The following is a 55,198-nucleotide window of genomic DNA, read 5'->3' on the forward strand; positions in this document are numbered from 1 at the left end:
GGAACCACCTGATCCCATGCCGAACTCAGAAGTGAAACCGCCCAGCGCCGATGGTAGTGTGGGAGATCCCATGTGAGAGTAGGTCATCGTCAGGCTCCTATACCCAAAGCCCCGCCGGCATCGCCGTGCGGGGCTTTTTTTTGTGTGTGATAAAAGTCTCATTCCCCGCAATCGTTCTCTCCCTGAACGGACTCCGCTGAAAAACTGCTGACTGATTCAAAGCATTGCCCGCCTGCCTGAGTATGCTGGATACAAGGAAATTCCCTCTCCCGTTTTCGGCTCAGGAGTTTGGCAATTGACGGACAGAACCCTGAAAACGTCCATGAGTCTGATGATGCTCTTGCTTGCCGGTGTGCCGTCAGCCTGGGCGTCCGGCATGGAGCCCATGAGCAACCGGGAAATGGCTGACGTCCGGGGGCAGGGAGTCGGGATCGTCATGGAGGACTTTCGCTTTGCACACGGTCATGATCCGGCCAACAACCAGACATTCCGGTTGAGCGGCATCACCAACCAGGCCGGAGAGGATGTCGAGGTACTGGTTGATCAGCTTTACATCGGAGGTGCTGGGAGCCAGCGGGGTGAGAGCCTGCAGACGGTCAACCTCGGGCGTCTGACCAACCCCTTCGGGATTGATCTGGTTGATGGTGATGGGATCGGCGGTGATGCAGCTGGTAAGGCGGTGTTTGAATACGCGGCTCCCGAGAAGGTTGCACAGGCTGAGGGCGTCGCCTGTCTGCCAGGTGGGGCGGACACCGGCTGCGTGAGTCGTGCGCCGAATGCGGATCAGAACATCCGGGGCGAACGCATGGATCTTGGTTTCGAGACAACGGTGCACTCTGGTACCGCTGTGGCGAAGTCGGTGAATATCCATGCCGAGAAGGCCGTTGTGGATGGCAGTTTCATCCAGCTATGGGGGGCGACGTCTGACGATAGCCGACAGCAGCTGCGCGGTCGCATCCAGACCAACTTCTACACGCCCAGCCTGACGGTCAGTGCCTGCGAGCAGGGCGGAACCAATTGCAACACCGAGATCGCCTTCAATGATTTCATGATGGAGCTCGCCCTGGGCAACGAGCATCAGCCGCTCTTCATGGGCGTTCTGGGCGTAGGCCAGGAAGTAAAAACGGATGGTAAGACCGTTGCCGGCCCCGGTAACTTCCGTCTCGAGCTGAAAGCCATCAACAACGCCCGATCGCCGGCCCCCATCAATGACGCGGGCGACGGCTCCAGCGATGATAATGCCACCTACGATTTCTACAGCGATTATTACACCAACGATGAATACCGCAGCGACATAGAAGTCGGCAGTCTGGAGGTCGGTGGCCAGGACATGGGATCAACCAGGATGAAGGGGATGCTGTTCCAGAAACTGGATGTGACCACGAGGAGCCTGGACTGATATGGCGATTCAGGGAAATAGCATACGCAGGTTCATGGTCACAGCTGTCGTTGCCCTCGGTTGTGCTTCAAACGCTGTGGCCGAGATGGAATCGATGAGTGACCAGGACCTCTCGGGAGTCAGTGGGCAGTATGGGGGCATGTCGCTCTCTGGCGATGTGACGTTCAATGAGTCCGGTGGTCCCCTTAAGGGGGAGGCTGTCGGGTTTGACTGCGGCGAGGGCGAGCGTTGTGGTGCCCGGATTGCCGCCCAGCTGAATCAGGGCGGTGGCTGGATTGTACTGGACGATCTGCAGGGAACCTTCGAGTTCATGGGGCTGACGCTGGCCACTCGGCTGATCAATGGGGACGATACGGGATTCGGGGGCGATGCAGGGGACTTCAACCGGGAAGTCATTGAGATCGGCCTGCCGGAGACAGCCCGTTTTACGGATTTCAGCTACACCATGGCAACCAGTTCAACGGCCCGCCCCGGCGATAGTGATTTCCGTCAGGTTGATCGCCTGACAGTGGAAATGGGGGGCGACATGACCCTGGACGGTAATGCATTGATCTTCCCTACGGAGCCCTGAGCCATGAAGAAACAGGTACTCCATCGCTGGTTTTCTGCAGCAGGGATGGCGCTCTACGCGGCAACGGGCCAGGTGTGTGCCATGGAAGCCATGAACGATGCGGAACTGGCCGGTGTCCAGGGGCAGGCGGGCGTTACCGTCGAAATGGCCCACAAGGCCTCCATGGATCGTTTCAGCTATTTCACCAATGACAACGGGATACATCTGGAGGACATTCGGGTCGGGTCTGCCTCCGATCCTGAAGGTCGGGCGAGAAGGGACTATGAACTCGATCTGCTGAACGATGGCAGCCTTGAGATCGGGCTGGATATACAGGATGAGCGTGTGTCTGTGGGTGGTGTCTCGCTGGATGACAGTGGCGCCCGGAGCATGGGGGCCTTCTGGATGGATCGTGATATGGATGGCTTCTTTCGCATTACTCCTGGTGGTGCGGGTGGCTCTGCTGATGGATACACCTTCAATTTCGATTACGCGTTGAGTAATGGCCGTTTCGGCTATCGCACGAATGGTCATCAGTTGTTTCTCGATGATGTATCCATGAATATCTCAACACCGGAAGGGGCCGGTCATACGCTTGATGTGATCGATGGAGCCATCCAGTACGTGGCGCCGACGGTTGGGGATATCACCATAGGAGCAGTCCGTTACGCTGAACAGTCGACCAACATTCGAGGCGATCAGAGCGCGCTCGCCAGCATGGGGTCTTTTGAAGCCGATTTCGATTTTATTACGGATTTCGAGATTCGTGGTGGTGGCGGTCGCCAGGGGGCCGAAGGGATACAGGTTAGCGCAGATACTACGCTCAATACCGCAAGCTTTCTTTACAGCACCAACGGTTATGGGCTGCTTTATCAGGGAATATCCGGGGCCTCCAGTGTCCAGGACCTTCGTATCGAAGTAGGGGAGGATTTCACGGAGGAGGGCCGTCAGGGACTGGCCTTTACCCTGAACGGGGCCAGCTCCAGGGCGGAAGGCAATCTCAGCATTGATGACATCCGGCTGGGTGTTGATGCCGGAACCCGGGATGGCGGACGCAGCGTCGGTTCCGTGAACTTCAGCTGGCTTTACGAGAACCAGACCATCAATGGGGCAACTTTCGCTAATCAGGTCTACCTGATGGCCGGAGGTCACCCGGATGCGGGCGACGAAGGGATGCGCTTCGCCTCTGAATGGAGCCTTGCGGATGCGGGGCTGACCTGGACGACCAACGGCAATTCTGTGCTTTTTGACGGGATACAGTCCTGGGGGCGCGGTGATGTGACTGTCAACGTCACGGGCAATGAGGCACTGGGGGGCACGCAGTTCTACAAAGGGCTTCGGGTTGGTTTTGATGGCATTTCCGGCGGCTACCGCATGGATGGGATTCGTGTCGGCTCCGAGGGCTCGGCAGAGGGAGCCGAGGTTCAGGCGGGAGCTGAGCTTCTGAGTGCCCTCGGGGTTTTCCGTTCCTTTGAATTCGGCAATATGGACGGGCAGTACACGCTGACTCCGGGCGGTCCGAATGGCGACGGGATCACCATCAACTCGGACCTCTATATCGAGGATGGCCGTATCGGGTCCCTGACCGAGGCGTCTGGCCAGGGCGTCTGGGCGGACGACCTGTCTTACGAGGGGCACATCCGGGATATGACGCTGGAAGTCGTTCAGAATGGTCTTCGTGTCGTGCAGGGAGAGGCATGGAGCACCATGGATGTGGGCAATCTGCGGGTAGGCGGCGCGGAAGATGGCGCCAGTTTCGGCCGCATCGTCTGGCAGCGCTACGGTCAGGACAGTGAGATGGTGATTACGGGGCCGGAAGGGCAGGAAGGGCTCAAACTGGCCCTTACGAGCATCTTCAGTGAGGCGGTGGGCGATAAGCGTAACCGCTTCCTGTGGGAGACTGGCCGGACCACGGATGCGGAGGGCAACCCCCAGAATGGAACCGGGATGCAGTTGGTGCTCGACAACATACACACGTCCGATGGACTGGGTGCCGGCAACAATGATTTCGGGGTCCAGACGGAGTTGACGGTCGACGTCCGTGAAGCGGATTCCGCTGATGGACTGCAACCAAGCTTCCATGTGAATACCCACACACGGTTCAGGGAGCTCAATGTCGGCCGTGTCAATCTTGTCCACAATGATGGCAGCGGCAACAGTTCCACGGCGACGGCGCTGCAGGGCGTCAGCATCCAGAACATGGATATGGAATCGAACCTGAACGCCACACCCATTCCCTGAGGTGTTCCTTTCCCCTGCTGTGTTGGTTACCTTAGCCGGATCAGGCAAGGAGACCACATGCATCCCTATCCTCTGATCCACCTGCTGGCCGATGGCCAGCTCCATTCCGGTACTGAACTTGCGGGGCGGCTGGGTGTGAGCCGGACCGCTGTCTGGAAACAGCTGCGCGGGCTTGAGGAAATCGGTCTGGACGTTGAGTCCGTCCGCGGCAAGGGCTATCGGCTGGCTGAACCGCTGGATCTGCTGTCCCGGGAGTCGATCGAGCCGGCTCTGGCGGGTCTGAAGCCTCAGCCCGAACTGGCGCTGGAGCCAGTCGTTGAATCAACGAACACCCTCCTCATGGGTCATTCCGGTTATTCAGGGGTTCCCCGCGTGTGTCTCGCCGAGCAGCAGTTAAAGGGGCGCGGTCGCCGGGGGCGGGGGTGGGTCAGTCCCTTCGCCCGCAACCTCTATCTCAGCGTCGGTGTGGAAACCGATGCCGGGCCCGCAGCGGTCCAGGGCGTAACGCTAAGGGCGGGCCTCGGGGCGGTCCGGGCCCTGGCGGGGCTTGGTATAGAGGGACTGGGGATCAAGTGGCCCAATGATCTTTGGCTCAATGGCCGCAAGGTGGCGGGCATTCTGACGGAGCTTCAGGGATCGGCCCAGGATGAACTCAGACTCGTGATCGGGCTGGGCCTGAATGTCTATATGACGGAATCGGAAACCGCGATTGACCAGCCCTGGACATCCCTGGCCAAAGAGGGGCAGGTGCCAGAGGGGGGGCGCAACCGTTTGGCTGTTGCATTGATTGAGGGAATCCTGGCCTCGGTGGTCGATCTCGGGTTCGGGCCGGATCCGGCCGTTCCCGCGGAGTGGGCACACTATGATGTGTTACGGGGCCGGCAGGTGGCCGTCAGGGGCAGGGATTGTCGAGGCATCGGTGATGGCATTGATGCGTCCGGGCAACTTCGGCTGCGGACGGCGGATGGCGAAGTGATACTCCTGAATGCCGGAGAGGTGAGTCTGGAGGTCCCGATTGATTCTGCAGGTTGATGCGGGGAATTCCCGGGTCCACTGGCGCTGTCTTGATATGGACCGCTTGGTCATCGCCCGGGGTGATCAGCCATGGGAGACGATCGGATCCGACGGCATTGCGGGCGTGGACTCTGACAGGCTGGCGTGGCTGGAGTTTGCCTCGGTTGCCGGCGACCGGGCCAATCAACTGAAAGCCAACCTGGTTTCCGGCAACCACGTGCGGGTTATGGAGTTTGCGGCTTCCCGCCGTCAGTGTGGTGTGGTCAATGCGTATAATGATCCCGCCCAGATGGGGGTTGATCGATGGCTGGCGATGCTTGGGGCGTACAGTACCTGGGAGGGCCCGATTACGGTTCTTGATGCCGGAACGGCGATCACCGTTGACCATGTGGACGCTTCGGGTAATCATCAGGGTGGCTATATCCTTCCAGGTGGGGCTCTCATGGCGCAGTCGCTTGGCGCGGGAACCTCGGGGGTGCGCCCGGAAGCGGTTGCCGGTGCCGACACTGCGCCCGGCATAACAACATCCGAGTGTGTTCATCACGGCATAGCCTGGCTCATGCAGGCCCTGGTGGCCCGAAGCGCTGATTACTGGCAGGGTCGTGGCACCATGATCGTGACCGGTGGGGATGCTGCGGCTGCAGCGTCGGGTTTGCCGCCGGAGCAGGTTGTAGAGCCGGACCTGGTGTTCCTGGGCATGGATGCGGTCATGGCTGAAGCCAGGGGCAGTCGCTGAAACACGGGAGTCTGGTGTGCGGATTCTTTTCGGGGTACTCGTTATCGCCAATCTGGCCGTCTTTCTGCTGGCCGCACGCCTGCCAGCACCGGAGTCGGGTAATGTGCCCAAGGCCAATATACCAAGGGTGGAACCGATCCGGACCATTGAAGCAAAAGAGGGTGTTGCAAAGCCGCCGCAAAATCCTTAGGATACTGCCCTCGCTGATTGGCGATACACAGCTGGTGTAGCTCAGCAGGCAGAGCAACTGACTTGTAATCAGTAGGTCGGGGGTTCGATTCCCTCCACCAGCTCCAGATCAGCACCGTTTTTAAGCAGAAGGCCTGCGGGTCGGCTGCGAGACGGAGGGGTTCCCGAGTGGTCAAAGGGATCAGACTGTAAATCTGACGCGAGAGCTTCGCAGGTTCGAATCCTGCCCCCTCCACCATATTTTGCGGGTGTCGTATAGTGGCTATTACCTCAGCCTTCCAAGCTGATGACGCGGGTTCGATTCCCGCCACCCGCTCCAGGTTGTCGAGGGCTCATGTAGCTCAGTGGTAGAGCACACCCTTGGTAAGGGTGAGGTCGGCGGTTCAAGTCCGCCCATGAGCTCCAGTTCTAAGGCTGAAGGCTGGCTGTAACATAACGAAGAAAGGCAACGGCGCGGGAGATAGGTCAAGTGTCTAAGGAAAAATTCGAAAGAGATAAGCCGCACATCAACGTGGGCACCATTGGTCACGTGGACCACGGCAAGACGACGCTGACGGCGGCGCTGACGCGCGTGAGTGCGGAAGTGTTCGGCGGTGAGGCGCGTGCGTTTGACCAGATCGACAACGCGCCGGAAGAGAAGAACCGCGGTATCACGATCGCGACCTCGCACGTGGAGTACGGTTCCGAGAGCCGTCACTACGCGCACGTTGACTGCCCCGGCCACGCTGACTATGTGAAGAACATGATCACGGGCGCGGCGCAGATGGACGGCGCGATCCTGGTGGTCTCCGCCGCTGACGGCCCGATGCCGCAGACGCGTGAGCACATCCTGCTGTCACGCCAGGTTGGCGTGCCGCACATCGTGGTGTTCCTCAACAAGGCCGACATGGTTGACGACGAGGAGCTGCTCGAGCTGGTTGAGATGGAAGTGCGGGAGCTGCTGAACGAGTACGACTTCCCGGGCGACGACACGCCGATCGTAACCGGCTCCGCGCTGATGGCGATGGAAGGCAAGGACGACAACGGCTACGGCACCACCGCGGTGGCGAACCTGATCAAGGAAATGGACGCGCACATTCCCGAGCCCGAGCGCGCCATCGATCAGCCGTTCCTGATGCCGATCGAGGACGTGTTCTCGATCTCCGGTCGCGGTACCGTTGTCACCGGCCGTGTTGAGCGCGGTGTGGTCAAGACCGGCTCCGAGGTGGAGATTGTGGGTCTGCGCGAGACGCAGAAGACCGTTTGCACCGGTGTTGAGATGTTCCGCAAGATGCTCGACGAGGGTCGTGCGGGTGAGAACATCGGCGCGCTGCTGCGTGGCACCAAGCGTGACGACGTTGAGCGTGGCCAGGTACTGGCCAAGCCGGGCAGCATTACGCCTCACACCAAGTTCGAGGGCGAGATCTACGTCCTGAGCAAGGACGAGGGTGGTCGTCATACGCCGTTCTTCACCGGCTATCGCCCGCAGTTCTACTTCCGGACCACGGACGTGACCGGCACCTGCGAGCTGCCGGAAGGCGTCGAGATGGTGATGCCGGGTGATAACGTGAAGCTGGTAGCCACGCTGATCGCGCCGATCGCGATGGAAGACGGGCTGCGCTTTGCGGTACGCGAAGGCGGCCGGACTGTCGGCGCAGGCGTGGTGACCAAGATTATCGAGTAATACAAAGTTTCGGTGCAGGCCAGTAGCTCAATTGGCAGAGCAGCGGTCTCCAAAACCGCAGGTTGGGGGTTCGATCCCCTCCTGGCCTGCCATTTATTTCGGCACCCACAAAGTTGAACCCTATGGAATCCAGTTCCAGAGAGGCGACGACCCGCTTTGACACCGCAAAGTGGGTCGTCGTTGTTGCTTTGGTGGCGGCAGGTGTAGCCGGCAACCATTACTACGGGGGCGAGTCGCTTCTTTACCGTACACTGGCGCTGGTGGCGCTGGCGCTTGTTGCCGGCGCTGTTGCGCTGCAGACGGGAAAGGGGCGTCAGCTGGCCCGGGTTATGAGAGAGGCCAAGGTCGAGATCCGCAAGGTGGTCTGGCCGACCCGTCAGGAGCTCCTTCAGACAACGGCCATTGTACTTGGCTTTGTGCTGCTGGTGGCATTGATCCTGTGGGGGATGGATTCTCTGGTGGCGTGGATTGTCTCAAGTTTGATCGGTTAACAGAGAGCGGCACATGGCGAAACGCTGGTACGTGATTCACGCCTATTCCGGCTTCGAAAAGCATGTCATGCGGTCCCTCAGGGAACGGGTGCAGCTCAACAACATGGACGATCTTTTCGGTGAGATTCTCGTGCCCACCGAAGAGGTCGTTGAAATGCGTGAAGGCAAGAAACGCAAGAGCGAGCGCAAGTTCTATCCGGGGTACGTGCTGGTCCAGATGGAGATGACCGACGAGACCTGGCACCTGGTCAAGAGTACTCCCAGGGTTATGGGTTTCATTGGCGGCACACCGGATAAGCCGGCACCGATCAGCGAGAAGGAGGCAGACGCCATTCTTCAGCGTGTCGAAACCGGCGCCGAGCAGCCCAAGCCCAAGACCCTGTTTGAGCCGGGCGAGATTGTCCGTGTCATCGAGGGTCCGTTTGCGGACTTTAATGGCGTGGTTGAGGAAGTCGACTACGACAAGAGCCGTGTCAAAGTAGCGGTTCTGATTTTCGGCCGGTCCACGCCGGTCGAACTGGAATTTGGCCAGGTCGAGAAAGACTGAAGGCCATCTGGAGAAGGGCACGTGGGCCTGTCAGGTGCCACGTGCCTTTCTGTCTCAACGGGGAGCCAGTAAGGCGTTTGAACCCATCAGGAGGTTATCGTGGCTAAGAAAATCGAAGCTTATATCAAGCTGCAGGTCGCCGCGGGCAAGGCCAATCCGAGTCCCCCCGTGGGTCCGGCTCTGGGTCAGCACGGCCTGAACATCATGGAGTTCTGCAAGGCATTCAACGCCGAAACGCAGGACATGGAGCCCGGACTGCCGACACCGGTAGTCATCACGGTCTACAGTGACCGCAGCTTCACCTTTGTCACCAAGACGCCGCCGGCGCCGGTGCTGCTCAAGAAGGCAGCAGGCATCTCTACCGGCTCGGGCAAGCCCAACACCGACAAGGTGGGCAAGGTGACCCGGGAACAGCTGGAAGAGATCGTGAAAGCCAAAGAGCCTGATCTGACGGCCGCTGATATGGACGCTGCAGTGCGTACCATTGCAGGCACGGCACGCAGTATGGGCCTGAATGTGGAGGGGCTCTGAGATGGCAAAACTGAGCAAGCGCCAGAAGCTGATCCGCGACAAGGTTGATCGTACCCGCGCCTACAGCGTGGATGAGGCGGTCGATATCCTGAAGGACCTTGATCAGTATACGAATTTCCAGGAATCCGTGGATCTGGCTGTGAATCTGGGCGTTGATGCCCGGAAATCCGACCAGGTGGTGCGTGGTTCCACTGTTCTCCCCAATGGCACGGGCAAGAGCGTGCGGATTGCCGTTTTCGCCCAGGGCGATAACGCGGACAAGGCGACTGAAGCCGGTGCCGATGTGGTCGGCATGGATGATCTGGCGGAACAGATCAAGGGCGGCGACCTGAACTTTGACGTGGTCATCGCCACGCCGGACGCCATGCGCGTTGTCGGTCAGCTGGGTCAGATCCTGGGTCCGCGCGGTCTGATGCCGAACCCCAAGGTCGGCACGGTGACCGCCGACGTGGAGACCGCTGTTGGCAACGCCAAGGCCGGTCAGGTCCGGTTCCGGACCGACAAGAAGGGTATTGTGCACTGCGGCGTTGGCAACGTCGGCTTCGATGCGCAGGCGATCCGCGAAAACGTGGAAGCGCTGCTGGGCGATCTGAAGAAGCTCAAGCCCTCCACGGCCAAGGGTATCTATCTCAAGAAGGTGACGCTGTCCTCCACTATGGGGCCAGGGCTTACCATTGATCAGTCAACACTGTCCATCTGACAGGTTGCAGAATACCGGGCACCGTAAGCGGTGCCCGCAGCAAGCTTTGTAGTCTGGGCGTGAGCCGGGCTGTCAAAGACCGCAGGTCCCCGAAGCCATCCGGTACAGGGGTTAAAGCAATGCCTGCGCAGACGGTGTAAGACGTTCTCTCCGAACAAAGACACCGTAAGGGCGCCCTCAGGGGCGTGAGTTGATCGCCGGTTCTGCCGGCACAACCTGAGGAGTAAAACCAGTGGCAATCCAACTCGAAGGCAAAAAGGCGATTGTCGCCGAAGTCAACGAGGCTGCCAGTGGTGCTTTGTCTGTTGTCCTTGCGGACTACCGGGGTGTGGACTCCGGCGATATGACCGCATTGCGCGCCAAGGCCCGTGAACAGAACGTTTACCTGCGGGTGGTTCGTAACACACTCGCCAAGCGTGCTGTCCAGGGAACCGACTTTGAGTGCGTGAGCGAGGTCCTCGCCGGCCCGACCCTGTTTGCATTTTCCATGGAGGATCCGGGTGCGGCTGCGCGCCTGCTCAAGGATTTTTCCAAGGAAAACGACAACTTTGAAATCAAGGCACTGGCCGTAGGTGGCGAGCTGCTGGGTGGCGAGCAGATTGATCGTCTGGCCAAGCTTCCGACGCGTGACGAAGCGCTGTCGCAGCTGGCGGGCACAATCCAGGCTCCGATCACCAAGCTGGCACGGACCTTCAACGAGGTTCCGTCCAAGGTTACCCGCGCGGTAGCTGCAGTTCGTGACCAGAAGAAAGAAGCAGCCTGATTGGTTTTTTATCATTTTTGAATCTGGAGAATAGTCATGGCTCTGTCTAAAGACGATATCCTTAATGCAATCGCTGAAATGAGCGTCATGGAAGTAGTTGAGCTCGTGGAAGCGATGGAAGAGAAATTCGGCGTTTCCGCTCAGGCTGCTGTTGCAGCAGCTCCGGCTGCGGCTGGTGGTGGTGACGAAGGCGGTGCTGCGGAAGAGCAGACCGAATTCGACATCGTCCTGACGTCTGGCGGTGAGAAGAAGGTCAACGTGATCAAGGTTGTTCGCGAACTGACAGGTCTCGGCCTGAAAGAAGCGAAAGCTCTGGTTGACGGCGCACCGGGCAACGTCAAGGAAGGCGCCAGCAAGGAAGAGGCGGACGACGCCAAGGCGAAGCTTGAGGAAGCAGGCGCCACTGTTGAGCTCAAATAACGGCTTCCATAGCCGTCCAGAGCGCTGAACCGCGAATTGGCTGGTGGCGTATGCCGCCGGCCTTTTCGCGTTATATGCAGGTCACCCGGATCCAGGATCCGGGTGCCCGGGCCCGACCCGGGACCCATCCCGGCTGACTGTTCGCAGGCCGGGTACACCAGTTATTGAGTCCGAAGCTGGGGAATGCAGATGACTTACTCCTACACCGAGAAAAAGCGAATCCGCAAAGAGTTTGGCAAGTTGCCGTCCGTCATGGATGTTCCGTTTCTGCTTGCAACGCAGATCGACTCCTACCGGGACTTTCTGCAACTTGAATCCGACGCGGATAATCGCAAGAACACGGGCTTGCATGCCGCGTTTCAGTCCGTTTTCCCGATTACCAGCTACTCGGGGAATGCAGCACTGGAGTATGTCAGCTATCGGCTCGGCGAGCCGGCATTTGACGTCAAGGAATGTCAGCTTCGGGGGGTGACCTACGCGGCACCGCTTCGCGTGAAAGTGCGCCTGGTCATCTATGACAAGGAATCGTCCAACAAGGCCGTGAAGGACATCAAGGAACAGGAAGTCTACATGGGCGAAATGCCCCTGATGACTGAAAACGGCACCTTCGTGGTCAACGGCACTGAGCGGGTGATTGTCTCCCAGCTTCATCGTTCGCCCGGTGTGTTCTTTGATCACGACAAGGGCAAGACCCACTCCTCCGGCAAGCTTCTCTATTCCGCCCGGGTGATTCCCTATCGTGGTTCCTGGCTGGATTTCGAGTTTGATCCCAGGGATTCCGTGTTCGTGCGCATCGACCGCCGGCGTAAGCTTCCGGCCACCATTCTGCTGCGCGCGCTGGGATATACTTCCGAGCAGATTCTGGAGCTGTTCTTCGACAACAGCCGCTTCACGCTCGGCAAGGAATCCTGCCGGCTTGAGCTCGTGCCCAGCCGGCTGCGTGGTGACATCGCCACGTTCGACATCATGGACCAGGAAGGCGGCGTCATTGTTGAGAGTGGCCGCCGGATTACCGCGCGCCACATCCGCCAGCTGGAGAAGGCGGGGGTTACCGAGCTTGAGGTTCCGCGTTCCTATCTCCACGGTCGTGTGGTTGCAAGGGACATGGTGGATGAGAGCACCGGTGAGGTGATTGTTGAGTGCAACACCGAACTCACCGAGGACCACCTGGAAAAGCTTGAGGAAGCGGGCATCCAGACAGTCGACACCATCTACACCAACGACCTCGACTGCGGACCGTTCATTTCCGATACGCTGCGGATTGACCCCTCGCGCAACCAGCTGGAAGCGCTGGTCGAGATCTATCGGATGATGCGTCCGGGTGAGCCGCCGACGAAGGAATCCGCTGAGACGCTGTTCAACAACCTGTTCTTCTCTGAAGAGCGCTATGATCTCTCTGCCGTTGGCCGGATGAAGCTCAACCGCCGTCTTGGACGCGAGGAGCTGGAAGGCTCCGGTGTTCTGGACGAGCAGGATATTGTGGATGTGCTGCGCACGCTCGTGGACATCCGTAACGGTAAGGGTGAAACGGACGACATCGACAACCTGGGCAACCGCCGCATCCGCTGTGTCGGTGAGATGGCCGAGAACCAGTTCCGTGTTGGCCTGGTGCGGGTCGAGCGCGCGGTGCGCGAGCGCCTGAGCCTGGCCGAAAGCGAAGGCCTGATGCCCCAGGACCTGATCAATGCCAAGCCGGTGGGGGCGGCAATCAAGGAGTTCTTCGGCTCCAGCCAGCTGTCGCAGTTCATGGACCAGAACAACCCGCTGTCCGAGGTGACTCACAAGCGCCGCGTTTCGGCACTTGGCCCGGGTGGTCTCACCCGTGAGCGGGCCGGCTTTGAGGTCCGGGACGTACACCCGACCCACTATGGCCGTGTGTGCCCGATCGAGACACCGGAAGGTCCGAACATCGGTCTGATCAATTCGCTGGCCACCTATACCCAGACCAACAAGTACGGCTTCCTGGAAAGCCCGTACCGCAAGGTTATCGACGGCCAGGTGACGGACGAGATCGTGTATCTGTCCGCGATCGAGGAGAGCAATTACATCATCGCCCAGGCCAGCGCCAAGCTGGATGACAGCGGCAAGCTCTCCGATGAGCTGGTTACGGTGCGGCATAAGAATGAATTCACCGTCATGCCGCCGGAGAAGGTCAACTTCATGGACGTCTCTCCGCGGCAGGTGGTGTCCGTTGCCGCCGCGATGATTCCGTTCCTGGAGCATGACGACGCCAACCGCGCCCTGATGGGTTCGAACATGCAGCGTCAGGCGGTTCCCACCCTGCGCGCGGATAAGCCGCTTGTGGGCACCGGCATGGAACGCACCGTGGCGAAAGACTCCGGTGTCTGTGTGACGGCTGAGCGTGGTGGCGTGATCGAAAGCGTCGACGCTTCCCGTGTCGTGGTCCGTGTTCGCGACGACGAGACCAGTGCCGGTGACGCGGGCGTTGATATCTACAACCTGGTGAAGTACACCCGTTCGAACCAGAACACCTGCAGCAACCAGCGGCCCATTGTGAACCGTGGTGATGAGGTTGAACGTGGCGATACGCTGGCCGATGGTCCGTCCGTGGATCTGGGCGAGCTGGCACTGGGCCAGAACATGCGCATCGCCTTCATGCCGTGGAACGGCTACAACTTCGAGGACTCCATCCTCATTTCCGAGCGCGTGGCTCAGGAAGACCGCCTGACCACCATCCACATCCAGGAGCTTACCTGTGTAGCCCGCGATACCAAGCTGGGCTCCGAGGAGATCAGCGCGGATATTCCGAACGTGGGTGAGCAGGCGCTGTCCAAGCTGGACGAATCCGGCATCGTATACATCGGTGCCGAAGTGGATGCTGGCGATATCCTGGTCGGCAAGGTCACGCCCAAGGGCGAGACGCAGCTCACACCGGAGGAAAAGCTCCTGCGCGCCATCTTTGGCGAGAAGGCATCCGACGTGAAGGACACCTCGCTGCGGATGCCCACCGGCAAGCGCGGTACCGTGATTGACGTCCAGGTCTTTACCCGCGACGGTGTCGAGAAGGACCAGCGTGCTCTGTCCATCGAGCAGGATGAGCTGAATGCCTTCCGGAAGGACCTGAAGGAAGAGTATCGCATCGTTGAGACGGCCACGTTTGAGCGTCTGACCAGTGCACTGGAGGGACAGACAGCCATCACCGGCCCGGGTGTGAAGAAAGGGGACACCCTGAGCGCGGATTACCTCAGCCAGCTCAGTTCCGACGATTGGTTCAAGCTGCGCATGCAGGACGATTCCCTGAATGACCTGCTGGAACGCGCCCAGGAACAGCTTGAAGAGCGGCGCCAGGACCAGGAGCAGCGCTTTGAGGTCAAGAAGGAGAAGATCCAGCAGGGCGACGACCTGGCCCCGGGCGTACTCAAGATCGTGAAGGTCTATATGGCGGTCAAGAGTCGCATCCAGGCGGGTGACAAGATGGCCGGCCGCCACGGTAACAAGGGTGTGATCTCCGCGATCATGCCGACTGAGGACATGCCGTTCGATGAGCAGGGCGAGCCGGTGGATGTGGTTCTGAACCCGCTGGGTGTGCCCTCCCGGATGAACGTCGGGCAGGTGCTTGAGACCCATCTGGGCGCGGCTGCGCGCGGGCTGGGTGACAAGATCAACACCATGCTCGAGCAGCAGAAGAAAGTGGGCGAGATCCGGAAGTTCCTCGACGAGGTCTATAACGGTACCGACACACCGGAAGTCAAGCTCGATGAGTTGAGTGACGACGAGATCATCACCATGGCCAACAACCTGCGTGGTGGCGTACCAATGGGTACAGCGGTGTTTGACGGTGCCAACGAGGCCGAGATCAAGAAGATGCTTGAGCTCGCGGACATGGATACCAGCGGCCAGATCAAGCTGTTCGATGGCCGCACCGGTGACGGCTTCGACCGGCCGGTGACCGTGGGCTACATGTACATGCTCAAGCTCAACCATCTGGTTGAGGACAAGATGCACGCCCGTGCGACCGGTTCCTACAGTCTGGTGACCCAGCAGCCGCTGGGCGGTAAGGCGCAGTTCGGTGGCCAGCGCTTCGGGGAGATGGAGGTCTGGGCCCTGGAAGCCTATGGCGCCGCCTACACCCTGCAGGAAATGCTGACCGTGAAGTCCGACGACGTGAACGGCCGCACCAAGATGTACAAGAACATTGTCGATGGTGACCATCGTATGGAGCCGGGCATGCCCGAATCCTTCAATGTTCTGGTCAAGGAAATCCGGTCGCTCGGCCTCGATATCGATCTCGAGACGGACTGACCCGAAACCTGTTTGGCAGCGACGGCGGTGGCACAGCGCCACCGCCAGTGATTAACGCTCCGGAGCCAATATTATGAAAGACCTGCTCAACCTGCTGAAGAACCAGAATCAGAAACAGGAATTTGATTCCATCCGGATTGGCCTCGCTTCTCCGGAAATGATCCGTTCCTGGTCCTTTGGGGAAGTCAAGAAACCGGAAACGATCAACTACCGGACCTTCAAGCCGGAACGCGACGGCCTGTTCTGTGCCAAGATCTTCGGGCCGGTCAAGGACTACGAGTGCCTGTGCGGCAAGTACAAGCGCCTCAAGCATCGTGGTGTAATCTGTGAGAAGTGCGGTGTCGAGGTTGCCCTGGCAAGCGTTCGCCGTGAACGCATGGGCCATATCGAGCTGGCGAGCCCGGTGGCTCACATCTGGTTCCTGAAGTCCCTGCCGTCGCGCATTGGTCTCCTGCTGGATATGACCCTGCGCGATATTGAGCGCGTGCTGTACTTCGAATCCTTCATCGTCATCGAGCCGGGCATGACCACCCTGGAGCGTGGCCAGTTGCTCAACGACGAGCAGTACTACGAGGCGCTCGAGGAATTCGGTGACGAGTTCGATGCCCGCATGGGCGCGGAAGCCGTGAAGGAGTTGCTGGGCGACATCAATCTCGGTGAGGAAATCGAGAAGCTGCGCGAAGATATTCCGCAGACGGCTTCCGAGACCAAGATCAAGAAGCTCTCAAAGCGCCTGAAGCTGATGGAGGCGTTCTACTACTCCGGGAACAACCCACAGTGGATGATCATGGAAGTGCTGCCGGTGCTGCCGCCGGACCTGCGTCCGTTGGTTCCGCTGGATGGCGGCCGCTTTGCCACCTCCGACCTGAACGATCTCTATCGCCGGGTGATCAACCGTAACAACCGCCTCAAGCGTCTGCTTGAGCTCAATGCGCCGGATATCATCGTTCGCAACGAGAAGCGGATGCTGCAGGAGTCCGTGGACGCGCTGCTGGACAACGGCCGTCGTGGCCGGGCCATTACCGGTTCCAACAAGCGCCCGCTCAAGTCCCTCGCGGACATGATCAAGGGCAAGCAGGGCCGTTTCCGCCAGAACCTGCTGGGCAAGCGTGTGGACTACTCCGGTCGTTCCGTGATCGTGGTCGGTCCGTACCTCAAGCTCCACCAGTGCGGTATCCCGAAGAAGATGGCGCTGGAGCTGTTCAAGCCGTTCATCTTCTCCAAGCTCGAGCATCGCGGCCACGCCACCACCATCAAGGCGGCCAAGAAGATGGTTGAGCGTGAGGAAGGCCTGGTCTGGGACATTCTGGAAGAGGTCATCCGGGAGCACCCAGTCCTGCTGAACCGCGCACCGACGCTTCACCGTCTGGGCATCCAGGCGTTTGAGCCGGTGCTCATCGAAGGCAAGGCCATCCAGCTTCACCCGCTGGTCTGCGCGCCCTATAACGCGGACTTTGACGGTGACCAGATGGCGGTTCACCTGCCGCTGACGCTGGAATCCCAGCTTGAGGCGCGGGCACTGATGATGTCCACCAATAACGTGCTGTCGCCGGCCAACGGCGAGCCCATCATCGTGCCTTCCCAGGACGTGGTTCTGGGCCTGTACTACATGACGCGCGAGCGTCTCCGTGCCGCGGGTGAAGGTCGCATCTTCGGTGACCTCGACGAGGTCGAGCGCGCCTTTGGCGCCGGTGAGGTGGATCTGCAGGCGAAGGTCCGCGTGCGTGTCACCGAGGTTGATCTCGATGACGAGACCGGTGAGCGTCACGTACAGACCAGCATTCAGGACACCACTGTGGGTCGGGCGATGCTGTACAACATCACGCCGGAGGGGCTGCCGTTCAGCCTGGTCAATCAGGCCATGGCCAAGAAGCAGATCTCGAAGCTGATCAACGCCTGTTACCGCGAAGTAGGCCTTAAGGAAACGGTGGTCTTTGCCGACCAGCTGATGTACACCGGTTTCCACTATTCCACCGTCTCCGGCTGCTCCATCGGCGTGAACGACTTTGAGGTCCCTGACGAAAAGTACACGCTGATTGAGGAAGCCGAATCCGAGGTCATGGAGATCGAGCAGCAGTTCGCTTCCGGTCTCCTGACTCAGGGCGAGAAGTACAACAAGGTGATCGACATCTGGGCCCGGGCCAACGACCAGGTCTCAAACGCCATGATGGACCGCCTGAGCAAGGAGCAGGTCATCACGCCTGAGGGCGAAGTGGCGAAGGATGAGAACGGCGAGGAGCTGACCCAGGAGTCGTTCAACTCGGTGTACATCATGGCCGACTCGGGCGCCCGTGGCTCTCCTGCGCAGATCCGGCAGCTTTCCGGTATGCGCGGTCTGATGGCCAAGCCGGATGGTTCGATCATCGAGACTCCCATCACGGCTAACTTCCGTGAGGGTCTGAACGTACTGCAGTACTTCATTTCGACCCACGGTGCACGTAAGGGTCTGGCGGATACGGCCCTGAAAACAGCCAACTCCGGTTACCTGACGCGCCGTCTGGTGGATGTCTCCCAGGATCTGGTCGTGACCGAGGAAGATTGCGATACGGATGACGGCATCCTGATGACGCCGCTGGTTGAAGGCGGTGACGTGGTCGTACCGCTGGGCGACCGGGTCCTTGGTCGTGTGACCGCGAAGGACGTATTCACCCCGGGTGATAAGAAGAACCCGGTGGTCGAGGCCGGTACCCTGCTGGACGAGAAGCTGGTTGACAAGGTTGAGCGTGCTGGCGTGGACGAGGTATGGGTCCGCTCGGCGATCACCTGTCACACGCGTTATGGCATCTGCTCGAAGTGCTACGGTCGCGATCTGGCGCGCGGGCATCAGGTCAACGTGGGCGAAGCCGTTGGCGTCATGGGCGCGCAGTCGATCGGCGAGCCGGGTACCCAGCTGACGATGCGTACCTTCCATATCGGTGGTGCGGCAAGTCGGGCTTCCGCTACGGACAACATTCAGGTCAAGCACGGTGGCAAGGTCCGTCTGCACAACCTGAAGTCCATCGAGAAGAGTGATGGCACCCAGGTGGTGGTTACCCGTTCCTCCGCTCTGGCGATTGCGGACGAACACGGGCGTGAACGTGAGTGGTACAAGCTGCCCTATGGCGCCGTCCTTGAGGTGAGCGAAGGGGCAGAGGTGGAAGCCGGTACAGTGGCGGCGAAGTGGGATCCCCACACGCACCCCGTTATCGCCGAAGCAGAGGGCAAGGTGCGCCTGCTCAACATTGAAGAAAACATCACGGTCCGCACCCAGACTGATGAGCTCACCGGGCTGTCGACGATCGAGGTGATGGATCCCAACGATCGGCCGGCCTCCGGTAAGGATCTGCGGCCGGCTGTTGAAGTGGTAGACGGCAACGGTGAGCCGGTCACCCTGGCGGGTGGTTCGCCGGCGCATTATTCGCTGCCGGCCAACGCGCTGGTAACGCTGCGCGAAGGCGATACCATGGAAATGGGCGACGTCATTGCCCGGATTCCGCAGGAAACCACCGGCACACGCGACATCACCGGTGGTCTGCCGCGGGTCGCGGACCTGTTCGAAGCGCGCAAACCCAAGGATCCGGCTATTTTGGCCGAGGTCAGCGGTGTTGTTTCCTTCGGCAAGGAAACCAAGGGCAAGAAGCGCCTGGTCATCACACCGAAGGACGGCGACCCCTACGAAACGCTGATTCCGAAGTGGCGTCAGCTGAACGTCTTTGAGGGTGAAACCGTGGAGCAGGGCGAGGTCATCTCCGATGGTCCGTCCAACCCGCACGACATCCTGCGGCTGCTGGGGATCACCGAGCTGGCGAAGTACATCACCAACGAGATCCAGGATGTGTACCGTCTGCAGGGCGTGGGCCTGAACGACAAGCACATCGAGGTGATCTGCCGGCAGATGCTGCGCAAGGTTGAGATCCAGGATTCCGGTGACACCCGTTTCATCGCCGGTGACCAGGTTGAGTACACCCATGTGATGGAAGAGAACGAGCGGATGGAAGCCGAAGGCAAGATCCCGGCGAAGTTCCAGCGTGAACTGCTGGGCATCACCAAGGCTTCGCTGGCAACCGACTCCTTCATTTCCGCGGCGTCCTTCCAGGAGACGACGCGGGTACTGACCGAAGGTGCGGTTACCGGCAAGCGCGACTACCTGCGCGGTCTCAAGGAGAACGTTGTGGTCGGTCGCCTGATCCCGGCGGGTACCGGTCTGGCGTACCACGAGGAGCGCCGCCGTCGCCGCGAGGAGGCAGAGCAGCAGGTCAGCGCCGACGATGTTGTCGAGGCACTGAGTGCAGAGCTCAATAAGTAACCAGTTATCTTGACTGGAAGAGGGCTCGCACTTAAACTTGCGGCCCTCGCTGAACCGCCCAGACAGGGCGAAAACCGTCTGAAAACCGGAGTTAGTCTAGATGGCAACCATTAACCAGTTGGTTCGAAAGCCGCGTAAGCGCCGGGCTGCGAAAACCGACGTACCGGCGCTGCAGGCCTGCCCGCAGCGTCGTGGCGTTTGTACCCGTGTCTACACCACGACCCCGAAGAAGCCGAACTCGGCCCTTCGTAAGGTCTGTCGTGTGCGGCTGACGAACGGCTACGAGGTGGCATCCTACATCGGCGGTGAAGGCCACAACCTGCAGGAGCACAGTGTGGTCCTGATTCGTGGTGGCCGGGTCAAGGACCTGCCGGGTGTGCGCTATCACACCGTGCGAGGCACGCTTGACACCCAGGGTGTACAGGATCGTCGCCAGGGCCGTTCCAAGTACGGTACCAAGCGTCCGAAGTCCTGATCGGGATTTCGGTTTCAACAACAGTGATTCAGCAGGCTTTCTTTTATCGCCGGCAGTCGGTCGCTACGGATCGTCGGTGCCGATAAGAGTAAGGCCGGGTGGCGTCAGTGGGCGCATCATTCCGGAGCAACCTGAAGACCTGACAACTTTTACCTGAGGGCTTATCGATGCCAAGAAGACGCATTGCAACGAAGCGGGAGATCATCCCGGATCCGAAGTTCAACAGTGAACGACTGGCCAAGTTCATCAACCATGTGATGGAACATGGCAAGAAAGCGGTCGCCGAGCGTATTGTGTACGGCGCGCTGGACATTGTTGCGGAAAAGACCAACCAGGAGCCGCTCGAAGTTTTCGAGACCGCCCTGGAGAATATCCAGCCCATGGTCGAGGTGAAATCCCGCCGTGTTGGTGGTGCGACCTACCAGGTTCCGGTTGAGGTAAGGCCGTCACGCCAGGTGGCGCTGGCCATGCGCTGGCTGGTGGATTTCTCCCGGAAGCGGGGCGAAAAGTCCATGGTTCAGCGCCTCGCGGGCGAAATCCTTGATGCGGCCGGCAGCAAGGGTGCGGCGGTCAAGAAACGGGAAGACGTGCACCGTATGGCCGAGGCCAACAAAGCCTTCTCCCATTACCGCTTCTAATCGACCGAGGTATCTGACGTGGCACGTAAAACACCGATCAAAAGTTACCGCAATATCGGCATCTGCGCCCACGTGGACGCCGGTAAGACAACCGCAACCGAGCGGATCCTGTATTACACCGGTCGCAGCCACAAGATGGGTGAGACGCACGACGGTGCATCCACAACCGACTGGATGTCCCAGGAGCAGGAACGCGGGATTACCATTACCTCTGCGGCCGTAACCGCCTTCTGGCGTGGTATGGACCAGCAGTATAATGAGCACCGGATCAACATCATCGATACCCCCGGGCACGTTGATTTCACCATCGAGGTGGAGCGTTCCCTTCGGGTGCTCGACGGTGCTGTGGTGGTCTTCTGTGGCACCTCCGGCGTCGAGCCCCAGTCCGAGACGGTCTGGCGCCAGGCGGATAAGTATCACGTCCCGCGGCTGGTCTTCGTCAACAAGATGGACCGTGCCGGTGCGAACTTCTCCCGCGTCGTGGATCAGATCCGCGAGCGGCTGGGTTCCAGTACAGTACCGATTCAGCTGCCGATCGGCGCCGAGGACAACTTCCAGGGCGTGATCGACCTCATGCGGATGAAGGCGATCTACTGGAATGAAGCCGACCAGGGGATGACCTACGAACAGACCGAGATCCCGGACGAGCTCAAGGAAGAAGCAGAGGCCGCGCGTGAGGCCATGGTTGAGGCGGCTGCCGAGGCCAATGAAGAGCTCATGGAGACCTATCTCGAGAAGGGTGAGCTCAGCGATGACGAGATCAAGAAGGGTCTGCGTACGCGCTGTCTCGAGAATGACATCGTGCTTGCGACGTGCGGTTCGGCATTTAAGAACAAGGGCATACAGGCGCTGCTCGACAACGTTCTGGAATTCCTGCCGGCACCGGATGAGGTCAGGGCGATTACAGGCGTGGTCGATGACGACGGCACAGAGGAAACGCGTTCGGCCGACGACGATGCGCCGTTTGCGGCACTGGCGTTCAAGATCGCGACCGACCCGTTCATGGGCACGCTGACGTTCTTCCGTGTCTACTCCGGCAAGCTGGAAACCGGCACTGCCATCTACAACGCCAGCAAGCAGAAGAAAGAGCGTGTGGGCCGGATGGTCCAGATGCACGCCAATGACCGCGAAGAGATCAAGGAAGTGTTCTCCGGTGATATTGCGGCTGCCATTGGCCTCAAGAACATCACCACTGGTGACACGCTGTGCGATGAGAAGCACAAGATCGAACTTGAGCGCATGGAGTTCCCGGAGCCGGTTATCTCGGTTGCGGTTGAGCCCAAGTCCAAGGCTGAACAGGAGAAGATGGGGACGGCTCTGGGCAAGCTGGCTCAGGAGGATCCGTCTTTCCGCGTCTATACCGACGAGGAGTCCGGTCAGACCATCATCTCCGGCATGGGCGAGCTCCATCTCGACGTAATCGTCGACCGCCTCAAGCGCGAGTTCAAGGTCGAGGCGAACATCGGTAAGCCGCAGGTGGCCTACCGTGAGTGCATCCGTAAGCCGGTCGAGGTCGAAGGCAAGTTCGTCCGCCAGTCCGGTGGTCGCGGTCAGTATGGCCACGTCTGGATCAAGCTGGAGCCGCTGCCTCTGGATGACGAGGATTCCCCCACGTTCCTGTTTGAGAACAAGATCGTTGGTGGTGTGGTTCCCAAGGAATACGTTCCCGCCGTGCAGCAGGGTATCGAGCAGCAGATGCAGACCGGTGTTCTCGCCGGCTATCCCATCCTCGGTGTCAAGGCGACCCTGTTTGATGGCTCGTATCACGATGTGGACTCCAACGAGATGGCGTTCAAGGTCGCCGGTTCCATGGCGATGAAGCAGGGTGCACTGGATGCATCGCCCGCGCTGCTTGAGCCCATCATGAAAGTTGAGGTTGTGACGCCCGAGGAGTTCATGGGGGACGTTGTAGGCGACCTGAACCGTCGCCGTGGTCTGGTCCAGGGCATGGAGGATACTCCGGCAGGCAAGGTGATCCGCGCCGAGGTACCGCTTTCCGAGATGTTCGGCTATGCGACGGACCTGCGTTCCGCGACCCAGGGGCGCGCCTCTTACGTGATGGAGTTCCACAATTACGGGGAAGCGCCGACCAGCATCGCGCAAGAGATCATGAACAAGAACTGATTGAAACGACAGAACAGAGCGAAGAGGTGAATCGTGTCTAAGGAAAAATTCGAAAGAGATAAGCCGCACATCAACGTGGGCACCATTGGTCACGTGGACCACGGCAAGACGACGCTGACGGCGGCGCTGACGCGCGTGAGTGCGGAAGTGTTCGGCGGTGAGGCGCGTGCGTTTGACCAGATCGACAACGCGCCGGAAGAGAAGAACCGCGGTATCACGATCGCGACCTCGCACGTGGAGTACGGTTCCGAGAGCCGTCACTACGCGCACGTTGACTGCCCCGGCCACGCTGACTATGTGAAGAACATGATCACGGGCGCGGCGCAGATGGACGGCGCGATCCTGGTGGTCTCCGCCGCTGACGGCCCGATGCCGCAGACGCGTGAGCACATCCTGCTGTCACGCCAGGTTGGCGTGCCGCACATCGTGGTGTTCCTCAACAAGGCCGACATGGTTGACGACGAGGAGCTGCTCGAGCTGGTTGAGATGGAAGTGCGGGAGCTGCTGAACGAGTACGACTTCCCGGGCGACGACACGCCGATCGTAACCGGCTCCGCGCTGATGGCGATGGAAGGCAAGGACGACAACGGCTACGGCACCACCGCGGTGGCGAACCTGATCAAGGAAATGGACGCGCACATTCCCGAGCCCGAGCGCGCCATCGATCAGCCGTTCCTGATGCCGATCGAGGACGTGTTCTCGATCTCCGGTCGCGGTACCGTTGTCACCGGCCGTGTTGAGCGCGGTGTGGTCAAGACCGGCTCCGAGGTGGAGATTGTGGGTCTGCGCGAGACGCAGAAGACCGTTTGCACCGGTGTTGAGATGTTCCGCAAGATGCTCGACGAGGGTCGTGCGGGTGAGAACATCGGCGCGCTGCTGCGTGGCACCAAGCGTGACGACGTTGAGCGTGGCCAGGTACTGGCCAAGCCGGGCAGCATTACGCCTCACACCAAGTTCGAGGGCGAGATCTACGTCCTGAGCAAGGACGAGGGTGGTCGTCATACGCCGTTCTTCACCGGCTATCGCCCGCAGTTCTACTTCCGGACCACGGACGTGACCGGCACCTGCGAGCTGCCGGAAGGCGTCGAGATGGTGATGCCGGGTGATAACGTGAAGCTGGTAGCCACGCTGATCGCGCCGATCGCGATGGAAGACGGGCTGCGCTTTGCGGTACGCGAAGGCGGCCGGACTGTCGGCGCAGGCGTGGTGACCAAGATTATCGAGTAATCGGTACCGCGCCCTGGAAAAAGGGGTTGCCGTCGCGCAGCCCCTTTTTTGGTTTCAGGGTCCATCCCTGTAACGGATTCTCTGAAGCAGTCCGTAGGTTGACGCCGTCGCGCATGCGCCCTATAATGCGCATCCTTTTTACGGGTCGGCTTATACGAGCTGCCAACAACGATTGGAGTTTGGTGCAACATGCAGAGCCAAAAAATCAGAATCCGGTTGAAGGCGTTTGATTACCGCCTGATCGATCAGTCCACCCAGGAAATTGTCGATACGGCAAAGCGGACTGGTGCTCAGGTTCGGGGTCCTATTCCTCTGCCGACCCGGAAAGAGAAGTACACCATCCTGATCTCGCCGCACGTCAATAAGGACGCGCGTGATCAGTATGAGATCCGGACGCACAAGCGCCTTCTGGATATCGTTGAGCCTACCGAAAAGACAGTCGATGCTCTGATGAAGCTCGATCTCGCCGCCGGAGTGGATGTGCAGATCAGCCTGGGTTAACCCTTTAGTTAACCCCTCAGAGTGTAACTGTCTTTCAGGCCATAGAGGGTTGAAGCCCCGTACACTAAGAGGTGAACAATGGCGATTGGTGTTGTCGGCCGCAAGGCCGGTATGACTCGTATTTTTACCGACGAGGGTAACTCCATCCCCGTCACGGTGATTCAGGTTGATGCCAACCGAATTACCGAAATCAAGACGCCCGAGCGGGACGGCTACCGCGCGGTTCAGGTAACGACCGGTACGCGCCGTGCGAACCGGATTACCAAGCCGGAAGCGGGCCATTTCGCAAAGAATGGCGTCGAAGCAGGGCGCAGTCTCTGGGAGTTCCGGCTGGAAGACCAGTCAGAGGACGGAGAGCTGCAGCCCGGTTCCGAGCTTGACGTTTCCCAGTTTGAGAATGGTCAGTCGATTGATGTGACCGGCCAGTCCAAGGGCAAGGGCTTCTCTGGTACCGTCAAGCGCTGGAACTTCTCCACCCAGGACAAGACCCACGGTAACTCTCTCGCGCACCGCGCACCTGGCTCTATTGGTCAGTGCCAGTCTCCGGGCCGTGTATTCAAGGGCAAGAAGATGTCCGGTCAAATGGGTAATGCGCGCGTGACCAGTCAGAACATCGAGATCGTGCGTGTTGATGCCGAGCGGAATCTGCTGCTGGTTAAAGGGCCCGTCCCTGGCGCCAATGGCGGGGACCTGATCATCAAGCCCGCAGTGAAAGCCTAAGGGGTGGCGTGATGGAATTGACAGTGACAGGAAGCGGTAACGGTGTTCAGGTATCGGATGCCGCTTTTGGTAAAGAATTCAACGAATCGCTGGTGCACCAGGTCGTAACCGCCTACCTGGCGGCCGGCCGTCAGGGCAGCGTCAAGCAGAAGACGCGTTCTGAGGTCAGCGGCGGCGGTAAAAAGCCCTGGCGACAGAAGGGCACTGGCCGTGCCCGTGCCGGTACCATTCGCAGCCCAATCTGGCGCGGTGGCGGCACAACTTTCGCGGCGCGCCCGCGCGACTATTCGCAGAAGGTGAATCGGAAGATGTATCGTGGCGCGCTGCGCTCGATTCTCTCCGAGCTTGTGCGCCAGGAGCGTCTCGTGGTTGTGGACTCCATTACCCCTGATCAGCCGCGTACCAAGGTGTTCAACGCCAAGCTCCAGGAGTTGGGTGTTCAGCAGGACGCGTTGATTGTTTCTGACTCCGTTGAGCGGAATCTCGAGTTGGCATCGCGCAATATCCCGAACGTGGCGGTTTCCGATGTCCGGGGCGTGGATCCGGTGAGTCTCGTAGCGCACAACCACGTCGTGGTTACAGTGGATGCGCTCAAGAAGTTTGAGGAGATGCTGGGATGAATCAGGAGCGAATTTACAAGGTTCTGCTCGGCCCGCTGGTCTCTGAGAAGGCGACCATGGTTGGTGATCAGGGCCAGGTCGTGTTCAAGGTGGCTCCTGATGCGACCAAGCCTGAGATCCGCAAGGCGGTGGAGCAGCTGTTCAATGTGGACGTAACCAAAGTCCAGGTGAGCAACCGCAAGGGTAAGAACAAGCGCACAATCCATGGCATGGGTAAGCGTGACGATCTTCGGAAGGCGTATGTGCGCCTGGCTGATGGTCAGGATATTGACTTCATGGACGTGGAATAGGTTGAGGGGTTACAGACATGTCGATTGAGAAAACCAAACCGACGTCACCCGGTCGTCGCCACCTCATCAAGGTCCGTAATCCTGACCTTCACGGGGGTGCACCCTACGCGCCACTGGTGACCAAGCTCAGCAAGACGGGTGGCCGGAACAACAATGGCCGGATCACGTCCCGTCATATCGGTGGTGGCCACAAGCGCCATTACCGCCATATTGATTTCAAGCGCAACAAGGATGGTATTCCCGGCCAGGTAGAGCGTCTGGAGTACGATCCGAACCGTTCCGCCCATATTGCGCTGGTCAAGTACCAGGATGGGGAGCGTCGTTACATTATCGCGCCCAAGGGGCTCAAGCAGGGCGACAAGGTTCAGTCAGGGATCGATGCACCGATCCGGGCCGGCAGTACCCTGCCCCTGCGTAACATCCCTCTGGGTTCGGTGATCCATTGCATTGAGCTCAAACCCGGAAAGGGTGCCCAGATCGCGCGAAGCGCCGGTTCGTCGGTCCAGCTGGTCGCGCGTGAAGGCAACTACGCAACCATTCGGCTGCGTTCGGGTGAGATGCGCAAGGTGCCGGCTGATTGCCGTGCGACGCTGGGGGAGGTTTCCAACAGCGAGCACAGTCTCAAACAGTCCGGCAAAGCGGGTGCAACACGTTGGCGTGGCAAGCGGCCAACAGTACGCGGTGTTGCTATGAACCCAATTGACCATCCGCATGGCGGTGGTGAAGGGCGTACCTCTGGCGGGCGTCACCCGGTTACACCCTGGGGGATTCCGACCAAAGGACATAAGACTCGTAAGAACAAGCGTACTGACAAGATGATCGTACGTCGTCGTTCGGCCAAGAAATAACGTTTAGGGGAAGAAGCTGTGCCACGTTCTCTGAAGAAAGGTCCTTTTATAGACCTGCATCTGCTGAAGAAGGTTGAGGCAGCTCTGGAAAACAACAGCCGTAAGCCGATCAAAACCTGGTCGCGCCGCTCCACGGTGTTTCCGGAGATGGTAGGGCTGACCATTGCAGTGCATAACGGCCGGCAGCATGTGCCGGTCATGATCACTGAGGAAATGGTTGGTCATAAACTTGGCGAGTTTGCCGCGACACGCACGTTCCGCGGGCATGCTGCCGACAAGAAAGCGAAGAAACGCTGATTCTGAGGGGATTAAACGATGGAAGTAGCGGCTAAAACGAAAGGCGCTCGACTCTCGGCTCAGAAGGCTCGCCTTGTCGCAGACATGGTTCGTGGGAAGAGTGTCGAGGAAGCGCTGAATACACTGGCGTTCACACCGAAGAAAGCGGCCGGGATCATTCGCAAGACCCTCGAGTCTGCGATTGCCAACGCCGAGCATAACGAAGGCCTGGACGTGGATGAGTTGCGGCTTGCAACCATCTGTGTGGACGAGGGGCCGACGCTGAAGCGGATCCAGGCACGGGCCAAAGGCCGTGCAGACCGGATCCTGAAGCGCACGTGCCACATCACCGTCAAGGTTTCGGACGAGTAGGAGATACCCGATGGGTCATAAAGTACATCCAACCGGTATCAGGCTTGGCGTTGTCAAAGAGCACAACTCGGTCTGGTATGCGGAGAAAGGGGCTTACGCCCAGAACCTGTTGAAGGATATCGAGGTCCGCGAATTTCTCAATCGCCGGCTCGAGAAGGCCTCGGTCAGCCGGATTCTGATTGAGCGTCCCGCGCAGAACGCTCGGATTACGATCCATACCGCCCGTCCGGGGATTGTGATCGGCAAGAAGGGTGAGGACGTGGATAAGCTCCGAAAGGAGCTGACCGACATGATGGGCGTGCCCGTGCACGTCAACATTGAGGAAATCCGCAAGCCTGATCTCGACGCCAAGCTGGCTGCCCAGAGCGTGGCGAACCAGCTGGAGCGCCGCGTGATGTTCCGGCGCGCCCTCAAGCGGGCCGTACAGAATGCTATGCGCCAGGGCGCCAAAGGAATCCGGATCCAGGCGAGTGGCCGCCTCGGCGGTGCCGAGATTGCACGTACCGAGTGGTACCGGGAAGGTCGCGTACCGCTGCACACGCTGCGTGCGGACATCGACTACGCGCATTACGAGGCCCACACCACCTACGGGATCATCGGCGTGAAAGTCTGGATCTTCAAGGGTGAAATCCTGGGCGGTCTTGAGCAGGTACGGGCTGAAAAAGAAGCCGCTGCTCAGAAGAAAGCTCAGAAGTAAGGGGGTCTCCAAATGCTGCAACCGAAACGAACCAAGTTCCGCAAGGTACAGAAAGGCCGCAATCGCGGCATGGCCCATACAGGCAACAAGGTCAGCTTTGGTGAGTACGGTCTCAAGGCGACCGGTCGTGGGCGTGTCACCGCACGCCAGATCGAGGCGGCCCGTCGGACCATGACCCGCCGGATCAAGCGTGGCGGCAAAATCTGGATCCGTGTGTTCCCGGACAAGCCGATTACCGAGAAGCCCCTTGAGGTCCGCATGGGCAAGGGCAAGGGCGCCGTCGAGTACTGGGTTGCTGAAATCCAGCCCGGGAAGATGCTGTATGAGATGGAAGGGGTGGCAGAAGACGTGGCGCGTGACGCATTCAATCTGGCCGCGGCCAAACTGCCGGTACCGACCACCTTTGTGAACAGGACGGTAATGTGATGAAAGCAACAGAATTGCGTGACAAATCGGCAGAGGAACTGAACCAGGAGCTGATGCGGCTGTTCAAGGAACAGTTCAATCTCCGGATGCGCAAAGCGACAGGTCAGCTGAATCAGTCCCACTTGCTGCGTCAGACCAGGCGCGATATTGCGCGTGTTAAAACCGTTATGACTGAGAAAGCAGGTGACTGATATGGCTAATGCAAGTGAAAACGCCAGGACGCTCAACGGCCGCGTGGTCAGCGACAAGATGCAGAAGACGATCGTCGTTATGGTTGAGCGCCGGGAAAAGCATCCGCTCTACGGCAAGTACGTGAAGCGCTCGACGCGTATCAAGGCTCACGACGAAGACAACCAGTGCAGTGTCGGTGATTTTGTAACCATCGCCGAAAGCCGTCCGCTAGCGCGGAACAAGGCTTGGACACTGGTGAACGTGGTTGAGCACGCGTCGAAGGTGTAAGGCGCCAGGACACTGGTTCTTGTCGTAAAGACGAAGTGGTTTCTAGTGGAGACTAACCATGATTCAGACGCAAACCGTACTTGACGTAGCCGATAACAGCGGCGCCCGTCAGGTCATGTGTATCAAGGTCCTGGGTGGCTCGCACCGGCGCTATGCAAGGGTCGGGGATATCATCAAGGTATCCGTCAAGGAGGCGATCCCCAGGGGCCGTGTCAAGAAGGGTCAGGTGCTCAAGGCAGTTGTGGTCCGGACCAAGAGTGGTATCCGGCGCCAGGACGGGTCCCTGATCCGGTTCGACGGCAATGCGGCGGTCCTGCTTAACCCGCAGGAAGCGCCGGTAGGCACCCGAATTTTTGGCCCGGTGACTCGCGAACTTCGGAATGAGAAATTCATGAAGATCATTTCGCTGGCACCCGAGGTTTTGTAGGAACAAGAGGCCGGTTATGAACAAGATCAAGCGAGATGACGAAGTGGTGGTCACCACGGGGAAAGACCGTAACAAGCGTGGCAAGGTGCTGCGGATTGTTGATGGTGGTGAACGGGTCGTTGTGTCCGGGATCAATATGGTCAAGAAGCACACGCGCCCGAATCCCATGGCGGGAACCCAGGGCGGCATCATCGAAAAGGAAGCTCCGATTCATATTTCGAACGTGGCCATCTATAACCCGCAGCAGGCCAAGGCTGATCGTGTCGGGTTTCAGGTGAAGGAAGACGGCACCAAGGTGCGCATCTTCCGGTCCACGCAAGAAGTGATCGATAACCAGTAAGCGGCGGTGGTTACGATGTCCAACATGAGAGACGTGTACAAAGAACAGGTGATCCCGGCGCTGAACGAGCAGTTCGGGTATGCGAACCCGATGCAGGTGCCGCGGATTGAAAAGATCACCCTGAATATGGGCGTTGGCGAGGCTGTAGGCGACAAGAAGCAGCTCGATAACGCTGTCGCTGACCTGCAGATGCTGTCGGGTCAGAAGCCGGTGATCACCAAGGCGCGGAAGTCCGTTGCAGGCTTCAAGATCCGGGAAGGCTTCCCGATCGGCTGTAAGGTGACCCTGCGTGGTGAGCGGATGTGGGATTTCTTTGATCGCCTGGTGCAGATCGCGATTCCGCGGATCCGTGATTTCCGTGGCCTGAGTCCCAAGTCCTTCGACGGGCGCGGCAATTACAGCATGGGCGTGCGGGAACAGATCATTTTCCCGGAAATTGAGTACGACAAGGTCGACAAGGTCCGTGGCCTCGATATCACCATCAGCACGTCCGCTGAGAGTGATGAGGAAGGGCGTGCTCTGCTTTCGGCATTCAATTTTCCGTTCAAACAGTAAGGATCGGACATGGCCAAAATCGGCATGAAAGAGCGCGAACGCAACAGGGAACGCCTGGTCGCCAAATACGGCGAAAAGCGTGAGCGCCTTAAAAAAATGAGTAAGGATCCGAATCTGAGCGACGAAGAACGCTGGGAAGCGCAGATGCAGCTGCAGAAGCTGCCGCGTAACTCCAGCCCGGTGCGTCTTCGCAATCGTTGCCAGGTAACCGGGCGCCCGCATGGTGTCCTCAGGAAATTCCAGCTTTCGCGCATCAAGCTGCGTGAAACCGGAATGCGCGGAGAGGTTCCGGGGCTGCGCAAGGCCAGCTGGTAACCCGCGCGTTGGTAAGCAACAGCATTGTTGCTGCACAACTGAAACGATCAGGAGTCTCATACGAATGAGCATGCAAGATCCGTTGGCGGACATGTTCACGCGCATCCGTAACGGCCAGATGGCCGAGAAGGTGAGTGTGGAAATGCCGTCCTCCAAGATGAAACAGTCCGTTGCCACGGTCCTGCGGGACGAAGGCTTCATCGAGGACTTCAGCGTTGAGGGCGATAAGAAGCCCCGGCTGACCATCAATCTGCGTTATTTCGAAGGCAAGCCCGTCATTGAGAGCATCCAGCGGGCGAGTCGCCCTGGTCTGCGCCAGTATCGCGGCAACAGCGAACTGCCGCGCGTGGCCAATGGTCTGGGCGTCGCCATCGTCTCCACGTCGAAGGGCGTGATGACAGACAGCGCCGCCCGCAAGGCCGGCATTGGTGGCGAAATTATCTGCACCGTATTCTAGGAGGAGTCATGTCCAGGGTTGCGAGTAATCCTGTCGTGCTGCCATCCGGTGTCGAGGTGAATTTCAACGGTCAGGACGTTGAAGTGAAGGGTGCCAAGGGTACGCTTCAGCACAGCATTCACCCGAGTGTCGAAGTGACGCAGGACGACGATAAGCTGCGGTTCGCGCCGCGTAACAATGCGAAGAAAAGCCGTGCACTGGCCGGTACCACCCGGGCACTCCTGAACAACATGGTTGTTGGTGTGACCAATGGCTTCGAGCGCAAGCTCGAAATCAATGGTGTCGGTTACCGGGCCCAGGCCCAGGGTGACAGCGTGAATCTTACGCTTGGCTTCAGCCATCCGGTGGAATACAAGTTGCCGGAAGGCGTTACCGCTGAGTCCCCCAAGCCGACCGAACTGGTGCTCAAGGGCATCGATAAGCAGCGTGTCGGCCAGGCTGCAGCAGACATCAGGGCTTTCCGTCCGCCTGAGCCTTATAAGGGCAAGGGTGTCCGCTATGCGGATGAAACGGTAAGGCGTAAAGAGGCCAAGAAGAAATAGGGCAAACAGATGAGCGCGAAGAAAGAATCCAGATTGCGTCGCGCACGTAAAGTGCGCATCAAGATCCGGGAACGTGGCTCCAACCGCCTCTGCGTCCACCGTACACCGCGTCATATGTATGCTCAGGTGACTACGGCGGATGGCAGCCAGGTGCTGGCGGCCGCCTCCACACTGGACAAGGAGTTGCGCCAGGGTGCAACCGGAAACGTGGACGCCGCACGCCAGGTTGGCGAGCTGATCGCGGAACGGGCGAAAAACGCGGGTATCGAAACGGTTGCATTCGACCGGTCCGGTTATCGCTACCACGGTCGCGTCAAAGCGCTTGCCGATGCGGCGCGTGAAGCCGGCCTGCAATTCTAAGAGGTGGAGAAGATGAGCGTGAATGAGCAGAACCAGCCCGAGCTTCAGGAGAAGCTGGTGCAGGTCAATCGGGTGGCCAAAGTGGTCAAGGGTGGCCGCCTTTTCGGTTTCACCGCCCTGACGGTTGTGGGTGATGGCAATGGCCGGGTCGGTTACGGCCGCGGCAAGGCACGTGAGGTGCCGGTAGCGATCCAGAAGGCGATGGACTCCGCGCGTAAGAATATGGTGTCCGTGCCGTTGGATGGCGCTACGTTGCAGTACCCGGTCAAGGCTAACCATGGCGCCTCCAGGGTGTTCATGCAGCCGGCTTCCGAGGGTACCGGCATTATCGCCGGTGGCGCGATGCGTGCCGTTCTGGAAGTTGCCGGTGTACACAACGTATTGGCCAAGTGCTATGGCTCCACCAACCCGATCAACGTGGTACGGGCTACCGTTGAAGGCCTGAAAGCCATGCGGTCGCCGGAAGAAGTGGCGGCTAAGCGTGGTAAAACCGTGGAAGAGATCCTGGATTGACGTTATGGCTAACAAAACGATCAAGGTCACACTGACCCGCAGCCCCATCGGCGCACAGAAGAACCATAAACTCTGTGTCCGTGGACTGGGACTGCGCCGTCTCCACCATTCGGTGGAACTCGAGGACACGCCCGCGGTCCGCGGGATGATCAACCGTGTCAATTACATGGTTCGGGTAGAGGAACAGTAAGATGCAACTGAACGAACTCCGCCCAGGTGACGGCTCCAAGGCCGAGCGCAAGCGTGTTGGTCGTGGCATCGGCAGTGGCCTGGGTAAAACCGGCGGCCGTGGTCACAATGGCCAGAAATCCCGTTCCGGCGGCAGTATCGCGCCCGGCTTCGAGGGTGGTCAGCAACCGATGCGTGGGCGCCTGCCCAAGTTCGGTTTCACCTCCCGTCAGCAGCGTTGGGAGACGGAAATCCGTCTTCACGAGCTGGCCAAAGTCGAGGGTGACACGGCTGATCTGGACGCTCTGAAGAAAGCGGATCTGATCCGTCATGACGTTCGCGAAGCAAAGGTGATCGCCTCCGGTGAGATCTCCCGTGCGGTGACCGTCAAGGGCCTGCGGGTAACCAAAGGCGCCCGTGAAGCGATTACTGCCGCTGGCGGGAAAGTCGAAGACTGAGTCGAGGGCTAAATGGCTAAACAGGGACCGGCATCCGCTAAGGGACAGGGCCTCTCGGAGCTCTACTCGAGGCTCAAGTTCGTTGTGATCGCGATCCTGGTTTATCGGATCGGCGCGCACATCCCGGTCCCGGGCATTAACCCGGATCGGCTGGCGGCAATGTTTGAACAGCAGCAGGGTACCATCCTGGGCATGTTCAACATGTTCTCAGGGGGTGCCCTTGAGCGTATGAGTATCCTGGCGCTGGGCATCATGCCCTACATCTCCGCCGCGATCATCATGCAGCTCATGACGGCGGTCAGTCCGCAGCTGGAGCAGCTCAAGAAAGAAGGCGAATCCGGTCGCAAGAAGATCAGCCAGTACACGCGGTACGGTACCGTTGGCCTGGCGTTCGTGCAGGGGCTGGGGATTTCCGTGGGGCTTGCGTCCCAGGGGGTGACGTTCTCCAGCGGCCTCGACTTCTATTTCATCGCGGTCGTGTCCTTTGTATGTGGTGCCGTTTTCCTGATGTGGCTTGGTGAGCAGATCACTGAGCGTGGCATCGGAAACGGCATCTCGCTGCTGATCTTCGCCGGTATCGTCGCCGGTCTCCCGGGCGCCATCGGTCAGACGCTCGAACAGGCCCGCAGTGGTGAGATGAGTCTGCTGCTGGTCTTCGGTGTCGGTGCCATGGCTATTGCCGTGGTTGGGTTCATCGTGTTCATGGAGCGCGGTCAGCGCCGGATCACGGTGAATTATGCCAAGCGCCAGCAGGGACGCCGTGTCTACGCCCAGCAGCAGAGTCATCTGCCGCTGAAGGTGAACATGGCCGGTGTTATTCCGGCGATCTTCGCGTCGTCGATCCTGCTGTTCCCGGCATCACTGGGACAGTGGTTTGGCCAGTCCGAAGGCATGGAGTGGCTGGGGGATCTGTCCCAGATCCTGGGGCCTAACCAGCCTCTGTACATCCTGCTGTTTGCGGCTGCAGTGATCTTCTTCTGCTTCTTCTATACAGCACTGATGTATAACCCGCGGGAGGTCGCGGACAACCTCAAGAAGTCCGGCGCCTTCATCCCCGGGATCCGGCCCGGTGAGCAGACCGCGAAGTACATTGACGGGGTGCTCACACGTCTGACGATCTTCGGGGCGCTGTACATTGCAGCAGTGTCGATCATGCCCCAGTTCCTGACGGTATTCGGCAATGTGCCGTTCTATCTCGGGGGTACGTCACTGCTGATCGTCGTAGTGGTGGTGATGGATTTCATGTCACAGGTTCAGGCACATCTGATGTCGCACCAATACGAATCGGTGATGAAGAAGTCCAACCTCAAGAATCACGGACGCAGCGGCATGTTCCGCTGATCAACGGGAGACTGAAATGAAAGTACGTGCATCGGTGAAGAAAATCTGCCGAAACTGCAAAATCATTCGTCGCAATGGCTCGATCCGGGTCATCTGCACCGAGCCCCGTCACAAGCAACGCCAGGGGTGAGGCAGCATCAGGGGGCGGTTGTTGATATCTGCCGATTCAGGCGCTATCATTCCGCACCTTTTGTGACGGTAACGTAAACAGCAAAGCTTTGAATGCGGAGTGAAGTGAATGGCACGTATAGCCGGTGTCAACATACCCGAGAATAAACATGCCGCGGTTTCGTTGACCTATATCTTCGGGATCGGCCATACCACGGCAGGTCAGCTTTGCGACGCGACGGGCATCCCCCGGAACACGAAGGTTGGCGAGCTTTCCGATGAGCAGGTGGACAACCTGCGCACGGAAGTCGGCAAGCTTTCGGTTGAGGGTGACCTGCGTCGTGAGGTTCAGATGAACATCAAGCGGTTGCGGGACCTGGGCTGCTATCGCGGCCTTCGGCATCGCCATGGTCTGCCGGTTCGTGGTCAACGGACCAAGACCAATGCGCGGACCCGCAAGGGCCCCCGTAAACCGATTCGTAAATAACAGGTAGGTAAAAATGGCAAAGCCAGGTACACGTACCCGTAAAAAGGTGAAAAAGTCAGTTGTTGACGGCGTGGCCCATATCCACGCCTCGTTCAACAACACCATCGTGACCCTGTCCGATCGCCAGGGCAACGTCCTTTCCTGGGCGACTGCTGGCGGTTCCGGATTCCGCGGTTCACGAAAGAGTACACCTTTTGCTGCGCAGGTAGCAGCTGAAAGGGCCGGTAACGCGGCCGCTGAATACGGTCTTAAAAACCTGGACGTAATGGTCAAGGGTCCCGGACCCGGCCGGGAATCCGCGGTTCGCGCTCTCAATGCGGTAGGTTTCAAGATCACCAACATCGAGGACGCGACACCCATCCCGCACAATGGCTGTCGTCCGCCGAAAAAGCGCCGCGTGTAATCAAGGAGACAGCGATTTATGGCACGTTACATTGGTCCGAAATGTAAACTGTCTCGCCGCGAGGGGACAGATCTATTCCTGAAGAGCGGGGTCCGGGCGCTCGAAAGCAAGTGCAACGTCGATCAGGCGCCGGGTCAGCATGGCGCACGGCGTACCCGGGTGTCCGAATACGGAACCCAGCTTCGGGAAAAGCAGAAAGTACGCCGTATGTACGGTGTGCTGGAGAAACAGTTCCGGAACTACTATCAGGAAGCAGCTCGCCGCAAGGGTTCAACCGGCGAGAACCTGCTTCAGCTGCTGGAGTGCCGGCTCGACAACGTGGTCTACCGCATGGGTTTTGGCGCCACACGCGCTGAAGCACGGCAGCTGGTTTCCCACAAGGCGCTGCAGGTCAATGGCCGCACCGTCAATGTGGCCTCCTACCAGGTGCAGCCCGGTGATGAGGTCCGCGTACGGGAGAAGGCTCAGAACCAGCTCCGTATCCGCAATGCGCTGGAGCTGGCGAACAGTCGTGCGGCCATCGAGTGGGTCGACGTCGACGCCAACAAGCTCGTCGGAACCTTCCGGTCCCGTCCGGAGCGCAGCGATATCTCTGCGGACATCAACGAGAGCTTGATCGTCGAGCTTTACTCCAAGTAACGCACAGCGAAATAGGGGCGTCCAATGCAGCGTTCAGCTACCGAATTTCTGACTCCTCGCAGCATTAATGTGGAGGAGCAGACCCAAACCCACGCCCGCGTGGTTCTGGAGCCTCTTGAGCGGGGCTTTGGCCACACGCTGGGTAATGCTCTGCGGCGGATCCTGCTGTCTTCCATGCCCGGAAGCGCAGTAACGGAAGCGCAGATCGATGGAGTGCTGCACGAGTACAGCGCCATTGAAGGGGTTCAGGAGGATGTCATTGAGATCCTGCTGAATCTCAAGGCGCTGGCCGTTAAGCTCAATGGTCGCGAGCAGGCCGAACTCTCTCTTTCCAAGAAAGAAGAGGGGCCGGTCACCGCGGCGGATATTCAGCTTGATCATGACGTTGAGATCGTCAATCCGGATCTGGTGATCTGTCACCTGTCCAAGGGCGGTGAGCTCAACATGAAGCTGACGGTAAGCTCCGGCCGAGGGTATGAGCCCGCGGATCAGCGCGAGCAGGACGAGGAAAGTCGGGCCATTGGCCGCCTTCAGATTGACGCGACCTTCAGCCCCGTCCGCCGTGTTTCCTACATGGTTGAGAGTGCCCGTGTTGAGCAGCGGACCGACCTGGATAAGCTGATCATCGATCTGGATACCAACGGTACCATCGATCCGGAGGAAGCGATCCGTCGGGCGGCGACCATCCTGCAGCAGCAGCTGGCAGTGTTCGTCGATCTGGACCAAGAGAAAGAGCCGGAAGAATCGCAGGAAGAAGAAGAAGTTGATCCGATCCTGCTGCGCCCGGTTGATGATCTTGAGCTGACCGTGCGCTCGGCCAACTGCCTGAAGGCGGAGAACATCTACTACATTGGCGATCTGATCCAGCGCACAGAAGTCGAACTGCTGAAGACGCCCAATCTCGGCAAGAAATCACTGACCGAGATCAAGGATGTGCTGGCCTCCCGTGGCCTGTCGCTGGGTATGCGGCTTGAGAACTGGCCGCCGGCGAGTCTGCGCGGTGATGACCGGGTCCTTGGTGGCTGATCGCTGAATCGCTGATTTTGATTTAAGGAATTAGAGCAATGCGTCATCGTAAGAGTGGTCGTAAATTAAACCGCAACAGTTCGCACCGGAAGGCCATGTACCGCAACATGACTGCCTCTCTGGTGGAGCATGAGCTGATCAAGACGACCCTGCCCAAGGCGAAGGAACTTCGCCGTGTGGCGGAGCCGCTGATCACACTCGCCAAGGAGGACTCGGTGGCGAACCGTCGTCAGGCATTCGCGCGGCTGCGCAATGACCAGGCGGTGACCAAGCTGTTTGAAGAGCTCGGTCCGCGGTTCGAGAGTCGTCCCGGTGGTTATCTGCGGATTCTCAAGTGCGGTCTGCGGGCTGGCGACAACGCGCCCATGGCCTATGTTGAGGTCATCGGTCGTCCGGTTGTTGAATACGTGGAAGACGATGAGGATGATGACGACGAGGACTGAGAGTCTCGTGTCTCCGCCTGAAGTGCTCAGGCGAAGCCTCAGAAGAAGCCGGACCCTGTGTCCGGCTTTTTTTATGCGCAGTTACTGGCTGCAGGCCTCGGGAAGATAATTGACCAGGTACTGGCCCGTGTGGGAGTCGCGCTCCCTGGCGACCGTTTCAGGGGTGCCTGCCGCTACCAGGCGTCCGCCGCCGTCCCCTCCCTCCGGTCCAAGGTCGACCAGCCAGTCCGCGGTCTTGATGACATCCAGGTTATGTTCGATCACCACTACGGTGTTGCCGTGGTCCCTGAGGGTGTGCAGCACGTCGAGTAGCTGCTGGATATCGTGGAAGTGCAGGCCGGTTGTGGGTTCGTCGAGGATGTACAGTGTGTTGCCCGTGTCCCGCTTGGACAGTTCCCGTGCCAGCTTGACCCGTTGTGCCTCGCCCCCTGACAGGGTTACGGCGTTCTGGCCGAGCTTCACGTAGGACAGGCCCACCTCCATCAGTGTCTGCAGGCGCCGGGCGAGGAAGGGAACGGAGTCGAAGAACTCGCGCGCTTCCTCGATGGTCATGGAGAGCACCTCATGGATGGTCTTTCCCTTGTAGGTGATTTCCAGGGTCTCCCGGTTGTAGCGCTGGCCCTGGCAGACATCACAGGGCACGTAGATGTCGGGCAGGAAGTGCATCTCGACCTTGATTTCGCCGTCACCCTGGCACGCCTCGCAGCGCCCACCCTTCACGTTGAAGCTGAATCGGCCCGGTTTGTAGCCGCGCGAGCGGGCCTCCTGGGTTCCCGCAAACAGCTCGCGGATAGGCGTGAACAGTCCGGTATAGGTGGCCGGGTTGGACCGTGGCGTGCGCCCGATGGGGCTCTGGTCAATGTCGATGACACGATCCAGGCTTTCCAGCCCTTCAATGCGTTCGTGGGGCTCCGGTGTGAGTGTTGTAGCATTGTTGAGTTGCCGTGCAGCGGCCGGATAGAGCGTGCTGTTGATCAGCGTGGATTTGCCGGAACCTGATACGCCAGTGACGCAGGTCATCAGCCCCACGGGGATGCGTACCTCGTCGCCCTGGAGGTTGTGGCCGGTAGCGCCCGTTACGGTGATCCAGTGTTCGCCGGGTGCGGTCCGCTGCGGGGGAATGGCGATCCGGCGCTGGCCAGTGAGGTACTGGCCCGTGATGGACTCCGGTTCGGCCGCGATGGCGTCGGCAGTGCCCTCGGCCATGATCCGGCCGCCATGGATGCCGGCACCAGGGCCGATGTCCACAATGTGGTCGGCGGCGCGGATGGCGTCCTCGTCGTGCTCCACCACGATCACGGTGTTGCCCATGTCCCGCAGGCGCTTGAGGGTGCCCAGTAGCCGGTCGTTGTCGCGCTGGTGAAGCCCGATCGAGGGCTCGTCCAGAATGTACATCACCCCCACGAGTCCGGCCCCGATCTGGCTGGCGAGCCGGATCCGCTGTGCCTCCCCTCCGGAGAGGGTATCGGCGCTGCGTTCAAGTGTGAGGTAGCCCAGGCCCACGTTGACCAGGAATTCAAGGCGTTTGCGGATCTCGTTGAGAATGGTCTCGGCGATCTGGCCACGCCAGCCCGGAAGGGTGATGGATTGGGCGTTGTCCAGTGCATGGGCAATGGACAGGCGCGCCATTGCCGGAAGCGTCCAGTCGCCAATGAACACATTGCGGGCCACCTCATTCAGGCGCGAGCCGCGGCAGTCCGGGCAGGGGCGCGAACTCAGGGAACGGGAAAGCTCGTCGCGTACCGTCTGGGAATCCGTTTCCCGGTAACGCCGTTCCAGGTTGGGAATCACCCCCTCGAAGGGATGCTCTCGGTCCACCGCCTGACCGCGGGAGTTCACATACCGAAAGGTGATCGCTTTATCTCCGGTGCCGCGCAGGACGGTGTGCTGGAACCACTCCGGCAGCTCCTGCCAGGGCGTGTCGAGGTCGCAGCCGTAATGGGAGGCGACGCTTTCGAGCATCTGGAAGTAGTAGACCGAGCGCCGGTCCCAGCCCCGTATCGCACCTTCGGCCAGAGTGAGTTCGGGGTTGCGGATCAGTCGTTGGGGGTCGAAAAACTGGTCAACCCCCAGCCCGTCACAGGTGGGGCAGGCGCCCGCCGGGTTGTTGAATGAGAACGTCCGCGGCTCGGGCGCGCTGATGGAGTAGCCGCACTGGGGGCAGGCATGGCGGGCCGAGAAAACCAGCTCCTCCGCGCCGTCTTCATCCATGGAGGCCACCCGGGCGGTTTCATCCGCCAGCGCCAGTGCGGTCTCGAAGGATTCGGCCAGACGCTGCTGCAGTCCGTCCCGGATCCGGAAGCGGTCCACAACCACCTCAATGCTGTGTTTGCGCTTGGCGTCCAGTGAGGGGAGGTCATCGATGTCGTACACCGTCCCGTCAATACGCAGCCGTATGAACCCCTGGCTGCGCATCTCATCCAGCACCTGCTGGTGCTCGCCCCGGCGCTCGCGGATCAGCGGCGCCAGAATCATCATGCGGCTGCCCTCGGGCAGAGCCAGCACCTGGTCCACCATCTGGCTCACCGTCTGGGCAGCCAGTGGTTCATCGTGCAGCGGGCAGTGCGGTTCGCCGGCGCGCGCGAACAGCAGGCGCAGGTAGTCGTGGATCTCGGTGATGGTGCCAACCGTGGAGCGCGGGTTGTGCGAGGTGGACTTCTGTTCGATGGAAATGGCCGGCGACAGCCCCTCAATATGATCCACATCCGGCTTTTCCATCATGGAAAGGAACTGGCGGGCGTAGGTCGAGAGGGATTCCACGTAGCGCCGCTGCCCCTCCGCGTAAAGAGTATCGAAGGCCAGTGATGATTTGCCGGAGCCGGAGAGCCCCGTGATCACCACGAGCTGATCCCTGGGAATATCCAGATCCACCGATGCCAGATTGTGGGTGCGCGCACCCCGGATACGGATGTGTTTCATGTTGCTCCAGTTGCCGGGCAAAACGACCATTATAGGGCTTAGCGCCACCCCGCCATAGATGGATTGATCTGGATCCATGAGTGAACCGCCGGCGCTGTGCTAAGATGGCGCCGCTTTTCCGGAGGATCCTTGATGAACGCCACTGAAAAACGCGCCATAGCGGCTCTGGCAACGGTCTACGGCTCCCGCATGCTGGGTCTGTTCATGATCCTGCCGGTGTTTGTGCTGTTGGGGCGGGATCTTCAGGGGGCAAGCCCGGCGCTTCTGGGTGTGGCACTGGGCGCCTACGGTCTGTCCCAGGCGCTGCTGCAGATCCCCTTTGGCATTCTTTCAGATCGTTTTGGGCGCAAGCCGCTGATCCAGATAGGGCTTGTGCTGTTTGCCGCCGGCAGTCTGCTGGCGGGGTGGTCGGATTCCATCCAGGGGGTCATTGCCGGGCGCATTCTGCAGGGCTCAGGCGCTATCGCCAGTGTGCTCATGGCGCTGGCCAGTGACCTTACCCGCGAGGAAAACCGCACCAAAGGTATGGCCACCATCGGACTGTCCATTGGTATGGCCTTTGCTTTGTCGCTGGTGCTGGGGCCCATGGTGGGGGATGCCTATGGGCTCACGGGGATTTTCCTGCTGACGGCCGTGCTCGCGGGCATCGGCATGGTGCTGGTCGCAACCATCGTGCCCACGCCTGAGACGCGCACCCATCAGCCGGATGCGCTGCCGGCCCGGGACCAGCTCCGCCAGGTGCTGACATCGGGTCGGCTGTTGCGCCTGGATGGCGGTATCTTCGTCCTGCACCTGACGCTGACCGCCCTGTTCCTGATTGTGCCGCTGACGCTGGAGGAGCTGGGGCTGGGCACCAACCAGCACTGGTGGGTCTATCTTTCGGTGATGGGAACGGGCTTTGTGGCAATGCTGCCGCTGCTGATCATTGGCGAGAAGAAGCGCCGTCTCAAGCAGGTGATGACCGTGGCGGTGGCGCTGCTCGGGGTGGCCGTGGCGCTGATGGGCATCGGCTGGGAGCGGATCGCCGGATTCTGGGGGGTGCTGTTCATCTTTTTCACCGGCTTCAATCTGCTGGAGGCACTGCTGCCCTCGCTGATCAGCAAGGAGGCGCCAGCGGCCGGCAAGGGCTCGGCCATGGGCGTCTATTCCACCAGCCAGTTCATGGGGTCTTTTGTGGGCGGTGCGCTCGGGGGCTGGCTCTCTGGTTTCGCCGGTGCCAGCGGTGTTATTGTTCTCGTTCTGCTGGCCATCGCGGTCTGGCTCGGCCTGGTTGTCACCATGGCGCCGCCACGCTACGCCACCAGTCTGGCGTTGCAGCTCACCGATGAGCACACCCAGGATCCGCGCACCATGCGCGAGGCGTTTCTGGCCATTCCGGGGGTGGATGATGCCGTGGTGCTTGCCGGCAGCGGTGAGGCCTGGCTCAAGGTGGATCGCCAGCAGTTCAGCGAAGAATCCCTGTGGCGTCTTCCCTTTGTGGCGCGGCAGGTCTGAGTAAGGAAGCCACGGGACGGTTTCCGTCAACGCATAACAGCGAATAAAGAGAAAGGAACAGGAGCAGAGCATGGCGAGAGGCGTAAACAAGGTCATCCTGATCGGCAACCTGGGCGCGGATCCCGAGACCCGGTATACCGCCAATGGCAACCCGGTCACCAATCTCAGGCTGGCAACGGACGAGAGCTACAAGGACCGCAACACCGGCCAGATGGTGCCGCGCACGGAATGGCACCGCATCGTCATGTTCGGCAAGATCGCGGAAGTGGCCGGCCAGTACCTGCGCAAGGGGTCCAAGGTCTACATTGAGGGCCGCCTGCAGACCAACAAGTGGCAGGACCAGAGCGGTCAGGACCGTTACACCACCGAGATCATCGTCGACATCAACGGCCAGATGCAGATGCTCGACAGCCGTGGTGGTGACAGTGCCGGCACCGGAGGCGGCGCGCCGGGTGCCGCACAGGGTGGTGCGCCCCAGGGAGGCGGTGGCTACGCGCCCCAGGGTGGTGACCAGAATCAGGGGACCGGCATGCCGGATCCCGTTGACGACTTTGATGACGACATTCCCTTCTAGCAGACTTCTGCCAGCAAGTCCCAGTGCTGTGTTAAAAGACGTGGATAACCATCTGAACAGCGTGAATCTGTTCGGATCCTGAACTATACTCGCGACACGTATTGGCACTCCCATTGTTCCGTGAGAGTGCCCTTCGGAATTTCACGAGCAGCGCAGACGGTCAACTTGCTGGCACTCCGATCCCTCCGACATCCGTTCGCGAAACGTCACTCTTCACTCCGCGTGGGGCTGGAGTTGACCGATGATGCGCTCCATTGGGCCTGCATGCAGGCGGACGGTTCGCTCCAGAGCGGCTCCGCAGGCGCTGGGCAGACACTGGAATCCCTGGTGAATGAACAGGGGGTGGGTGGTGCCCGGGCGCGGGTGGTTCTGGGGCCGGATCAGTATCAGATCTTTCAGGCAGAGCGCCCCAACGTCGAGCCTGGCGAGCTGGCGAACGCCGTTCGCTGGAAGCTCGGGGATCTGCTCGATTATCCCGCCAGTGAAGCCGTTATTGATACCTTTCCGTTTCCCGAGGACGCCTCACGGGACCGTGGGGCATTGATTAACGCCGTCTGTGCCCACCAGGACCGGATACGCTCTATCGTGGAGCGTATCCATGAAGCGGGGCTTGAGCTTGAATGCATTGATATCGCCGAGCTCGCGCTGCGTAACCTTCTGGCCCGTGCCGATCCAGAGGGGCGTGGCGCGGCCCTGGTGCATCTGGGACGGCAGAGTGGTCACGTGATCTTTTGCCGGGGTGAGGTGCTCTACATGGCGCGGCGCCTGGATGTCTCCCAGGCCCAGCTACGGGACGCCACCACCCAGGAGCAGACGGTCCAGGACCTGGCGCTGGAGATCCAGCGGTCGCTGGATTATTACGAAAGTCAGCTGCGACAGATTCCCCCCTCCCGTGTCCAGCTGGCAGGCCACCCGGAAGCGCTGCCGCTTGCCGGGATGCTCAATTCCGAGGTGACCGCTGAAGTGGTGGATCTGGATTGGAGTGCCATGCTCTCAGGCGTGACGCCCGCACCCGGAACCGGGCTTGCTGTTGCCACGCTGCTGGCGGATGACGAGGGAGCGAGATGAAGCAGTCCGTCAACCTGTACACAGAGGGCTTTCAGCCCTCAAGGGAGTGGCTGACCCTGGGCCGGATGCTCAGCCTGGTTGCGGTTGTGCTGCTGGTGGTTGCCGGCATCGGGGGCGCTCTCCGGTATCAGTTGGCCGGTGCTGAAGCCCGGCTGGCGGAGATTGAAGCCCGGGAAGCCGAAAAGCAGCAGTCGGTGGAGACGCTCCAGGAACAGGTGGCCGACCGAAAGAAGGATCCGGCCCTGGAAGAGCAGGTCACACGACTGGAGCAGCGGGTCCGTGATCGCCGCCGCCTGGTTGAGCGTGCGGATTCGGTGGCAAAGGCGAGTAGCGAGGGCTTCACACCCTATCTGGAAGGGCTGGCACGCCAGACACTCGATGGGCTCTGGCTCACACGGATCCGGGTGGATCTGATGCGTGATCGTCTGGGGCTGTCAGGTCGTACCACCGATGGTCAGAACGTGCCTGAATATCTGCAGCGATTGCAGAAAGAATCCGTGTTCGAAGGGCGTCGCTTTGCCCGCTTTGGCATTGACCGCCCGGAGGACGGTGGGCCGCTGAGCTTTGATGTGGCTTCAACCCGCGAATCAGCGGAGGAAGACGAATGAAGGACCGTCTCCAGCAGCGCTGGCAGACGCTCGCGGCTGCCTTCCTGGCGCGGGCGCGCCGTGAACGTGTGCTGATGCTGGTGGCTGCGGCGGCGCTGGTGGCTCTGGGAGCCTGGCAGTTGCTGGTGACACCGGCTCTGGAGGCCCGGAGCCAGGTGGCGGAGCGCATTGCCAGTGCGCAGGAGTCGCTGGAAGGGCTTGCCGCGCAGGAGGAAACGCTTCTGCGCAAGCTGGAAAAGGATCCCAACGAACCGCTGCGTGAACGTATCAGCCAGCTCCAGAGGCGCCTTGACCGTTACGATCAGCAGCTCGAGGAGCTGACGACCGGCCTGATCAGCCCGTCGGAGATGGTGGCGCTGTTACGCCGTATGCTGGCCCGGCATGAGGGGGTGGCCCTGGAGAGTGTCTCCCACAGGGCCCCTCAGCCGGTTGCGGTGGAAGGCCAGGATGACAGTGCGAACAGTGAAAAGGAGGCCAGCCTCTATGCCCACCCGGTGGAAGTCACCGTCAGCGGTGGTTTCCATGATGTGCTGGCGTATCTGCGGGATCTTGAAGGCCTGGATGAGCGTCTGGGGTGGCGGTCACTGGATTATCAGACACAGGACTGGCCGGGAGCGCGGGTCCGGATCCGGTTGCACACACTGAGCCTGCACAGGGAGTGGTTGGGTGTCTGAACGGCTTGTGAGTGGCATCATTGCTGGCCTTCTGATTCTGGTACCGCTGACCTGCGGGGCCAGCAGCGGGGCGTCACTGCCGGACCCAACGCGGCCGTCCTCGGTATCGACACAGGAAAGCAGCGTCTCGCCGGCACGCCGCTTCCAGCTGGACTCAATCCTGGTGGGGGATCAGCGCCGGCGGGCGGTCATCAACGGGATCAGCCTTGCTAAGGGCGGTCAGCTTGGGGATGCCACCCTTGTCCGAATCGGTATGGATCGTGTGCTGATTGAAATTGGCGGACAGCAGTACACTCTTGAACTCGACAGCGCGCCGTCAGTCCGGCGCTAGCAGCAGGTTAACCGTTATGCGAGAGCGTTCCGTCCCATTTCTGATTCCAGCTGTGCTCAGCCTGTTTTTGGCCGGCTGTGCCGGGAATCCGCTGATGCAGACCCAGCAGGCAAGTTCTACGGAAACCACGGAGCGGATCGAAAAAGAACTGGAAAAGGCTGGAGCCAGCAGCGGTGATACGGATGCCGCCCCGGCGCCTGATGAGGTGACGGGCGCCCTGATGCCGGACTTCTCCGGAGCGGGCGGTGCCACTTCCGGCGGGACGGAGCGCTTCAACGTCAATGCTCAGGGCCTGCCGGCACCCACCTTTTTCCGGAGCCTGGTCGACGGTACGCCTTACAACGTGGTGGTGGATCCAGCTGTGGAGGGCTCCATCACTCTGGATCTCACCCAGGTGACCCTCGAAGAGGTCATGGATGTGGTCTCGGATCTCTATGGTTATGAGATTGCCCTTGAGGGCCGTATCTACCGCATCCGCCAGGCAGGTCTCAGGACCCGTATATTCCAGGTGGACTACCTGGACATCCAGCGCAGCGGCAATTCCGAAACCCAGGTGCGGTCGGGGCAGGTGACCGATACGGGCAATGGGGATTCCGGCTCGAACAACGGTGACAGTGGCTCCGGCAATGGCACCGTGGTCGGTACCCGTATCACTACGACCTCCGAGTCGCGCTTCTGGGCGGATCTCAACGAATCCCTGAACCTGATGGTCGGGTCCGATAGTGGCCAGCGTGTCATCACCAATCCTGGATCGGGGGTGGTTGTGGTCCATGCCCGGCAGGATGAGCTGAAGGTGGTTGAGGATTATCTTCGCCGGATGCAGCTGATCTCCAAGCGCCAGGTGATCCTGGAGGCCCGAATCCTTGAGGTGGCTCTCAACGAGAGCTACCAGCAGGGCATCAACTGGAATGCTGTGGACCAGATGGGCAGCGGCAACAGTCTTCAGGGAAGCCTCAGCAGCATTGCTACCAACACCCAGGGGGGAGGAGCGTTTTCCGCCGCTCTTGAGGTGAACAGTTTCAACAGCCTGATTCAGCTTCTGGGCAGTCAGGGCAATGTGCAGGTGCTGTCCAGTCCGAGGATCTCGACCGTCAATAATGAGAAGGCCGTCATTAAGGTGGGCAGTGACGAGTTCTTCGTGACCGATCTTGATTTTGATGACGATACCACCGCCGGTGGCACAGGGACCTCCAGGTCGACCTCTGTGGATCTGACGCCATTCTTTTCGGGGATTTCTCTGGACGTCACCCCGCAGATCAGTGATGACAACGTCGTCACTCTGCATGTTCATCCCTCTGTGAGCGAGGTGGAAGACCAGGAAAAGCTCATCACCATCGGTGACGAGGACGTGACTCTGCCTCTGGCGCTGAGCACGGTGCGCGAGACAGACAGCGTGGTACGAGCACGAAGCGGCCAGATCGTGGTGATCGGCGGGCTGATTCAGGATCGGACCGAGGAGACAACCTCAGCGGTGCCCTTCTTCAGTGATATCCCGGTCATTGGTGAACTGTTCAAGCAGCGCAGCTATGAGTCCCGGAAAAGCGAACTGGTGATTCTGCTCAAGCCCATGATCGCCAATGTGGCCCGGTACGGACAGGACGTGGAGGACAGCCGCGAGCGCATCCGGGATCTGCGCCGGATCATGGAATCCACAGAATCCCCGAAGCCAGAACCGGCGGCGGGCGCGACACAAGAGAGGTAGCATGTACGAGGCATTTTTCGGCCTTCGGGATGCCCCCTTTTCACTGACGCCCAATACGCGCTACTTCCTGCGTGCGCCCAGCCACGGGCAGGCGCTGGAACTGCTGCTGGTGGCCCTGCGCCAGAAGGAAGGCTTCATCAAGGTCTCCGGCGAGGTGGGCACCGGCAAGACACTGCTGTGCCGGTTGTTGCTCAATGCCCTGGAAGGGAAATTCACCACCGCCTATCTCCCCAACCCCCAGCTCGGCCCTAAAGAGTTATTTGAGGCCATTGCCGACGAGCTGGGAGTGACGCTCGATGATGCCAGTAACACCCACAGGGCCCTTTCAGCACTGCAGCAATATCTGATCGATAACGCGGCGTCTGCCGGTGCGGCGGTGCTGGTGATCGATGAAGCTCAGTCCATGCCTGTGGAAACCCTGGAGGCGCTGCGCCTGCTGACCAATCTGGAAACAGAGAGCCGTAAGCTCCTGCAGGTGGTTCTGTTCGGGCAGCCTGAGCTGGATGAATTGCTTGCCCGACCGGATCTGCGCCAGCTGAGCCAGCGCATTACCTTTCAGCACCGACTGGAGACGCTGTCGCCGGAGACGGTCGCTGACTATCTGCAGCACAGGCTCGCGCGGGCTGGATGGAACGGTGGACGACTCTTCCAGCCCAGGGCGGTACGCCTGATCAGCCGTGCCTCGGGCGGAACCCCCAGGCTGATCAACATTCTCGCCCACAAGGCCCTGATTGCCGCCTATGGGCGCGGTGAGCGTGAAGTGACCAGCCGTCATGTACGCCAGGCCATCCGCGATACCGATACGGTCGTGCGCCGCCCCGGGGTTCTGGGAGGACTTCTATGAGTCTGCTCAATGACGCCCTCCGGGATCTGGAAAAACGCGAGGGTGCGGACGGCAGTAACGGGGAGTCGGTTCCGGCGGGGCTGGGCGCTGCCAGCTACCGGACGCCTGCCCACTGGGGTTGGATACTGGGTGGCTCGGCACTGCTGCTGGCGGTACTGGCTGGCGCCGGGTTCTGGTGGCTGGGCTCGGATCAGCCGCGATCTGCAGGGAAGGGGGCTGTTCCCGCCATCAACGATGAGCCGGCGCCTGTGATCCGTACCGCGACACTGCCCGCGGAGAAGGGGCGGACCGGTGAGGGTTCCGGGACTGTTGAGCGTAATACCTCCGAGCGGGCAGGAAGCACCGAGCAGGACGGTGACACCAGTGAGCCTCCTGAGACTGTCAGGAAGGTGGAGCCGACCGGCACAACAGAGCCGGAACCGACAGAACAGACAGAAGTGGCGGAACAGGAAAGTGAGCCGGAAGACCCCGTCTCCACTGATGACGTTGCGAATCAGTCGGACTCCGAGCCGGAAACAGCCACCCCCAGCGTGCGCGAACTGACGCCCGCGGAAAAAGATCGGCGGCTCTCCCGGGAGCTGGAAGCGCTACTGGCGGATGGCCGTGTTGCGCAGGCCGGGGAACGCCTGAATCAGCGAGCCATGCTGGATTCCGATATGCCGCGCTCCCGGGCGGCGATGGCCCGGCATGCTCTGGAGCGTGGAGAGCCGGCCGCCGCGTTGCAGTGGCTGCCGGAGCAGGCCGTGGCCATGTATCCGGAGCTGCGGCTGCTCAGGGCGCGTGTGGCGCTTGAGCGCTCGGGCAGAGCCAGTGCCCTGCAGTGGCTGGAATCCGAGCCGCCGGGGCCGGGCACCATGCCGGCCTATCACACCATGATGGCGGCGCTCTATCAGCAGACCGGAGACCATCAGGCGGCCGCCGAGCAGTGGGCGGCGTTGATTGAGACCGATGACGGCAATGCCCGCTGGTGGGCCGGCCTGGGCATTGCCATGGAAAGCCGCGGGCGGGATGAGAAGGCCAGGGCCGCCTATACCCGTGCGCTGTCACTGCCGGATCTGGCGCCACAGCTGCGCCGGTACATCGAGCAACGGCTCGCCGCGGAGCAGGGGTAGAAGTATGTCGGAAACACGCCGCAAGGTCCGTATTGGCGATCTTCTCGTTGAGAACAGCGTCATCACTGATGAGCAGCTCCAGACGGCGCTGAGTGAGCAGAAGCGTACCGGCCGCAAGCTCGGCAAGACCCTCACGGATCTGGGCTATGTGGATGAGGACCAGCTGCTGAACTTTCTCTCCCAGCAGCTCGATATCCCGTTTGTCCAGCTCCGCCATTACAACTTCGACCATGAGCTGGTGAAGAAACTCCCGGAGGCCCAGGCCCGGCGCTTCCGCTCCATCGTGCTGGCCGAGCGCAACGGCGAGCTGCTGGTGGGCATGGCGGACCCCATGGACATCTTCGCCTACGACGAGCTGACGCGGATCCTGGACCAGCCGGTGAAACAGGCCGTGGTGCGGGAGAGCGAACTGCTCAGCACGCTTGACCTGGTCTATCGCCGCACGGATGAGATCGCCTCCCTGGCCGAGGAGCTGGAAGACGAGATCGGCGACGAGGCCTTTGATCTGGCGGATCTGGGCAGCGACTCGGATGTGAACGAAGCCCCGGTGGTGCGCCTGCTGCAGACCATCTTCGAGGATGCCATCCAGGCCCGCAGCTCGGACGTTCACATTGAGCCGGATGAAACCGTGATCCGCATCCGCCAGCGCATCGACGGGGTGCTGCAGGAACAGGTCATGAAGGAAAAGCGCATCCACTCCGCGCTGGTGCTGCGCCTCAAGCTCATGGCCGGGCTCAACATCTCCGAGAAACGCATGCCCCAGGACGGGCGCTTCAACATCCGCGTGAAAGGGCGGAGCATCGACGTGCGGGTGTCCACGCTGCCGGTGCAGTACGGCGAATCCGTAGTCATGCGTCTGCTGGACCAGTCCCAGGGCATACTGGATCTGGAGAGCACCGGTATGCCGCCTGGCATCCTGCGGCGGTTCCGCCGGCTCATCCATCGGCCCCATGGCATGATGCTCGTGACCGGGCCCACCGGCTCGGGTAAGACGACCACCCTCTACGGCGCACTGACTGAGCTCAACCAGGCCCAGGTGAAGATCATCACCGCCGAGGATCCGGTGGAATACCGGCTGCCGCGCATCACCCAGGTGCAGGTGAAGAGCCAGATCGGGCTGACCTTTGCCTCGGTACTGCGCTCGGCCCTGCGCCAGGACCCGGACATCATCCTGGTGGGGGAGATGCGCGACCAGGAAACTGTCCAGATCGGTCTGCGCGCCGCCATGACCGGCCACATGGTGCTCTCCACCCTGCACACCAACGACGCCGTCAGCAGTGCCATGCGCCTTCTGGACATGGGCGCGGAACCCTTTCTGGTCTCCAGCTCCATTGCCGGGGTCCTGGCCCAGCGGCTGGTGCGGCGTGTGTGTGAGAACTGCCAGGTTCCCTACACCCCGACGCATCAGGAAAAGATCTGGATTGACCGGATCAGGGGGGAGCGTGGTGACCTGGCGGCGCCTGCGGAATTGGGGGAGGTGTCGGAGCCTGCCGAACCGGTGGTAACAGAAACCGTTGATGGCGGGGGAGATGATTCCCTGGAGTTGACCCTCTCCGACGAGTTGATGAAGACCGGGGAGACAGCGCCTGACCATACGGGTGGTTCTGGTAGGGATGCTGGCCAGGGCTTTGTTGTGGGCAAGGGCTGCTACCAGTGCAGCAACACAGGTTACCGGGGCCGTATCGGCGTTTACGAGCTTCTGGAATTCAATGAGGCGATGCTGGATGCGTTGCGCCGGGCGGACTATGCCGGCTTCGAGCGGGCCGCACGGGCCATGCCGGACTACGAGAGCCTGGACCACTGCGCCCTGCGATACGCCGAACAGGGGATCACCAGCCTGGATGAGGTCGCCCGGGTCTCCGCCACGCTCGGTGGTGGCACCGCGGATGAGGCGGGAGACTGACCATGCGTTTCGAGTATCGGGGCCGTAACAGCAAGGGTGCCCTGGAACAGGGGGTGCTGGAAGGGGGGTCACGGGACGCCATCGCCGCCGAGCTCCAGCGCCGGGGCATTACGCCAGTCTCCGTGGAGCCGGAGGCGGAAGCCGGCAGCAGCCTGGCTCAGCTGGGGCAGATCGAGCTGTTCCAACCGAAAGTGAAGCTGGATGACCTGATCGTGTTCTGTCGCCAGATGTACGCGCTCACCAAGGCCGGCATCCCGATCATCCGCACCATGCGCGGGCTGGCCGAGACCAGCAAGGCGCGCGCGCTGAGCCAGGCGCTGGATGACGTGGCGGACCGGCTGGAGACCGGCACCACCATGGCCACCGCCATGCAGGCCAATGACCGTGTGTTCTCCGGACTGTTCGTGGCGATGGTGCACGTGGGGGAGAACACCGGTAACCTGGACGATGCCTTCTTCCGCCTCTCGCGCATCCTGGAGCTGGAACGTGAAACAAGGCGGCGCATCAAGCAGGCCACCCGTTATCCGATCTTCGTGATCGTCGCGCTGACCGCGGCGATGATCATCATCAACTTCTTCGTGATCCCCCAGTTTATTTCCACCTTTGAACGCCTGGGCGCGGACCTGCCGTTCATCACCCAGGTGCTGATCATGACCTCCAACTTCATGACCACCTGGTGGCCGGCACTGCTGGGAGGTATGGTGGCCGCCTTCGTGGGGGTACGTCGCTGGATCGCCACAGAGCAGGGGCGCCTGCAGTGGGACCGTTACAAGCTGCGTATTCCCATCATCGGGCCCATTCTGGAGCAGATCGCGCTGAGCCGGTTCTCGCGTAACTTTGCCACGACCCTCGCAGCCGGTATGCCCGTGACCAGCGCGCTTTCCGTGGTAGCGGACGCCAACAGTAACGCCTGGATCGCGCATCACCTGCATGAGATGCGAACCTCGATTGAGCGCGGTGACAGCCTGATGCGCGCCGCCCGTGAAAGCGAGCTGTTCACGCCGCTGATTCTGCAGATGATCTCGGTGGGCGAGGAAACCGGCTCCGTGGATGAGATGCTCATCAACGTGGCGGATTTCTACGACGAGGAAGTGGATTACCAGTTGAACCGGTTGTCTGAATCCATTGAGCCCATATTGCTCGTCGGTGTGGCCATACTGGTGCTGATTCTGGCGCTGGGGGTCTTTCTGCCGGTTTGGGATCTGGGCAGTGCGGCGATCGGATAAGCGAGAGGAGCGACAGAATGAACAGCTCGCCATACAGAAACGTAACACCCCGCCAATCGGGCTTTACGCTCATCGAACTGGTGGTGGTGATTGTGATTATTGCCATTCTGGCGGCCACCGCGCTGCCACGGTTCGCGGAGCTTTCGGAAGAAGCTCACCGGGCCAGTGTGCGGGGAACCGGAGGTGCCTACGGGGCCGCAGTGGCCCTGGTCAAGGCGCAGTGGACAGGTAATGGAGCCCCCGGATCAGTGACTGACGGGCTGGAAGGGTTTGGCGCGGATAACGTCAATACCAATGACGAGGGCTGGCCTGTTTCTACTCAGGGGGGAACTGGCAATGACTGCGTTGATCTATGGAGGGCACTGCTGCAGTCGAATGCCCCCACGGTCGGCGCCAGTACGGGCAACGATACCGACTATGTTGCCAGCACTCGTGACGGGAACTGCGTTTACACGTACCAGCGTGACGGCAGCGGTAATTTCATTGAATACAACCCTGAGGAGGGAGAAGTTTTCACAAGTATAGACAATCCCTGACTCGCAAAACCCGCGAAATGATCCATACTGTTAGCCAAAACATTTAAATCTTGAAAGATCTTGAAGGAGTACGTTCCATGCAACGTCAGCAGCAGGGTTTCACCCTCATAGAACTGGTTATTGTGATTGTTATTCTTGGCATTCTGTCCGCATTTGCTCTGCCACGGTTTGCGGATTTGGGTGGGGATGCACGCTCGGCTTCCATCGAAGGTGCTGCGGGCTCCATAAAGTCGGCGTCCTCAATTGTGCATTCAGCGTGCTTGGCCTCTACTGACTGTGATCAAAATGCCGCCCAAGGCGCATCAAATACATCGCTTACACTCGAAGGGACTACCGTGAACCTGGCGTTCGGTTACCCGGTATCCGACACTGATGCCGCCAACCCGGATGGGATATTGGCAGCTGCCCAGATCAATGAGGATGATTTCTCGATCAATGCTGGTGATCCCCTGACGGTTCAGGCGGATGGCGCCGCAACACCTGCCAACTGCCAGGTTCAGTACACTCAGGCATCAGGCACCGGCACATCTCCTGATATTAGTGTGGATGTCAGTGATTGCTGATGATGACAGCGGCAGTAGCCTGATCTCTGGTCGAGAATATGCGGGCGCTGGGTGATCATGAACCCCGAAAAAATCGAATTCAGTTCGGTTTCACCTTGGTTGAGCTTATAATCACTCTGATACTGATCGGGGCGATCAGCGCACTGGGAATCGCACTTCTGGCGTCGCCAAGTGCTTATTCCGCAGGCGCCGCCCGCGATCAGTTCATTTCCTCCGCTCTTCTTGCCCAAAAACGGGCCCTAGCCAACACTGACGCCACCGTTGCCCTGACGATCACTGAATCGGCGGGGCAGTGGTGTTTTCGCGTCTCTGCCAAGGGTGACGCTGGGTGTAGCGGAAACCAGCGAGGTGCCCGGACAGCCGCCCGGGAAGGGGCGAGCCTCCAGAATAACCCGGGCACTCTGTATTACCGGGGAATACGGCGGGTCAATGCCAGCGATGAGCCGATCTCTGCCGGCTCGAACATTGATCTGAACTTTGTCCCTTCAGGAGGTGGGGCGGGGCATCCGGCCTGTATCTCGGCATCGGGGTTCGCTTACCCGGAGCGCTGTATTGATGGCTGACTCCTCTTCTTTTTATCCCGCCAAACCGGAGTCCGGTGTCACCCTGATCGAGCTGGTGATCACGATTGTGATCGTCGGGGTTGCCATCGCCGGTGTGATTGGTAGCTATTCACTGGTGGTGGGGCGCAGTGCGAACACGCTTTATCAGTCGCGGACCACTGCCGTGGGTCAGGCCTACCTGGACGAGATTCTTGCGCGGCGGTTCGGGCCGGGGGTCGGCCCGGGCGGCAGTCCTTCCGCTAGTGGCTGTAACGATACAGGTACGGGTGGCGGGAAAGAGCGTGCCGATTACAGGACGGTGAATGACTATCAGGGGCTGGAGGACTCGCCGCCGCGCCTGGTATCCGGTGGTTTTGGCGAGGCCTATGAAGGGTATCGTGTAGAAGTAAGTGTTACCTGTGCCGGGGCCGAAGTGGGTGTGGGCGATGACGCCAAGCGCATTGACGTCATGGTCTATCCAGCCCAGGGGCCGAGCATGACGTTCACAGCCTACAAGGGTAACTTCTGATGCGCCGCCAGCAGGGCTTCACGCTGACGGAGCTGATCATGGTGATCGTGATCCTGGGCATCATCGCGGCCATCTCGGTGCGCTTCATCCAGTTCTCCACTCAGGGGGCGCTGGATACCGCCAATCGCCAGCGTCTGGCACTCGGAGCAGGGATTGCTTCCGAGCAGGTCAGCCGTGAGTTGCGCTCGGCATTGCCGGGCAGCATCCGCACCAGTGAAGGTGGGGAGTGCATCGAGTTTTTCCCGATCGTGGCGGGGTCCCGGTACGTGGATGGTGCGGACAGCTTTGAACCCAATCGGGCGCTTTCCGAGTTCCAGGCAGTACCGTTCTCGCGCTCGACGGAGCAAGCCATCCGAGTGTTCATCTATCCCTATGCCGAGGGTGATTTCCCCGATGGACTGTATGAGACGGGTGCTGAAACCCGGGCGGGGCTGGGGTCGGTCAGCGGGTCCGGGGAGGAGCGCACTGTCACGCTCAGTTCGCCCCATACGTTTCCAGAGCATTCACCACAGCGACGCGTAACGCT

63 protein-coding genes, 5 tRNA genes and 1 rRNA gene (1 of these 69 cut by a window edge) are annotated in these 55,198 nt (G+C 60.3%); 68 read left to right on the top strand and 1 reads right to left on the bottom strand.

From position 1 onward, the window contains the following. The 52 genes from rrf to rplQ form a co-directional block, all read left to right on the top strand. Positions 1 to 95 (top strand): 5S ribosomal RNA (gene rrf, locus GLW01_RS12290); the annotation flags it as partial. Between the two features lie 200 nt (positions 96 to 295). Beyond that, positions 296 to 1,399 (top strand): hypothetical protein, encoded by a 1,104-nt coding sequence (locus GLW01_RS12295; RefSeq protein WP_160899244.1) that lies wholly within the window; start codon positions 296 to 298, stop codon positions 1,397 to 1,399. Between the two features lie 94 nt (positions 1,400 to 1,493). Next, positions 1,494 to 1,970 carry a hypothetical protein gene (locus GLW01_RS12300; RefSeq protein ID WP_202405714.1) on the top strand — a complete coding sequence of 159 codons (477 nt, stop codon included), beginning with the start codon at positions 1,494 to 1,496 and terminating at the stop codon, positions 1,968 to 1,970. Between the two features lie 3 nt (positions 1,971 to 1,973). After that, positions 1,974 to 4,190: a DUF6160 family protein gene (locus GLW01_RS12305; RefSeq protein WP_160899245.1), complete on the top strand. Its 2,217-nt coding sequence runs from the start codon at positions 1,974 to 1,976 to the stop codon at positions 4,188 to 4,190. Between the two features lie 57 nt (positions 4,191 to 4,247). Continuing rightward, positions 4,248 to 5,222: a biotin--[acetyl-CoA-carboxylase] ligase gene (locus GLW01_RS12310; protein WP_160899246.1), complete on the top strand. Its 975-nt coding sequence runs from the start codon at positions 4,248 to 4,250 to the stop codon at positions 5,220 to 5,222. Further along, positions 5,206 to 5,940 carry a type III pantothenate kinase gene (locus GLW01_RS12315; protein ID WP_160899247.1) on the top strand — a complete coding sequence of 245 codons (735 nt, stop codon included), beginning with the start codon at positions 5,206 to 5,208 and terminating at the stop codon, positions 5,938 to 5,940. The genes GLW01_RS12310 and GLW01_RS12315 overlap by 17 nt, the downstream gene beginning before the upstream one ends. Before the next feature lie 220 nt (positions 5,941 to 6,160). Continuing rightward, positions 6,161 to 6,236: transfer RNA gene (locus GLW01_RS12320), tRNA-Thr, on the top strand. Between the two features lie 47 nt (positions 6,237 to 6,283). After that, positions 6,284 to 6,367 (top strand) — tRNA-Tyr (locus GLW01_RS12325). Positions 6,368 to 6,373: 6 nt separating this feature from the next. Further along, positions 6,374 to 6,448 (top strand) — tRNA-Gly (locus GLW01_RS12330). An 11-nt stretch (positions 6,449 to 6,459) separates the two neighbouring features. Continuing rightward, positions 6,460 to 6,534, top strand: a tRNA-Thr gene (locus GLW01_RS12335). Positions 6,535 to 6,598: 64 nt separating this feature from the next. Next, complete coding sequence (gene tuf / locus GLW01_RS12340; RefSeq protein WP_077528630.1) at positions 6,599 to 7,792, top strand: elongation factor Tu; 1,194 nt, start codon at positions 6,599 to 6,601, stop codon at positions 7,790 to 7,792. Between the two features lie 16 nt (positions 7,793 to 7,808). Then, positions 7,809 to 7,884: transfer RNA gene (locus GLW01_RS12345), tRNA-Trp, on the top strand. Between the two features lie 30 nt (positions 7,885 to 7,914). Then, positions 7,915 to 8,283, top strand: a complete 369-nt coding sequence (gene secE, locus GLW01_RS12350) for a preprotein translocase subunit SecE (protein ID WP_077529300.1) — start codon at positions 7,915 to 7,917, stop codon at positions 8,281 to 8,283. A gap of 13 nt (positions 8,284 to 8,296) precedes the next feature. Then, on the top strand, positions 8,297 to 8,830 hold the full coding sequence (nusG, locus tag GLW01_RS12355) for a transcription termination/antitermination protein NusG (protein WP_077529299.1): 534 nt from the start codon (positions 8,297 to 8,299) through the stop codon (positions 8,828 to 8,830). A 99-nt stretch (positions 8,831 to 8,929) separates the two neighbouring features. Then, positions 8,930 to 9,361, top strand: a complete 432-nt coding sequence (rplK, locus tag GLW01_RS12360) for a 50S ribosomal protein L11 (RefSeq protein WP_077529298.1) — start codon at positions 8,930 to 8,932, stop codon at positions 9,359 to 9,361. Position 9,362: 1 nt separating this feature from the next. Beyond that, positions 9,363 to 10,061 carry a 50S ribosomal protein L1 gene (gene rplA, locus GLW01_RS12365; RefSeq protein WP_151440459.1) on the top strand — a complete coding sequence of 233 codons (699 nt, stop codon included), beginning with the start codon at positions 9,363 to 9,365 and terminating at the stop codon, positions 10,059 to 10,061. Positions 10,062 to 10,293: 232 nt separating this feature from the next. Next, positions 10,294 to 10,824, top strand: a complete 531-nt coding sequence (rplJ, locus tag GLW01_RS12370; RefSeq protein WP_077529296.1) for a 50S ribosomal protein L10 — start codon at positions 10,294 to 10,296, stop codon at positions 10,822 to 10,824. 36 nt (positions 10,825 to 10,860) lie between these two features. Next, positions 10,861 to 11,244, top strand: coding sequence for a 50S ribosomal protein L7/L12 (gene rplL, locus GLW01_RS12375; RefSeq protein ID WP_095618803.1), 384 nt, complete (start codon positions 10,861 to 10,863; stop codon positions 11,242 to 11,244). Between the two features lie 189 nt (positions 11,245 to 11,433). Next, a complete protein-coding gene (gene rpoB / locus GLW01_RS12380; RefSeq protein WP_160899248.1) occupies positions 11,434 to 15,507 on the top strand; it encodes a DNA-directed RNA polymerase subunit beta in 4,074 nt (1,357 codons plus the stop codon). 73 nt (positions 15,508 to 15,580) lie between these two features. Beyond that, positions 15,581 to 19,792, top strand: a complete 4,212-nt coding sequence (gene rpoC / locus GLW01_RS12385; protein WP_160899249.1) for a DNA-directed RNA polymerase subunit beta' — start codon at positions 15,581 to 15,583, stop codon at positions 19,790 to 19,792. 100 nt (positions 19,793 to 19,892) lie between these two features. Beyond that, a complete protein-coding gene (rpsL, locus tag GLW01_RS12390) occupies positions 19,893 to 20,267 on the top strand; it encodes a 30S ribosomal protein S12 (RefSeq protein ID WP_151440456.1) in 375 nt (124 codons plus the stop codon). A 167-nt stretch (positions 20,268 to 20,434) separates the two neighbouring features. After that, on the top strand, positions 20,435 to 20,905 hold the full coding sequence (gene rpsG, locus GLW01_RS12395) for a 30S ribosomal protein S7 (protein WP_151440455.1): 471 nt from the start codon (positions 20,435 to 20,437) through the stop codon (positions 20,903 to 20,905). 18 nt (positions 20,906 to 20,923) lie between these two features. Then, a complete protein-coding gene (fusA, locus tag GLW01_RS12400) occupies positions 20,924 to 23,029 on the top strand; it encodes an elongation factor G (RefSeq protein ID WP_151440454.1) in 2,106 nt (701 codons plus the stop codon). Between the two features lie 33 nt (positions 23,030 to 23,062). After that, entirely contained in the window at positions 23,063 to 24,256 is a 1,194-nt protein-coding gene (tuf, locus tag GLW01_RS12405; RefSeq protein WP_077528630.1) for an elongation factor Tu, read from the top strand. Positions 24,257 to 24,445: 189 nt separating this feature from the next. Further along, the gene (rpsJ, locus tag GLW01_RS12410; RefSeq protein WP_077529290.1) at positions 24,446 to 24,757 is read left to right on the top strand and encodes a 30S ribosomal protein S10; all 312 of its coding nucleotides are present in this window, start codon (positions 24,446 to 24,448) and stop codon (positions 24,755 to 24,757) included. 78 nt (positions 24,758 to 24,835) lie between these two features. Continuing rightward, a complete protein-coding gene (gene rplC, locus GLW01_RS12415) occupies positions 24,836 to 25,477 on the top strand; it encodes a 50S ribosomal protein L3 (RefSeq protein ID WP_160899250.1) in 642 nt (213 codons plus the stop codon). Positions 25,478 to 25,488: 11 nt separating this feature from the next. After that, complete coding sequence (gene rplD / locus GLW01_RS12420) at positions 25,489 to 26,097, top strand: 50S ribosomal protein L4 (RefSeq protein ID WP_151440452.1); 609 nt, start codon at positions 25,489 to 25,491, stop codon at positions 26,095 to 26,097. Beyond that, positions 26,094 to 26,387: a 50S ribosomal protein L23 gene (rplW, locus tag GLW01_RS12425; RefSeq protein ID WP_077529287.1), complete on the top strand. Its 294-nt coding sequence runs from the start codon at positions 26,094 to 26,096 to the stop codon at positions 26,385 to 26,387. The genes rplD and rplW overlap by 4 nt, the downstream gene beginning before the upstream one ends. 17 nt (positions 26,388 to 26,404) lie before the next feature. Next, positions 26,405 to 27,235, top strand: coding sequence for a 50S ribosomal protein L2 (gene rplB, locus GLW01_RS12430; RefSeq protein WP_151440451.1), 831 nt, complete (start codon positions 26,405 to 26,407; stop codon positions 27,233 to 27,235). An 18-nt stretch (positions 27,236 to 27,253) separates the two neighbouring features. After that, the gene (gene rpsS / locus GLW01_RS12435) at positions 27,254 to 27,532 is read left to right on the top strand and encodes a 30S ribosomal protein S19 (protein WP_077529285.1); all 279 of its coding nucleotides are present in this window, start codon (positions 27,254 to 27,256) and stop codon (positions 27,530 to 27,532) included. Positions 27,533 to 27,550: 18 nt separating this feature from the next. Beyond that, on the top strand, positions 27,551 to 27,883 hold the full coding sequence (gene rplV / locus GLW01_RS12440) for a 50S ribosomal protein L22 (protein WP_077529284.1): 333 nt from the start codon (positions 27,551 to 27,553) through the stop codon (positions 27,881 to 27,883). A 10-nt stretch (positions 27,884 to 27,893) separates the two neighbouring features. Then, on the top strand, positions 27,894 to 28,580 hold the full coding sequence (rpsC, locus tag GLW01_RS12445) for a 30S ribosomal protein S3 (RefSeq protein ID WP_077529283.1): 687 nt from the start codon (positions 27,894 to 27,896) through the stop codon (positions 28,578 to 28,580). A 12-nt stretch (positions 28,581 to 28,592) separates the two neighbouring features. Further along, positions 28,593 to 29,006, top strand: a complete 414-nt coding sequence (gene rplP / locus GLW01_RS12450; RefSeq protein WP_077529282.1) for a 50S ribosomal protein L16 — start codon at positions 28,593 to 28,595, stop codon at positions 29,004 to 29,006. Further along, positions 29,006 to 29,197: a 50S ribosomal protein L29 gene (gene rpmC, locus GLW01_RS12455; RefSeq protein ID WP_077529281.1), complete on the top strand. Its 192-nt coding sequence runs from the start codon at positions 29,006 to 29,008 to the stop codon at positions 29,195 to 29,197. The genes rplP and rpmC overlap by 1 nt, the downstream gene beginning before the upstream one ends. A gap of 1 nt (position 29,198) precedes the next feature. After that, positions 29,199 to 29,465, top strand: coding sequence for a 30S ribosomal protein S17 (gene rpsQ / locus GLW01_RS12460; protein ID WP_151440450.1), 267 nt, complete (start codon positions 29,199 to 29,201; stop codon positions 29,463 to 29,465). A 58-nt stretch (positions 29,466 to 29,523) separates the two neighbouring features. Further along, positions 29,524 to 29,892, top strand: a complete 369-nt coding sequence (rplN, locus tag GLW01_RS12465; RefSeq protein ID WP_077529279.1) for a 50S ribosomal protein L14 — start codon at positions 29,524 to 29,526, stop codon at positions 29,890 to 29,892. Positions 29,893 to 29,908: 16 nt separating this feature from the next. After that, entirely contained in the window at positions 29,909 to 30,232 is a 324-nt protein-coding gene (gene rplX, locus GLW01_RS12470) for a 50S ribosomal protein L24 (protein WP_095618748.1), read from the top strand. Positions 30,233 to 30,256: 24 nt separating this feature from the next. Beyond that, positions 30,257 to 30,787 carry a 50S ribosomal protein L5 gene (rplE, locus tag GLW01_RS12475; protein WP_425356596.1) on the top strand — a complete coding sequence of 177 codons (531 nt, stop codon included), beginning with the start codon at positions 30,257 to 30,259 and terminating at the stop codon, positions 30,785 to 30,787. Between the two features lie 9 nt (positions 30,788 to 30,796). Continuing rightward, the gene (gene rpsN / locus GLW01_RS12480; protein ID WP_151440449.1) at positions 30,797 to 31,102 is read left to right on the top strand and encodes a 30S ribosomal protein S14; all 306 of its coding nucleotides are present in this window, start codon (positions 30,797 to 30,799) and stop codon (positions 31,100 to 31,102) included. 64 nt (positions 31,103 to 31,166) lie between these two features. Next, positions 31,167 to 31,559, top strand: a complete 393-nt coding sequence (gene rpsH, locus GLW01_RS12485; protein ID WP_151440448.1) for a 30S ribosomal protein S8 — start codon at positions 31,167 to 31,169, stop codon at positions 31,557 to 31,559. 8 nt (positions 31,560 to 31,567) lie between these two features. Continuing rightward, positions 31,568 to 32,101, top strand: a complete 534-nt coding sequence (gene rplF, locus GLW01_RS12490) for a 50S ribosomal protein L6 (protein WP_095618752.1) — start codon at positions 31,568 to 31,570, stop codon at positions 32,099 to 32,101. 9 nt (positions 32,102 to 32,110) lie between these two features. Beyond that, a complete protein-coding gene (gene rplR, locus GLW01_RS12495; protein WP_095618753.1) occupies positions 32,111 to 32,461 on the top strand; it encodes a 50S ribosomal protein L18 in 351 nt (116 codons plus the stop codon). Positions 32,462 to 32,473: 12 nt separating this feature from the next. After that, positions 32,474 to 32,974: a 30S ribosomal protein S5 gene (rpsE, locus tag GLW01_RS12500; RefSeq protein WP_077529272.1), complete on the top strand. Its 501-nt coding sequence runs from the start codon at positions 32,474 to 32,476 to the stop codon at positions 32,972 to 32,974. A gap of 4 nt (positions 32,975 to 32,978) precedes the next feature. Beyond that, positions 32,979 to 33,164, top strand: a complete 186-nt coding sequence (rpmD, locus tag GLW01_RS12505) for a 50S ribosomal protein L30 (RefSeq protein ID WP_095618754.1) — start codon at positions 32,979 to 32,981, stop codon at positions 33,162 to 33,164. A gap of 1 nt (position 33,165) precedes the next feature. Then, entirely contained in the window at positions 33,166 to 33,600 is a 435-nt protein-coding gene (gene rplO, locus GLW01_RS12510; protein WP_151440447.1) for a 50S ribosomal protein L15, read from the top strand. Positions 33,601 to 33,612: 12 nt separating this feature from the next. Then, positions 33,613 to 34,941, top strand: a complete 1,329-nt coding sequence (gene secY, locus GLW01_RS12515) for a preprotein translocase subunit SecY (protein WP_095618756.1) — start codon at positions 33,613 to 33,615, stop codon at positions 34,939 to 34,941. 16 nt (positions 34,942 to 34,957) lie between these two features. Further along, on the top strand, positions 34,958 to 35,071 hold the full coding sequence (rpmJ, locus tag GLW01_RS12520; protein ID WP_077529268.1) for a 50S ribosomal protein L36: 114 nt from the start codon (positions 34,958 to 34,960) through the stop codon (positions 35,069 to 35,071). 108 nt (positions 35,072 to 35,179) lie between these two features. Then, positions 35,180 to 35,536, top strand: a complete 357-nt coding sequence (gene rpsM, locus GLW01_RS12525) for a 30S ribosomal protein S13 (protein ID WP_077529267.1) — start codon at positions 35,180 to 35,182, stop codon at positions 35,534 to 35,536. 13 nt (positions 35,537 to 35,549) lie between these two features. Continuing rightward, entirely contained in the window at positions 35,550 to 35,939 is a 390-nt protein-coding gene (gene rpsK, locus GLW01_RS12530) for a 30S ribosomal protein S11 (RefSeq protein ID WP_077529266.1), read from the top strand. A gap of 18 nt (positions 35,940 to 35,957) precedes the next feature. Beyond that, positions 35,958 to 36,578, top strand: a complete 621-nt coding sequence (rpsD, locus tag GLW01_RS12535; protein ID WP_095618757.1) for a 30S ribosomal protein S4 — start codon at positions 35,958 to 35,960, stop codon at positions 36,576 to 36,578. A 24-nt stretch (positions 36,579 to 36,602) separates the two neighbouring features. Then, entirely contained in the window at positions 36,603 to 37,604 is a 1,002-nt protein-coding gene (locus GLW01_RS12540) for a DNA-directed RNA polymerase subunit alpha (RefSeq protein ID WP_160899251.1), read from the top strand. Between the two features lie 38 nt (positions 37,605 to 37,642). Continuing rightward, complete coding sequence (rplQ, locus tag GLW01_RS12545) at positions 37,643 to 38,047, top strand: 50S ribosomal protein L17 (RefSeq protein ID WP_151440445.1); 405 nt, start codon at positions 37,643 to 37,645, stop codon at positions 38,045 to 38,047. A gap of 81 nt (positions 38,048 to 38,128) precedes the next feature. Here the strand turns inward: rplQ and uvrA are convergent, their stop codons facing one another. Then, positions 38,129 to 40,966 carry an excinuclease ABC subunit UvrA gene (gene uvrA, locus GLW01_RS12550; RefSeq protein WP_160899252.1) on the bottom strand — a complete coding sequence of 946 codons (2,838 nt, stop codon included), beginning with the start codon at positions 40,964 to 40,966 and terminating at the stop codon, positions 38,129 to 38,131. 132 nt (positions 40,967 to 41,098) lie between these two features. Here uvrA and GLW01_RS12555 point away from each other — a divergent pair, with 132 nt between their 5' ends. From GLW01_RS12555 to GLW01_RS12630, 16 genes are all read left to right on the top strand, one after another. Next, positions 41,099 to 42,460: an MFS transporter gene (locus tag GLW01_RS12555; protein WP_160899253.1), complete on the top strand. Its 1,362-nt coding sequence runs from the start codon at positions 41,099 to 41,101 to the stop codon at positions 42,458 to 42,460. 70 nt (positions 42,461 to 42,530) lie between these two features. Beyond that, a complete protein-coding gene (gene ssb / locus GLW01_RS12560; RefSeq protein ID WP_095618761.1) occupies positions 42,531 to 43,034 on the top strand; it encodes a single-stranded DNA-binding protein in 504 nt (167 codons plus the stop codon). Between the two features lie 234 nt (positions 43,035 to 43,268). After that, complete coding sequence (locus tag GLW01_RS12565; protein WP_160899254.1) at positions 43,269 to 44,102, top strand: biogenesis protein MshI; 834 nt, start codon at positions 43,269 to 43,271, stop codon at positions 44,100 to 44,102. Beyond that, the gene (locus GLW01_RS12570) at positions 44,099 to 44,710 is read left to right on the top strand and encodes a PilN domain-containing protein (RefSeq protein ID WP_160899255.1); all 612 of its coding nucleotides are present in this window, start codon (positions 44,099 to 44,101) and stop codon (positions 44,708 to 44,710) included. Before GLW01_RS12565 ends, GLW01_RS12570 begins: the two co-directional genes overlap by 4 nt. After that, positions 44,707 to 45,384 (top strand): type II secretion system protein GspM, encoded by a 678-nt coding sequence (locus tag GLW01_RS12575; protein WP_160899256.1) that lies wholly within the window; start codon positions 44,707 to 44,709, stop codon positions 45,382 to 45,384. Before GLW01_RS12570 ends, GLW01_RS12575 begins: the two co-directional genes overlap by 4 nt. Continuing rightward, a complete protein-coding gene (locus GLW01_RS12580; RefSeq protein ID WP_151440439.1) occupies positions 45,377 to 45,715 on the top strand; it encodes a hypothetical protein in 339 nt (112 codons plus the stop codon). The genes GLW01_RS12575 and GLW01_RS12580 overlap by 8 nt, the downstream gene beginning before the upstream one ends. A 94-nt stretch (positions 45,716 to 45,809) precedes the next feature. After that, complete coding sequence (gene mshL / locus GLW01_RS12585; protein WP_160899257.1) at positions 45,810 to 47,417, top strand: pilus (MSHA type) biogenesis protein MshL; 1,608 nt, start codon at positions 45,810 to 45,812, stop codon at positions 47,415 to 47,417. A 1-nt stretch (position 47,418) separates the two neighbouring features. Beyond that, positions 47,419 to 48,261 (top strand): ExeA family protein, encoded by an 843-nt coding sequence (locus GLW01_RS12590; RefSeq protein WP_160899258.1) that lies wholly within the window; start codon positions 47,419 to 47,421, stop codon positions 48,259 to 48,261. Then, positions 48,258 to 49,373 carry a tetratricopeptide repeat protein gene (locus GLW01_RS12595; RefSeq protein WP_160899259.1) on the top strand — a complete coding sequence of 372 codons (1,116 nt, stop codon included), beginning with the start codon at positions 48,258 to 48,260 and terminating at the stop codon, positions 49,371 to 49,373. Before GLW01_RS12590 ends, GLW01_RS12595 begins: the two co-directional genes overlap by 4 nt. Before the next feature lie 4 nt (positions 49,374 to 49,377). Further along, positions 49,378 to 51,276 carry a GspE/PulE family protein gene (locus GLW01_RS12600; RefSeq protein WP_237416582.1) on the top strand — a complete coding sequence of 633 codons (1,899 nt, stop codon included), beginning with the start codon at positions 49,378 to 49,380 and terminating at the stop codon, positions 51,274 to 51,276. Positions 51,277 to 51,278: 2 nt separating this feature from the next. Then, positions 51,279 to 52,502, top strand: a complete 1,224-nt coding sequence (locus GLW01_RS12605) for a type II secretion system F family protein (RefSeq protein WP_160899260.1) — start codon at positions 51,279 to 51,281, stop codon at positions 52,500 to 52,502. A gap of 17 nt (positions 52,503 to 52,519) precedes the next feature. Then, the gene (locus GLW01_RS15755) at positions 52,520 to 53,038 is read left to right on the top strand and encodes a prepilin-type N-terminal cleavage/methylation domain-containing protein (protein ID WP_160899261.1); all 519 of its coding nucleotides are present in this window, start codon (positions 52,520 to 52,522) and stop codon (positions 53,036 to 53,038) included. Positions 53,039 to 53,115: 77 nt separating this feature from the next. Further along, the gene (locus GLW01_RS15760; RefSeq protein WP_160899262.1) at positions 53,116 to 53,601 is read left to right on the top strand and encodes a type II secretion system protein; all 486 of its coding nucleotides are present in this window, start codon (positions 53,116 to 53,118) and stop codon (positions 53,599 to 53,601) included. A gap of 38 nt (positions 53,602 to 53,639) precedes the next feature. Next, positions 53,640 to 54,164, top strand: a complete 525-nt coding sequence (locus GLW01_RS12620; protein ID WP_160899263.1) for a pilus assembly FimT family protein — start codon at positions 53,640 to 53,642, stop codon at positions 54,162 to 54,164. Beyond that, positions 54,157 to 54,672, top strand: a complete 516-nt coding sequence (locus GLW01_RS12625; protein WP_160899264.1) for a type IV pilus modification PilV family protein — start codon at positions 54,157 to 54,159, stop codon at positions 54,670 to 54,672. The genes GLW01_RS12620 and GLW01_RS12625 overlap by 8 nt, the downstream gene beginning before the upstream one ends. Then, positions 54,672 to 55,198, top strand: the 5' portion of a protein-coding gene (locus GLW01_RS12630; protein WP_151440430.1) for a type II secretion system protein. Its footprint extends 280 nt past the window's final position; the window shows 527 of its 807 coding nt (coding positions 1-527); the start codon lies at positions 54,672 to 54,674; the stop codon falls past the right edge of the window. Before GLW01_RS12625 ends, GLW01_RS12630 begins: the two co-directional genes overlap by 1 nt.

The organism is Vreelandella halophila (genome assembly GCF_009856365.1).
Taxonomy (GTDB): Bacteria; Pseudomonadota; Gammaproteobacteria; order Pseudomonadales; family Oleiphilaceae; genus Halospina; species Halospina utahensis_B.

What these genes read in the sequence shown, in the direction of transcription:
- rplD (WP_151440452.1), top strand. Translation starts at nt 25,489, where the DNA reads ATGGAATTGACAGTGACAGGAAGCGGTAACGGTGTTCAGGTATCGGAT.
- rplW (WP_077529287.1), top strand. Translation starts at nt 26,094, where the DNA reads ATGAATCAGGAGCGAATTTACAAGGTTCTGCTCGGCCCGCTGGTCTCT.
- rpsM (WP_077529267.1), top strand. Translation starts at nt 35,180, where the DNA reads ATGGCACGTATAGCCGGTGTCAACATACCCGAGAATAAACATGCCGCG.
- rplP (WP_077529282.1), top strand. Translation starts at nt 28,593, where the DNA reads ATGCTGCAACCGAAACGAACCAAGTTCCGCAAGGTACAGAAAGGCCGC.
- rplN (WP_077529279.1), top strand. Translation starts at nt 29,524, where the DNA reads ATGATTCAGACGCAAACCGTACTTGACGTAGCCGATAACAGCGGCGCC.
- rpsK (WP_077529266.1), top strand. Translation starts at nt 35,550, where the DNA reads ATGGCAAAGCCAGGTACACGTACCCGTAAAAAGGTGAAAAAGTCAGTT.
- GLW01_RS12600 (WP_237416582.1), top strand. Translation starts at nt 49,378, where the DNA reads ATGTCGGAAACACGCCGCAAGGTCCGTATTGGCGATCTTCTCGTTGAG.
- GLW01_RS12595 (WP_160899259.1), top strand. Translation starts at nt 48,258, where the DNA reads ATGAGTCTGCTCAATGACGCCCTCCGGGATCTGGAAAAACGCGAGGGT.
- rplF (WP_095618752.1), top strand. Translation starts at nt 31,568, where the DNA reads ATGTCCAGGGTTGCGAGTAATCCTGTCGTGCTGCCATCCGGTGTCGAG.
- GLW01_RS12605 (WP_160899260.1), top strand. Translation starts at nt 51,279, where the DNA reads ATGCGTTTCGAGTATCGGGGCCGTAACAGCAAGGGTGCCCTGGAACAG.
- GLW01_RS12625 (WP_160899264.1), top strand. Translation starts at nt 54,157, where the DNA reads ATGGCTGACTCCTCTTCTTTTTATCCCGCCAAACCGGAGTCCGGTGTC.
- rpsH (WP_151440448.1), top strand. Translation starts at nt 31,167, where the DNA reads ATGAGCATGCAAGATCCGTTGGCGGACATGTTCACGCGCATCCGTAAC.
- rpsN (WP_151440449.1), top strand. Translation starts at nt 30,797, where the DNA reads ATGGCCAAAATCGGCATGAAAGAGCGCGAACGCAACAGGGAACGCCTG.
- GLW01_RS12300 (WP_202405714.1), top strand. Translation starts at nt 1,494, where the DNA reads ATGAGTGACCAGGACCTCTCGGGAGTCAGTGGGCAGTATGGGGGCATG.
- GLW01_RS12540 (WP_160899251.1), top strand. Translation starts at nt 36,603, where the DNA reads ATGCAGCGTTCAGCTACCGAATTTCTGACTCCTCGCAGCATTAATGTG.
- rplB (WP_151440451.1), top strand. Translation starts at nt 26,405, where the DNA reads ATGTCGATTGAGAAAACCAAACCGACGTCACCCGGTCGTCGCCACCTC.
- rplE (WP_425356596.1), top strand. Translation starts at nt 30,257, where the DNA reads ATGAGAGACGTGTACAAAGAACAGGTGATCCCGGCGCTGAACGAGCAG.
- GLW01_RS12570 (WP_160899255.1), top strand. Translation starts at nt 44,099, where the DNA reads ATGAAGCAGTCCGTCAACCTGTACACAGAGGGCTTTCAGCCCTCAAGG.
- rpsG (WP_151440455.1), top strand. Translation starts at nt 20,435, where the DNA reads ATGCCAAGAAGACGCATTGCAACGAAGCGGGAGATCATCCCGGATCCG.
- rplC (WP_160899250.1), top strand. Translation starts at nt 24,836, where the DNA reads ATGGCGATTGGTGTTGTCGGCCGCAAGGCCGGTATGACTCGTATTTTT.
- rplO (WP_151440447.1), top strand. Translation starts at nt 33,166, where the DNA reads ATGCAACTGAACGAACTCCGCCCAGGTGACGGCTCCAAGGCCGAGCGC.
- GLW01_RS15760 (WP_160899262.1), top strand. Translation starts at nt 53,116, where the DNA reads ATGCAACGTCAGCAGCAGGGTTTCACCCTCATAGAACTGGTTATTGTG.
- rpoB (WP_160899248.1), top strand. Translation starts at nt 11,434, where the DNA reads ATGACTTACTCCTACACCGAGAAAAAGCGAATCCGCAAAGAGTTTGGC.
- rplR (WP_095618753.1), top strand. Translation starts at nt 32,111, where the DNA reads ATGAGCGCGAAGAAAGAATCCAGATTGCGTCGCGCACGTAAAGTGCGC.
- GLW01_RS12305 (WP_160899245.1), top strand. Translation starts at nt 1,974, where the DNA reads ATGAAGAAACAGGTACTCCATCGCTGGTTTTCTGCAGCAGGGATGGCG.
- GLW01_RS12590 (WP_160899258.1), top strand. Translation starts at nt 47,419, where the DNA reads ATGTACGAGGCATTTTTCGGCCTTCGGGATGCCCCCTTTTCACTGACG.
- rpsJ (WP_077529290.1), top strand. Translation starts at nt 24,446, where the DNA reads ATGCAGAGCCAAAAAATCAGAATCCGGTTGAAGGCGTTTGATTACCGC.
- secY (WP_095618756.1), top strand. Translation starts at nt 33,613, where the DNA reads ATGGCTAAACAGGGACCGGCATCCGCTAAGGGACAGGGCCTCTCGGAG.
- rplQ (WP_151440445.1), top strand. Translation starts at nt 37,643, where the DNA reads ATGCGTCATCGTAAGAGTGGTCGTAAATTAAACCGCAACAGTTCGCAC.
- rpsQ (WP_151440450.1), top strand. Translation starts at nt 29,199, where the DNA reads ATGGCTAATGCAAGTGAAAACGCCAGGACGCTCAACGGCCGCGTGGTC.
- rpoC (WP_160899249.1), top strand. Translation starts at nt 15,581, where the DNA reads ATGAAAGACCTGCTCAACCTGCTGAAGAACCAGAATCAGAAACAGGAA.
- nusG (WP_077529299.1), top strand. Translation starts at nt 8,297, where the DNA reads ATGGCGAAACGCTGGTACGTGATTCACGCCTATTCCGGCTTCGAAAAG.
- mshL (WP_160899257.1), top strand. Translation starts at nt 45,810, where the DNA reads ATGCAGACCCAGCAGGCAAGTTCTACGGAAACCACGGAGCGGATCGAA.
- GLW01_RS12620 (WP_160899263.1), top strand. Translation starts at nt 53,640, where the DNA reads ATGCGGGCGCTGGGTGATCATGAACCCCGAAAAAATCGAATTCAGTTC.
- uvrA (WP_160899252.1), bottom strand. Translation starts at nt 40,966, where the DNA reads ATGAAACACATCCGTATCCGGGGTGCGCGCACCCACAATCTGGCATCG.
- rplX (WP_095618748.1), top strand. Translation starts at nt 29,909, where the DNA reads ATGAACAAGATCAAGCGAGATGACGAAGTGGTGGTCACCACGGGGAAA.
- GLW01_RS12555 (WP_160899253.1), top strand. Translation starts at nt 41,099, where the DNA reads ATGAACGCCACTGAAAAACGCGCCATAGCGGCTCTGGCAACGGTCTAC.
- rplL (WP_095618803.1), top strand. Translation starts at nt 10,861, where the DNA reads ATGGCTCTGTCTAAAGACGATATCCTTAATGCAATCGCTGAAATGAGC.
- rpmD (WP_095618754.1), top strand. Translation starts at nt 32,979, where the DNA reads ATGGCTAACAAAACGATCAAGGTCACACTGACCCGCAGCCCCATCGGC.
- rpsC (WP_077529283.1), top strand. Translation starts at nt 27,894, where the DNA reads ATGGGTCATAAAGTACATCCAACCGGTATCAGGCTTGGCGTTGTCAAA.
- rpmC (WP_077529281.1), top strand. Translation starts at nt 29,006, where the DNA reads ATGAAAGCAACAGAATTGCGTGACAAATCGGCAGAGGAACTGAACCAG.
- rpsE (WP_077529272.1), top strand. Translation starts at nt 32,474, where the DNA reads ATGAGCGTGAATGAGCAGAACCAGCCCGAGCTTCAGGAGAAGCTGGTG.
- ssb (WP_095618761.1), top strand. Translation starts at nt 42,531, where the DNA reads ATGGCGAGAGGCGTAAACAAGGTCATCCTGATCGGCAACCTGGGCGCG.
- secE (WP_077529300.1), top strand. Translation starts at nt 7,915, where the DNA reads ATGGAATCCAGTTCCAGAGAGGCGACGACCCGCTTTGACACCGCAAAG.
- GLW01_RS12575 (WP_160899256.1), top strand. Translation starts at nt 44,707, where the DNA reads ATGAAGGACCGTCTCCAGCAGCGCTGGCAGACGCTCGCGGCTGCCTTC.
- rplA (WP_151440459.1), top strand. Translation starts at nt 9,363, where the DNA reads ATGGCAAAACTGAGCAAGCGCCAGAAGCTGATCCGCGACAAGGTTGAT.
- rplV (WP_077529284.1), top strand. Translation starts at nt 27,551, where the DNA reads ATGGAAGTAGCGGCTAAAACGAAAGGCGCTCGACTCTCGGCTCAGAAG.
- rpsL (WP_151440456.1), top strand. Translation starts at nt 19,893, where the DNA reads ATGGCAACCATTAACCAGTTGGTTCGAAAGCCGCGTAAGCGCCGGGCT.
- rpsD (WP_095618757.1), top strand. Translation starts at nt 35,958, where the DNA reads ATGGCACGTTACATTGGTCCGAAATGTAAACTGTCTCGCCGCGAGGGG.
- GLW01_RS15755 (WP_160899261.1), top strand. Translation starts at nt 52,520, where the DNA reads ATGAACAGCTCGCCATACAGAAACGTAACACCCCGCCAATCGGGCTTT.
- rpmJ (WP_077529268.1), top strand. Translation starts at nt 34,958, where the DNA reads ATGAAAGTACGTGCATCGGTGAAGAAAATCTGCCGAAACTGCAAAATC.
- GLW01_RS12310 (WP_160899246.1), top strand. Translation starts at nt 4,248, where the DNA reads ATGCATCCCTATCCTCTGATCCACCTGCTGGCCGATGGCCAGCTCCAT.